The organism is Candidatus Hydrogenedentota bacterium (assembly GCA_019637335.1).
Taxonomy (GTDB): domain Bacteria; phylum Hydrogenedentota; class Hydrogenedentia; order Hydrogenedentales; family JAEUWI01; genus JAEUWI01.
On record JAHBVV010000003.1, the window covers coordinates 288,358 to 346,028 of the forward strand.

Below are 57,671 nucleotides of genomic sequence, written 5' to 3' on the forward strand. Positions count from 1 at the left end.
AGATGGTGCCCCTCATGAAGACGTGCGTGCTCCTGGACCCCAACTTCGTGGATGCATACATTCTCGGAGCGTGGCACCTGGGATACAACGCGACGGCGAAAATGGAAATCACGCCCATGCCCTTGAAGGTATGGAGCGACAAGTACAAGGACTGTCTGGGCGAGCGCGAACGCTATTACTACCTCGCCATCGATTTCCTCAAGGACGGTATCCGGAACAATCCCCGGAACTACAAGCTCTTCTTCGATCTTGGCTTCGGCATGTACCGCGAGAAACTCCAGGACATCGACAATGCCATCCTGTACCTGACCGAAGCCGTGCGCCTGCCCCACGAGCGGTGGGTGCCGCGCATGCTCTACAAGTGCCTCGAAGAAGACGGGCAGTACGAGAAGGCCATGGAAGGCTGGAAAATCAACCTCGAGCGCTTCCCCGACCACGAGGTGACCATGCGCTCCATGGACCGCCTGCGTGGCCTCATGGCGGAGCAGAGATACGAAGCGGCCCTGGCGGCGGCGAAGGCCGCTACGGACCCGGCGGAGCGGGAGCGGCTTCAGGCCGAAGCCCGGACCGAGTTTGACGAGGCGTACGCCATCTGGGACGCCATGAACGAGCCCTTCGCCGAAGGCCGAAAGAACCGGCTCGACGCCATCCAGAAGGCCGAACGCGGCCAATACATGGAGGCGGTCGCCTTCCTGGACAAGGGCCGATTTGAAGTGGGATCGCTCTTCGAAGAGCTTTCCAATATGATTATCAAGTACAAGCAGGCCGGCGGCATTCCGCTTTCCCTCACGGAGAAGAAGCAACTCATTCGCGAGGAAGAGGCCGTCGAGTGCATCGGGATGCCCGAGGAAGAAAAACAGCGGCGCGTTCAGGCGTTGCGCGAGCGCTGGGCGACCTGACACGCGCCCTCGCATTACACGACGAATCATAACCGTGGTGAGCCGCTTGCCCCGCAGCGCGGCTCACCACTTTTAACACTTGCCGTCAACGGCGGGGAAGGGCTGTCGATTGTCCAGGGAGGAGGAGATCCGGAAGCGCCTGGAGAGCGTGCGCGCGCGCATTACGTCCGCCGCGGAACGGTCCGGCCGCAATCCCGACGCCATCACGCTGATCGCCGTCACCAAGTACACGGGGGTGGACGATATCCGCCTCCTTCGCGACCTGGGCGTCCGCCATTTCGGCGAGAACCGGGTGGAGGCCGCGGCCCCGAAAATCGAGGCCCTGGCCGAACTCGACGCCGTCTGGCACATGATCGGGAACATCCAGCGGCGTAAAACTAAAGATGTGCTGCGACTTTTTGATAAGATCGACGCCGTGGACCGGCATTCCCTGGCCGAGGCGCTCCAGAACCGGTGTGTGGAGCTGGATTGCCGGGCCGAGGTGCTGGTCGAAGTTAACGTTTCGGGCGAGGCGCAAAAACACGGGTTTCCGCCCCAAGCGCTGGCGGAATCGCTCGATGCGATGGCCGCGCTTGACCGCCTGGCCGTCCGAGGCCTGATGACCATGGCGCCCTACGGCGCCCCGCCCGATCGGACCCGCGCGATCTTCGGCGCGCTCGCGGATCTTGCGGCCCGGTTCGGCCTGCCCGAATTGAGCATGGGCATGAGCGACGACTTTGAGTTGGGAATCGAGGCCGGCGCCACGGAAATTCGGGTGGGCAGCGCGCTTTTCCCGGAAGATTGATACAGGTATTCGAGAATCGGCGCCAAACGCATCGCGGGCGGCCCGAAGGACACGACAGGCTGGAACATGAAGACGATGAAGGAACAGCTCGAGGCCCTCAAAAACGAGGCCCTCGATATCATTGAGAAAGCGGAGGACCTCGACATCCTGGAGACCGCCCGAGTCAAGTTTCTCGGGCGAAAAGGCGCCCTGACCGAAATCCTGCGCGGCCTCGGATCCGTCGCCGCCGAAGAACGCCCCGCCGTGGGCCAGGCCGCCAACGTCGTGAAGGACGCCATCGCCCAGGCGCTCGACGGGCGCAAGGGTCTCCTGTCCTCCGCCGCCGATGCGGCCCGCGCCGCCAGCGAGGCCGTGGACCTGTCCCTGCCCGGACGGCAGCCGCGCCGCGGCCACATCCACATGGTCAACCAGGTCACCGAGGAAATCATCGATATCTTCGCGAGCCTCGGGTTCCAGGTGGCCACCGGGCCGGATATCGAGACCGAATACTACAATTTCGACGCGCTCAACACCCCCGCCGACCACCCCGCGCGCGACTCCCACGACACCTTCTTCGTGAGGCCCGGGGTTGTCCTGCGCACGCACACCTCGCCCGTCCAGATGCGCGTGATGGAGCAGGTCCAGCCCCCCGTCGCCGTCATCGTGCCCGGACGCGTCTACCGCGTCGACTACGACGCCAGCCACAGCCCCATGTTCAACCAGATCGAGGGCCTTCTCGTGGACGAGAATGTGACCTTCGCCGATCTGAAGGGCACGCTGATGCACTTTATCCACGCCCTCTTCGGCCCGGACACGAAAGTGCGCTTCCGCCCGCACTTCTTCCCGTTCACCGAGCCTTCCGCGGAGGTGGATATCAGCTGCACCGTCTGCCAGGGCGCGGGCTGCCGACTCTGCAAGAACAGCGGCTGGCTCGAGGCCCTCGGCTGCGGCATGGTGCACCCGGAAGTTTTCAAGTGCGCGGGTTACGACTACCAGCGCTACTCCGGCTTCGCGTTCGGACTCGGCATCGACCGCATCGCGATGCTGCGCCACGCCGTCCCCAGCATCAATCACCTGTTCGACAACGATCTTCGCTTCCTGGAGCAGTTCTAATCGCCGGCGGTCGCGGCGGGCGCGCCTTTGCCCCGCCCCCTCCGCCCGATCACGTTTTTTTCGAGAGTAAGGCCCTGACATGCGCGTATCCCTGAATTGGTTGAAAGAATTCGTCGATATCGACGTGACCGCCGAAGAACTCGCCCACGAGCTGACCATGCTCGGGCTCGAGATCGAGTCCATCGAACGGCTCGGCGAGGAAATACAGGAGGTCTACGTCGGCAGGATCCTGTCGATCGAGCCCCACCCCGACGCCGACAAGATCGTCGTCTGCCAGACCGACGTCGGCGGCCCCGAACCCCTGCAGATCTGCTGTGGTGCGAAGAACATGAAAGTGGGGGACAAGGTGCCCACCGCCATCGTCGGCGCCACGCTGCCCGGAGGCTTCCAGATCGGCCGCCGCAAGATGCGCGGGGTCGAGTCCCAGGGCATGATGTGCGCCTCGACCGAACTGGGCCTGCCCGAAGGGGAAAGCGGCCTCATGATTCTCGACGAGAGCGCGCCGATCGGGCAGGACATCAAGAGCCTCCTCGGCCTGAACGACACCGTCTTCGAGATCGAGGTCACCCCGAACCGCGGCGACTGGGCCAGCATGATCGGCGTCGCGCGCGAGATCGCCGCGTTGCACGGCCGGGAGCTCCGCATACCCGAAGCGAAGGTGCGCGAGTCCGGCAAGCCCGTCGCCGATCTTACGTCGGTCATCGTGGAAGACGAGAGCCTGTGCCCGCGCTATCTGGGCCGCGTCCTGACCGGCGTAAAGGTCGGCCCCAGCCCCGAGTGGCTCTGCAAGCGCCTGATCGCCGCCGGCCAGCGCCCCATCAACAACATCGTCGACATCACCAATTTCGTCCTGATGGAAACCGGCCAGCCGCTGCACGCCTTCGACTACAACAAGCTCGCCGAAAACCGCATCGTCGTCCGATGCGCGCGCGCGGGCGAGGAAATCAATACCCTCGACGGCGAAACCCGCAAGCTGGCCGAGGACATGCTCGTCATCGCGGATGCGGCGCGGCCTCAGTGCGTCGCCGGTGTAATGGGCGGCGCGGACAGCGAGGTGGACGAATCCACCACCGCCATTTTCCTCGAAAGCGCGTACTTCCTGCCATCCTCCGTGCGCAAGACCTCGCGGTCGCTCGCGCTTATCTCGGAATCCTCCCAGCGCTTCCAGCGCGGCGCCGATCCCGATATGGCGGTCTACGCAATGGAGCGCGCCGCGCAGCTCATCGTCGAGATAGCGGGCGCGGAGACCGCCGCCGGCGTGATCGACGTGTACCCGAAGCCCCTGGCGCCGCGTGAAGTGACGCTGCCCTTCGCCCGCACGAAGCGCCTGCTCGGCACGGACATTCCACCGGCGCGCCAATGCGAGATCCTCACCCGGCTCGGTCTCGAAGTGCTCGATCAGGGCGAGGAGCAGGCGCGCTTTCGCGTGCCGGCCCGCCGCCACGACGTTTCCATGGAGGCGGATCTCATCGAGGAGATCGCGCGCCTCTCCGGCTACGACCATATCCCCGCGACCCTCCCCGGCGTACGCCCCTGCGAAAAGGTATTCGCCCCGAAAGAGAAGCGTATCCGCGCCCTGCGCCATTTCCTCGCGGGCCTCGGGCTGACCGAGCTCTACAACTGGACCTTCAGCTGCCCCGAGGATGTCGCCCGCGCCGCGCTCCCGGCGGAGTACGCCGCCATGGTCCGCCTGGAGAACCCCCTCTCCGAAAAGCAGGCCACCATGCGCTCCAGTATCATCCCGGCGCACCTCGGCAATGCCGCGCGCAACCTGAACTATGGCGTTTCCTCGATCCGCGGCTTCGAGATCGGGCCCGTCTACGGACCCGCGGACGGCCCCCAGCTTCCCGTGCAGAAGAGCCGGCTCGGCATCGTCCTGGCCGGGGAGGCCGCCGCCCCGCACTGGTCGCAAAAAGCGCGGCAGGCCGACTTCTACGACATCAAGGGCGTCGTGGAGGCGGTGCTCGCCGAGTTTGGCCTTGCGGGCGAATTTGTGGATACCAAATTCGCCACCTTCCAGGCCGGACAGCGCGCCGCCGTCCAGGTGGGCGGTGAAATCGCCGGCTACCTCGGCAAGGTGGCCCCGGGCGTCGTCAAGGCCTTCGACACGGACGGCGGTATCTTCTGCGCGGAACTCGACCTCGACCTCCTGCTCGGCGCCACGGCCCCGGCGCCCCAGTTCGCGCCCGTGCCCGCGTTTCCCCCCTCCGCGCGCGATCTCGCCGTCGTGGTCGACGCCGCCGTGCCCGCGGGCGCCCTCAAAGCCGCCGCCGCACAGTCCGGCGGCAACCTGCTGCGCTCGGTCGAGATCTTCGACATCTTCACCGGCAACCAGGTCGGCGCGGGCAGGAAAAGCGTCGCGCTCAACCTCGTGTTCCAATCCAACGACCGCACCCTGACCGACAAGGACACCCAGAAGGCCTTCGACAAGATCCTGCGGCGGCTCCAGAACGACTTCCAGGCGGCCCTCCGGTGAACCCGCTCGTCCGAGCGCAACTCAGGCAGGTCGAGCAGGCGATCGCCGGGCTCGGCGAAGTGCTGGCGGAGCGCGCGGACGACATCGAGAAATTGCAGGCCGCGCGCGAGAACCTGCAAAAGCAGGTCTGGACCCGCAGCAAGGAATTGTCCGTGCTGGAGTCGGCCGTGGCCGATTACGACGCGCTGGAGACGGCCAATCGGCGATACCGGGAGCGCGAGGCGGATCTCGAACAGCGCCTGCGCCAGGTCCTCGCCTACACCCGGGCGCTCTCGGAGGCCATCCGGCAATGAACGGCGGGCACATCGAAGCGCGGATCGCGAACGTCAAGCTGCGGCTCCCGGTTTACCGCGACCCCAAAACCACGCTCGAACTCGCCGAAGAAGTCACCGCGCGGATCAAGGCGATGGAGGAAAAGGCCGGCCGCGTCGACAGCCAGGCTTTCGCCCTCCAGGCCGCCTTCGCCTACGCCGCCGAACTCCACGCCGAGCGCGCCGAACGCGAAGACGATACCCGCGACCTCCTCAAGGCCCTCGACGCCATCGCCACATCGCTCAACCGCCTCCTCGAAGAACATCCCCCAAAAGAGTGAATAAGGGCAATTCTTCAGCCGCCTGAAGCAGTCACCCTCGTCGCACCCAACGGTGGCGGCTCTCGGTGATCGAACACCGCCATCCCCACGCAAGGGACGGTCGATTTAACTGGTGCGGACGCCTCAAAACCTACAAGTTTGTGCTAACGCCCTATGGCGTCATTCCCGCGAAAGCGGGAATCCAGGGGGATTCGGAGGTTTGCGCGATCCCGTCGCTGGATCCCCCCGTTCGGGGCTGTCGATTTACCGTGTGCGGTGAGCGCATTTCCTACAATTTTTTGTTAACGCCCTATGGCGTCATTCCCGCGAAAGCGGGAATCCAGTGGAGTTCGGAGGTTTGTGCGTTCGCGTCGCTGGATCCCCCCGTTCGGGGCTGTCGATTTAACGTGTGCGGTGAGCACATTTCCTACAATTTTGTGTTAACGCCCTATGGCGTCATTCCCGCGAAAGCGGGAATCCAGTGGAGTTCGGAGGTTTGTGCGTTCGCGTCGCTGGATCCCCGCGTTCGCGGGGATGACGGATCTGCCCATTCCTTCTATAGTGTAGGGTGAGTTAAGTAAACCGACAGCCACGCAAATGGGAAGCCACTTTTCGCAAACGGGGTCTTGATCACTCAGCGTTCCGTTGATAGGGGGCCTTGAAGTCCACACTGGCCCCGCAAATCTCACAGGGCGCCGTAGCAATTCCCGGCAATCTCGCTACTTCTCGTCTCGCGCGGATCTCAGCTTCAGATCGCCCTCGACGTAGCTGTGAATCAACCCCGAGATCAGGGTCTGGTAGGGCACCCCCATTTCCAGCGCCTTCTTCTGGATGCCACGAAAATCGTGGTCGTAAAGGCGAATCGTAACCCGCCGATCTTTTTTGAACGTACTGGTCGCGGCCGCCTTGATGGCGGCAAGTTCCGCCGGGTCGGGTTTAGATAGCGACAGTATATCGTCTTCCAGCGCCGCGAGGATCGCCTTTTCTTCCTTGTCGTACTTCATCTCAATCCGCCCTTTCCAACGGACCACCCTTCCTGGGAATGGCCCATCTCTGGACCTTTTATTCCACGTTTGCCCCGGAAATCCCCGAGAATCCCGCAGGGCGGCGCAGCACTTCCCGAACAGGCATTCACGCCTACCGGATTCGTCGTTCGGGGCCAGGCCAACGGCATCGCTTTCGTTACATTTGTGGGCCTCGCCCCCGCATAGCCAGCAGCGATATCAGCACGAATCCAAGCAGGAACACATCGCCGATGTGCCGCCGGAAGCCGTCCGAGAAAACCTTGGCGGCGGGCGGACAACCGGTTGGTTCACCCTCACCCTCACCTTCCCCCTCACCCTCGCCCTCACCCTCACCCTCACCCTCGCCCTCGCCCTCGCCCTCGCCCTCACCCTCGCCCTCACCCTCACCCTCACCCTCACCCTCACCCTCGCCCTCGCCCTCGCCCTCGCCCTCGCCCTCACCCTCGCCCTCGCCCTCGCCCTCACCCTCACCCTCACCCTCACCCTCACCCTCACCTTCACCTTCACCTTCACCTTCACCTTCACCTTCACCTTCACCGGATTCGAGTTGGGCGTATAGCTCATATACGCTGAGCAGGCCATCTCTATTCAGGTCGATTTCGAGAAACTGCGCCACGGTGAGGCCAGCCCTGGCATGCTGGGCTTCGATCAAGGATAGAAATCCATCGCCGTCTGTGTCGGCCACAATCAACGTCGCGAGGAGAGCGGCGGCAATGTCGGGGAGGCTGCCCGTGTTTTCCTCTCCGGCGACAACGATATAATTTGTCCGGATCTTGGTGTCCGTTGCGCCATTGTTCGCCACGACGGTGAGGGAGACGCTATATTCACCGGGCCGCAGGTAGATATGCCGCGGATTGCGGGTGTTCCCGAAGGCGCCGTCTCCGAACTGCCAGAACCAACTGGCCACGGTGACGCCGCGAACTTGCGTTCTGTCGGCGAAGTCCACGGCCAGTGGGGCATCGCCGCTTCGAGGAGTCGCCTCGAAGTCTGCCTGGATGACCACCTCACCCTCACCCTCACCCTCACCCTCACCTTCACCTTCACCTTCACCTTCTCCTTCTCCTTCTCCGACGGCGCCTTCCGCCTTAAACAGGGCGGTTACCCGCCGGCTGGCCGGGCGGCCCTCGAGGTCGCCCATGTCGAGATAGAGAGTGCTATCGGTCCGCCCGTACAAGGCGACCCGGGTCCCGTCCGAATCGATGGCGGCCGTTCCGGCCCCCTGCCACATGACAAAGGTGTAACCGGGCTGGGGAATGGCTGTTATCGCCACGGTCTCATCCGCGCTGTAGTGTGCGCTGGCCGGCATTGCGACGGCGTAGCCCGCGCAGGCCGCGTTGCCCGCGGGCGAACCGGCGATGGCGGCGTCCAGTGTAAGACGGGCCATTTCCTCGAAAATCGCAATGGCGACCGGCCCGTTGCACGTATAGGGAACCGTGATTGTGTCCTCGGTCTCGCCGGTGCTCCATCGCGTAAACCTCCAACCGGGATTGGGGATGGCGGTGAATTGCGCGTAACGGGTTTCCGGAGCTCCGGATCCGTTACAGCCGCCCGCGGGCCCGACGGCGGTGTCCAGGAAGGGGCTGCCGCCCGCTTCGGCGCCGGGTACCGCGGCGAAAACCTGGCCGGCGCCCTCGTGCGCCGCGATCAGGGGAACCCGGTGTCCTCCCGTTGGCGCGGTCGTATCGAGTTCCGTTGCGCCGTAGCCCAGCCTGATGGTTGCGTACGGGGCGTGGGTGGTCCAATTGCCGCCATCCGCCGCCCACCCGCCGCCCTCCAGGTTGGTGATCCGAATGGTGTCTCCGAGGAGGCCCCGGATACGCGTCGCTCCGCCCGGAAGGCTTTCCTCGGTTGCCGGCGTTCCCTCGAGCCGGAAATTGCCCGAGCGAACCACCAGATCCGCCGGCGGCATGGCGATCGCACGCACTTCCTGGCCGGGATTGACGTGCATGAACCGGTCGGCCGGACGGGTGCTCCCGTCAAGGAGCGTGTCCGGCGCGGACCAGAATTGGAAGCGCGCGTCCCCGCCGCGAGCGGACAATGCCACGGTGCGTCCCAATCGAACGTCGGTTTCCGCGCCGGGCAGGAGCGGACCTTCGCAGACAACGTGCGCGGTTACATTGAGGCCTGGGCCAGAACCGATGGTGAGAGAGCCGGCGCTCTCCAGACCGCCGGGACACCCGCATTCAGGCGCATCCGGGATGGGCGATCCCGGCAGTTGATCGGACAAGGCCCGGTTCGGAAACCGCCAGACCCGAAGCAGGTCCGGGTCCCAGCCGAAGTCGTCGCCTGTCGTGATCAACGCCCACTCTTCGGCGTTGGTCAGACCGTCAAAGTCCAGGTCCCGATCCGGGCCGAGGTAGGGCTCGGCATTGGCCGCGTACCGGTCGATATCGAGCACGATCCCGTAGTGTTCTTCCACCAGGGAAGCGATACGCAGGCGGTGCCCGTAGCTTCCCAGCGTCATGTAGGAGGCTACCGTGTTCACGGCGGCGTTGCCCCGCCCGGCGAGATCGTGGGCCGCCTGGCGCTGGTTCTCGGAGAAGGCCCGCCATACTGTGATATGGCTTGCGTCGCGCTTGGAATCGTACAGGCGCGTGTCGTGCAGGATAGTGAGCAGGAGCGCGAATTCCGCAACGTCCGGAATTCCATTTCCCGTGAAGTTCAGAACCCCCGACGCGCCGGTCCAGAAACCGCCCCAGTCGCGATCAAGATCATACCCATCGTCTTCAAGCCCCAACTCGCCGATTTCAATCAAAAACTGGCGCAGGTCACCCAGGAGATCGATGAACCGCAATCCGCGCCGTTCGGCGAAGAACGGGGCGATGGTTGTGGGCGCGTTTGCTTCAACATAATAGTATGGCGAGCTGGATATTTCCCCACCTGATATTGTGTACCACCGCTGAAACCGCCAGTCCAACTCTGGCTCGGCCTGAACTGGGAATACGCTATGCTCACAATCGCCGCAGCCCTCCGGCAGGGGAAGGCCGTCCTGGCATGCTTGAACACAGTCGAGGTCCGTTGCCGCGTAGCAGGGGACCTGATATGTTCCCGCCGGAGGCACAGTGAGTCCTCCCAATGCCGGCTCGATGGTGATCGCGGTGAACTCCACCGCGCCTTCGGGTGCGAACAGCGCCGTGATTTCGTCGTGGCGCCAGACGTAAAACTCGAAGCCCGGAACGTACTGTGCATCGGCATTGCCATAGCCGTCTCCACCGCCGTATCGCCATTGCCAGAACTCCCATCCGGGATCGGGCGCCGCGGCCAGGGGAATCGTAAAGGTCTCCAGAGGCACGATGAGGGAAACCGGCCCATCCGCTTCCGCCACGGTCCGGGTCTCACCGCCCAGCGTATATCGCAGGGCGCCCCGGCCCTCCACCCGAAACACGACGCGGTACCCATTCTCAAAGACCGCGGTTACCGCCTTGGACGTGTCGAGCAGCACCGTCGTTTCCGCCGACGCCGGATCCGCAACGGCGTCGCCTTCCCAGCCAACGAAATGTGTGTACGGGGTTTCCTCTGCCACAATCGCCACCGTGGACCCCGGCGCGTAGTAGTGCGGCAAATATTCCTGCGGAGACGTGACGCCGTAACCGCGAACGGACAGCGTCAAACTCGGCCACACCCGAACGAGACGGGTCTCGGTGGCCGCCACGCCGCCCGACGGGCCGGTCAGGGTATAGTAGACGGTGTATTCGCCGTACGCCGACGTGTCCACCGCGCTCGTATCGGCGGGCACATTGAATATTGAGTTCCCGCCGGGCTCCGTGGCGATGGCCCCGGGATCGGTAAAGGCGGCGCCCAAATCGACATAGATTACGGGCGGCCCGATGAGATCGATGGTATACATTGCCTCATCGCTGCCGGACGCACTTGCGACCGCGCCGAGGATAGCCGCGAGCAACAAGCGTGTCCACCCACCGATCCGGCAGCTTCTACTGGTCCCCGGAAAACCGGGCATCGAATTCGCGCGCATAGGGCAACCCCCACCTTGGTCTGTGTATCCGAACGAGTTGCCGCGCTCCGTTTGCGCCGCGCGCCCGCACCGGTCCCAATCTCTGCCAGCCATATCCAACAATGGCCGTGTGGCCACCGTAATAGTAGGGCCAGTATAGAAGGCGCCGGGCCACTTGTCAATCGTGGATATCACCCCGGCGGGACGGCGCGACTCGCGAAAGGGAGGCGTGTTTCGGTCAAAATGGGCGTGAATCGCAGGATCGCGGAAATCTCTGCAATCCGTATGCGTCTGGCGGCGCGATGGGGGCGGGCCGCCTTCGCACGCCCCTTCCGCCTCCCTCAACGCCCCAATGCCCAGTCGATCGCGTTCACGAGCAGTTGCCGGAAGGCGGGCTCCTGGAAGTCGTCGGGGTAGCCGAGTCTGGTGTAGAACACCTTGCCTCGCCCGTCCGTGGCGCGCTCCGCCGCAAGGCGTTTGGATGTCGTCCAAACGTCCCTCTCAGAGATCAGCGCTCTCACGCGCGGTGCGGTTTTCCTGCCTCAGCAGGTTGAAACTCCACCTGGCCGTTATCCCTCGGATTCTACGCCCACGACTTGAGAAAGCTCCTCCAGTTTGCAGACCCAATCGTGAAAATGGGGACACGCATTCCGAATGCGCGTGATTCCGATCTCGATTGCCAGAACACTGCCCGAAACGACTTTCTGGTACTCGGGCAGAAACTTCAGAATTCTCTTGGAAGGCGCTGTCAGAAGCCCATCATTGATCAACTCCACATCCGAAAACTGCGCCACATCCTCTTTAAGCCTCTGAATGGCATCGTCGCGCCCGGGAAACTGCACCGCCCATTTACCAAGATCGCTGTAAAGGAGGGTCTCGAATTCATGCAATTGGATGTACGGGATGAATCGCCTATCACCAACAGTGGCGGCAAGGGCGGTCTCAAGCGCAATTACTTTGTCTCCGGGGGGCAAGCCACACGCCTCTTTCAATCCGGGCGCGTCACTTGGATACGCGTACAAGTCCACCATGGTGGAGAAACAGGCGTCAGAAGCCTTATCCTCCCGCATCCACCGTCGTAGATCCTCGATCAGCGGTGCTATATGCCTCAGGCCGCCCTTGTATTTCCGAGATTGGCGACCTCGATGACCCACCATTCGCACGGACACTGCGATGGAAAACCCGCTCAAGTGACGCCCAAGTACTTCCGTGACGAAGGTCTCCTCCGTCTGTCCCTCGACCACCACGTTCAATCGGGCCCACTTCATGGCCGCCCGCCGAAGACGTTCTTCCCCCACAACTCGGAAACGGTGTACTCTTCCAACCACTCGTCTAATTCGTCCAGGGGAAGCCTGCGAAAACTGGACTTTCTCCCTTGGCGTCCATTGTCGCCGGGGGCCGGAGAGCGGTCCACGATCAGAACGTCGCCCGGCTCAAAGCAGTCCACGAGCGCGGGTGATTGCGTTGCAAGCACCACCTGAGTGTCGTTGGCCACGGAACGGACCAATCCGCCCAGAATTGCGATTGCCGAAGGGTGAAGCCCCAGCTCTGGCTCATCCAGTATGATTGTATTGGGCAATTCGTCCTCTGGAAGCAATAGCAGCGTACACAAGGCCATGACACGCAACATTCCATCGGCCGCCTGAGACGCGTCGAATATTCGGTCGGTAAAATGTTCGCTCCACCGGAGAATTTGTTGTCGCGAGTGGGGGTCGAACTCGAAATCCGCAAAAAATGGCAATATTCGCCGTATAGTTACAACAATACGATGATAGTATTCTGATCGCTCTTCACGAAGGCGAAGCAATACTGTTGCGAGATTGGCGGCATCCTCCTTGAGGTGCCTGTTGTCGTTCGTTGCCCATTTCCCACGGATGCGTGCCGTATCCGATGTGTTGTGGAACTGGTATACGATATTGCGCTGCAGCAGGTTGCGGATTACGCGTGCGGTTTCGTCGCCGTTTTCGGCGGCCGCCAGTAGTTGCGACTCGGTATGGCCCACACCGCGTTCCTGCCATTCGGGAGCCGCGTTCCCGCTTCGCGTAAAGCGCCAGCGCTCTTCCGTATACACGAACCGATCTCCGGCTGCGTATGTCAGCCGGAAGGCGTATTCATATACTCCAGCATCGGTCTCAACCTCGATCTCGCCGGATAGGTCCCGCGTGACGTCCTGGCCGTCGGACAGAAGATTGCTCGCGGGCCCGTAAAGTTGCACGTATTCAGCGAGTTTCCCCGAGCCAACCATCCACGACACCAGCCGAAAGAACGAAACAAAATTTGACTTGCCCGCGCCGTTTGCGCCGATGAGAACGGTAATGTCGCCAAGGGAGACGTTGTCCGAATCAAATATGGTTCGCAGACCCCTGATCCTGACTCGTCTGAGACGATTTCTCATCATGAATCCCTGATTTCGATGCTTGATGACCTGGAGTATTGAATATCCCCAGGAGCCAATTTTATCGGCGCCCCAGCGCCCAGTCAATCGCGTTCACGAGCAATCGCCGGAAGGCGGGCTCCTGGAAGTCGTCGGGGTAGCCGAGGCTGGTGTAGAACACCTTGCCTCGGCCGTCCGTGGCTTCGCGGATCCAGGTGACGGGCTCGACGACGCCGGGGACCGTGCCTTCCTGGAGCAGGATGGCGTCGTCCGCGATGGGGGCGGCGTTGTAGAGGGAGCCCTTGCTGTGCCATTCGGCGGGTTCGACGCCCTCCATGATGGGGTGGTCGTTGTTTATGTTGCGGATGTCGGATTCCAGGTCGTTGGCCTCGTGGCCGCGATAACTGCCGCCGAGGATGGCGGGATCGAAGTCGGGCCATTCGGCCTGGCCCTCGGGGACCTCGTAGCTGCCGTCGGGCGCGTTCTTGAGTTTGAAGGCGTGGCTGGCGGTGCGGAGTGCGACGAGGGGCTTGCCGGAGGCCACGTAGTCCTTCAGGGCCTGGATCTGGGCCGGGGGCGGGCCGAGGCGGCGCACGTAGACCACGGCGGCGTCGGCAGTCTGGAGGTTTTCCGTGCCGGGGATGTTGTGCCCGCCCTCGCCGTGGAGCACCGTGGCGTGGATGCCGTGTTCCTCACGGAGGATCTGCGCGAATTCGGGCAGGGTCTTGTCGGCGTGGTAGTGGTCGTCGCTCACGACGAAGACCACGTGCGGGCGCGGGTCGCCCTTGAATCGGAAGGCGGGCTCGCCGGTGAAGTCGGTGCTGAGCACGGTGGGGCACCAGTATTTTTCGATGTGCTCAATGACCAGTTCCGTGCCGCGGTAGTGGCTGACCTTCGGCGCCATTTCGGGGTTGTAGAGGCTGTCGGTCATGTCGCGCATGAGGAGCACGTTCATCCCCAGGTAGGACAACTGGCGGATTCCGAAGGGGCGGCCAAGGATGCACATGTTGGTGTGGACACCCATGAGGATGACGTTCTCGATGCCGCGCTCTTTGAGCAGGTAGTAGACTTCCTTACCCTCGCCGATGGCGTCTTCCTCGCCGATTTCGATGGCGGGGTGCTGGCGGGTCTGTTTCTGCTCTTCGATGAGGGGGCCCTCCCACCCGTTGTCGGAATCGTCGATGGGGAGCGGCGCCTCGCGGTCGGGGTTGAGGTGGTTCCACTGGAGGGGCGGGTCGGTCTCGACGGGCGCGGCGTTGAGGCAGCGCGCGCGCTGGGGCGTGCCGGCGTAGAAGTCGGTTGTGCCGCTGGGGGCGTGGATGATGAGCACGCCGCGCGCGCGGGCGGCCTGGAGCACGCCGTTCATGCGCGGGGCCAGCTCGGCGACGCGGTCGGCGGGGATCTGATTCTTCAATGTGTCCCACATGTCGCACACGATGATGGCCGTCTTGGCCGGGTCCCATTCGGCGGTTTTGTAGACGAAGGTGTAGGGGCGCTGGCTGACGGGCGGATCGAGCTTGGTGTGGCCCTTCGGCGGCGGAACCCATTCCGAGGTCTTTACCAGGCCGCGGGTGTGGAGGGCGAGGGGTTCGGCGGAGGCCAGGGGTGCGAGGAGCATTGCGAGGGCCGCGAGGGCCATGGCGCGCGTTGCGAGGTTAATGAATGGCATGGCTGTGTTCTTTCCGTCGCCACTACGTGGCTAATTCGGGTATGGGCCACCGATCCAGCCAGTGTCCACACGGGCCTGCGGCCAGCGTGGACAGGCGGGACGCCTATCCTACTTCATGTGGGCCGTTGGCCCATGTGGACAGGCGGGACGCCTATCCTACTTCATGTGGGCCGTTGGCCCATGTGGACAGGCGGGACGCCTATCCTACATTCTATTGACAGCTGCCAACCGTCAACCGTCAACCGTCAACCGCCAACCGCCAACCGCCAACCGCCAACCGCCAACCGCCAACCGCCAACCGCCAACCGCCAACCGCCAACCGCCAACCGCCAACCGTCAACCGTCAACCGCCAACCGCCAACCGCCAACCGCCAACCGCCAACCGCCAACCGTCAACCGTCAACCGTCAACCGCCAACCGCCAACCGCCAACCGCCAACCGCCAACTGTCAACTGTCAACTGTCAACTGTCAACTCAACTTCCAGTCGCCCCGATATTCGTAGTGGAGCAGGTCGTTGGCTTCCTTGCTGTTGGTGATCTGTTCCTTTTCCGCGTCCCACTCCAGCCGGATGCCGGTGGCGAGCGAGATGTTTGCGAGGAGGCTGAAGGTGGTCGAGCGGTGGCCGATTTCGACGTCGGCGTTGGGCAGTTCGCGGGAGCGGACGCAATCGAGGAAGTTCCGGGCGTGGTGCGCGGTCAACTGGGCGTTGCTGCCCGCGTCGGAATCTTCCATCTTCTCCATGCGCCAGTCGCGATCGTGGAACTGTCCGCCGCGCTCGGGGAAGATCTCGTACTTGTTGCCGCTGACGTAGACCGTGCCCTGGGTGCCGCGCAACTCCACCTCGCCCGCGCGCAGGGCGGGGTTGCCGCTGGCCTCGTACTGGCCGAAGATGAACAGGCGCCCGGAGGGCAGTTGGAACACCGCCTCCATGGTGTCCGGTATGGTGCGGTCGTCGTCGATGACGAAGCGCCCGCCCATGGCGCAGATGGAGGAAGGCGCGAGGTCCCCGGTCATCCAGCGGCTGGCGTCGAGATAGTGCACGCCCCAGTTCCCCATCTGCGAGGAATAGAGATGCCACCAGCGGAACTTGTAGGGCGCGATGTTGTCCTGGTAGGGGCGCGCGGGCCGGGGGCCGAGCCACAGGTCCCAGTCGAGGTCCTTCGGGGGATCGGACATCGGCAGCTTCCCGATGCCATTGGGGTACATGTTGCTCAGGCGGTAGGAACGGCCGACGGAGACGTGGCCCACCGTCCCGGAGGACACGACCTCGTGCAGGCGGTGGTACAGCGGCGAGGAGCGGCGGTGCGTGCCGACCTGCACGATGCGGTTGTTGCGGCGGGCGGCCTCCACCATCTTGCGGCCCTCGTGGATGGTGATGGAGAGGGGCTTCTCGACGTAGACATCCTTGCCGGCGTTGCACGCGTCGATGGTCTGGATGGCGTGCCAGTGGTCGGGCGTGGCGATGACGACGGCGTCGATGCCGGGGTGGTCGATGATCTTGCGGAAATCCTTGTGCGTCTCCACGTTCCCGCCGATGCGCTCCTTCTGCTGGGCGAGGTACGGCTCGTAGACATCGCAGATCGCGACGATCTCCATGTCGTCGTGTTCCAGGAAGGCGTCGATGAGCTGGCCGCCGCGGTTGCCGACGCCGATGAAGCCGAGCCGGATCTTTTCGCTGGGGCTCGGCGTGCTCTGCGCGCGCGCGGCGCCGGCCAGGCCGGTTGCGGCGGCGGCGAAGGACGCTTTGGTAAAGGATCGGCGTGAGATGGGGTCTTGCATGGGGTGGTTGCCTCCCGTTCGTGGTCGGAGCTTCGGCTTGCCTGCCAGGCGCCGCGCGGCGGCGGTTTGTTGCGGCGCGCGGCGCTTCGGATATGCTACCCTCTCGAACCGGGCGAGGTCCAACCCGGGCCACAGCCCGGACCATGCAATGGAGGCGCATGACCGACATTTACAGGAAGAACGTGCTGATTACCGGCGCGGCGGGCGGCGTTGGGCGGCTGCTGGCCGAGCGCTGCGTGCGGCGCGGGGCCGCGCGGGTAATCCTTTGGGATATTAACGAGAACGCGCTGCGCGAAGTCGCGGAAGCGCTTGCGACGGACGGCGTGGCGGTGGAATGGCGGTCGGTTGACCTGGGCGATCCGGCCCAGATCGCGGAATCGGCGGCGGCGGGGCTGGCCGGGGGGCCGGTGGACATCCTGGTGAACAATGCCGGGGTGGTCACCGGGAAACCGCTCGCCGAGCAGGACACGACCGAGATCGAGACCACGGTGCGCGTGAATGTGCTGGGCGTGATTCACACGACGCGGGCCTTGCTGCCGGCGATGCTGGATCGCGGCGCCGGGCATATCGTGAACATCGCGTCGGCGTCGGGCCTGATTCCCGTGCCGCGCCTCACGACCTACGGTGCGAGCAAGTGGGCCTGCCTGGGGTTTTCGGAGTCGCTCCGGGTGGAGTTGCGGAGGCAAGCCGGAATGCGGGTGAGCACGATCTGTCCGAGCTATATCAACACGGGCATGTTTGCCGGGGTGCGCGCGCCGATCACGGCGCCAATCCTCGAACCGGCGTACGTGGCCGACCGCATCGTGCGCGCGATCGAGCGGAACCAGCGCATCACGCGCATGCCGTGGATCGTCAACCTCGTGCCGGTGCTTTACCACGCGCTCCCGGCGCCGGTGTTCGACGCGATCTGCGGGCGGCTGCTGGGGATCTACGGATCGATGGATGCGTTCCGGGGGCATGGGGAACCGGGCGGGCCGACGGACTAGCAGTGCCGCGATGGGGAGGCCCGAATCGAAATTCCGTGGCAACGTCGGCGGAGCGGAATCTTCATACGACATGAGCAAACCCCTCTGATGCGAAAGGGCCCCTGCGGGCGGTTCCGTGTCTGTAAGTGTGCCATAATTATCCGGAAAAATTCGCCGGCTCGCGGACTGGCGCCGCTGGATGCGCTGGATCGCCGTTGGCGCGGGCATTGGTCGTGTGTGATTATGGCTGGACTGGGTGAATTACAGGCTATGACTGTAGATACTACCAACAATTTATCGGAAGAATTCGCTGTAAATGGGTTCGTGCGGGTGCCGGGCGTCGTGGAGGCTGGATTGCTCAACGCAATTTCGTTAGAACTGGAACGGGTGGCCGACCACGACAAATTGCACGCTCGCGGAGGGTCGATTTACGCCGCGCGAGATGTCTTTGCGGTTAATTCACGATTGCTCGCCATGGCATCCGAAGGACCGCTCTTGCAACTTGCTCGGGAACTTGCCGGGCCGGAAGCGCGCGCCACGAAGGCAACGTACTTCGACAAGCGCCCAGAGGCCAACTGGACCTTGCCGCTGCACCAGGACCTGACGATCACGGTTCGAAACCGAGCCGAGGTACCGGGGTATACACACTGGTCAGTGAAAGCGGGCGTACCTCATGTTCAGCCCCCGGTGGCGTTGTTGCAGCAGATTGTGGCGCTACGCCTCCATTTGGACGATTGCCCCGTGGAGAATGGTGCGCTGGAAGTGGTTCCCGGTAGCCACCGGCAAGGCCGGATTGGGGCAAGCGAGCTTCGCGCGATGCACCTTGAGGGCCGCGCGGTTGCGTGCCCCGCAATTGCCGGTGATGTATTGGCCATGCGGCCGCTGCTGGTTCATGGGTCTCGGAAAGCGGTGGCGCCGGGTCGGCGGCGGGTGCTTCACATCGAGTATTGTGCGGCGGCGCTCGACGCGCCGTTGGCGTGGCCGGATTGGTGTGCGTAGAGATTTGCATGCACGGTCATCTAGGGCGCCTTGTGTTGGCGCACCGCAAACCCGGCCAGCGAACGAGACAGCCGCGCCGCGTTGTCTCCTTTAGGAGTCTAGATTTTCCTGAAAGGTTTTCCAATGCCAACTACCTATCGCGTGTTTGCAGCCACTGTCCCTGCCCTGGTGATGCTCAGTTCCTTGGCAGCTTCCGCCGATGGCCCTGCGCGCCGTGTTTGCACGTGGGCCGTGTTGGGGCCCTTTGCGGGGGGCGCGGACGGCTATGACGCCGCGGCTGTTGCCGGAGAGGCCTCGCTGGCGCCCGCGCTGGGGGAGACGGTTGGCGGAACGCCCTGGCGCTATTTTGACGACCGGTATTACTGCCGCAGCTATGATGACTACAACGACCTCTATACGTTTTTCATGGACGGCCGTGAAGGCGGGCCGGGCGGTGGCGCGGCGAACAGCGTTGCCTATTGCGGGACCTACATCTGGTCGCCCGCCGAGCAGTCGGTGACTTTGCGCTTTCGCGCCCGGGGCCGGGCGAAGGTCTGGCTGAACGGTGAAATCACTTTGGAACAACCGGAAGCCAGGCAGGCCCAGCGGGATGCCGAGATGGCGGCCATCACGCTGAATGCCGGATGGAACACCGTGCTGGTGAAGGCCGTGGGCGGACGGCGGGCCTGGGGCTTCTATTTCAATTTGACCGATCGGGAGGGACGGCCCGTGAACGGGCTGGCGTATTCGCCGGATACGCCATCCACTGGCACGCTGGACGTGGTCACGCCGGGCCTTCCCGACGGCTACAACGACCAGCCTTATGTGTGGCTCGATGTGCGGAATCCCGGCGGCGATTTCCCGTGGGAGAACCCGAGCGCCTCCCCCTTTCGTCTCCTGGCACGGGGCGGAACGCCACCCTACCACTGGCAGGTGGACGGATTGCCCGAGGGGCTTACGTTGGACGCCGCGGAGGGCGAGCTGGGCGGGCGAAGCGGGGCGGTGGGCGCGCACCGGGTGCTTGTGCGGGTTCGCGACAGCGCGAGTCCGCCGCTGGAGACGTCCGGGGAATACACCCTTCACATTAGGCCCCGCCCGACCGAATTGTGGTGGGAGACCGGCAACCGCCTCGGCAGCCTGCGGCACCACGGGGGATCGGACGAGACGCACTGGGCCTGGGATCACGCGGCGGAGCAGATCGGCTTCCTGACCCGCCAGGGGTACGATTGGCAGGCGTATACGGCCTTCAGCTTCTGGCACAAGGACAATGCGGGTGCGATGCAGATCGCGGGAGCGCCTGAGATGCTGGCGTACCGCGATGCGTTGCGTGCGGCGGGCATCCGCTTTGCGCAGTACATCAACGTACACGACTACCGGGATATCGCCCCCGATGCCTTGGGCCATGTGGACAACATGCACGAGGCGCTGGAGCTTTTTATGCGCCAGAATGAACCCGTGCTCTGGTGGTTCGACAGCTCGCTGGCGCTCGGGAAGGAGGCGGTGGAATTTGACGTGCTTTTCAGCCTGATTCGGACGCTGGACCCGGATTGTCTCATCACCGTGAACAACGACATTCGGGCGCGGGATTACGAGTGCGGCGATCTGGATATTCTGCAAGTGCACGGCTCATTTCAGACGGATTCGTACTGGGGCCACTGGCCGCCGACGCCCTTGCTGGGGAACAACCCGAAGTACATGCCCGTGGACTCGTGGAAGCTGCCCTGGAAGGAGTACATGGACGCGGCGGAATGGTGCAAGGTGATTGTTTCGATGCTGGCGGAACCGGCGAATCTGGAAGCGCCACGGAGTGTGGACCTGGATACGACGCCGACACTGGAAGGCGACTATCACATGGTGAACCTGCACCGGGCCATCGCGGAATGGCTGGAGCCGCGGAAAGATTCAATCCTGGGGACCCTGCCGCTAAGCGCCACTCACTACGATTGGGGGTATGTGGTGCGGCAGCCGCGTACCGGGGATATTTACCTGCATGTTTTGAGCAATGGGGTTGGCAAGCGGGGGTTGTTCGAGCGGCGGTTGCTGGATGTGGCCCCGGTAGCGGAGAAGGTTTTGGCGGTGGAATTGGCGCCGGGGGGTGATGCGGTGTCGTTTGCGCAAGAGGGTAAGCGGTTGACGGTGGATATGCAGGGGGTCCCGCTGGACGCGGTGGATACGATATTGCGGGTGGTGGTGCGGTGAGGGGGGTGGATAGTGAGTCTTATAAGGCGTATGGGTCGTATGGAATGTCACGGTTCATCCGGTTTGAGCGTACGGGACTATTCACAGGCGTTTCTCCGTGCCCGATTTATCCGGAACCGTCAATGTATGCCGGTAAGAGCCTCTGTTGGCGAAATCGATTCCTCTGGTCTTTCGGCCCGAAGGGCCAGTGCAGCTCCCAGCCCTGGGCAGCGCCCAGGGAACACGGGGACACCACCTTCCACGCCCTGAAAGGGCAGCGCAGTGGTGAGCCAGCCCAGCGTTTCTGAAATTCGACTGCGCTGCCCTTTCAGGGCGTATAAGAAACACACCACTCAAACCCCGGGCGTTGCCCGGGGCTGAAAACTGCATTGGCCCTTCGGGCCGAAAGCGTGCGCTGGCATCCAGTTCTGCTGCCGAATATACCGTCTGCGCTACAGACCAGGCCCAAGGAATCTTGTATTCGCATATAGCATCGCCGCCCGGAAAAGAGAACCGAGCAAACTACTCCTATTTGCCGCCATCGTTGCCGATGTACCTTCAAACCGGATGAGCCAATGTCACTTGCTCTTCGAATACATTCGGTCTATACTGCATAATAATACGAACCATTTTCCCTATACGACCTAACGCATGTCGCCCAGCTCCCCCAGCGCCTGTTTTATCTTTTCGATTCGGCGTTCTGTTCGGGTTGCCTTATCCATTTCTTGAACCCTCCATTTTTGCCTTGACTCTAGCGCATTTTACATGTCATTGGGGTGATACATGACGCGCGGCGGGCGCGCTCCGATGGAGAATGTCGCGATGATTCTATGGGCCGAGTGGTGGCGCCCTCGGGCTCGATGGGATGTACTACGACCGGCTCCTGGATTCATCCACAGCCCCGCCCTTTGCCTGGACACCCTCACCCGGCGGTGGGCGGCGCTGGTCGTGGAGCGCCATCCGGGCTAATCCCGAAACGCGCGCGCGACGGCGGAATTGTCCTCGCCGCCGTAACCCTGCTCGATAAGGCGCGCCAGGATGTCGCGGTGCAGGCGGCTCACGGGGAGATCGGCGCCGCAGGTCTCTCCGAGTTCGAGGATCAGGCCGACGTCCTTGGCGTGTTGCGCGAGGCGGGCTTCCGGGGCAAAATCGCGGGCTATCATCCGCGCGCCCTTGGTCTCCATCACGCGGGACGCGGCGGGACCCGATTGCAGGACCGCCAGGGCGGTGTCGAGGTCGAGCCCGAGCTTCTCCGCGAGCCCCAGGGCCTCCGCGAGCACGAGCCGGTTGAGGCCCAGGGCCTGATTCGCGACGAGCTTCATACGGCAACCGGCGCCGGGCTGGCCGAGATAGAAGATCGTGCGCCCGAAGGTCTCCAGCACAGGCGCATACCCGACCGCATCCGCCTCCGTGTCCCCCACCAGAAGCACCGCTTCGCCGGCGGCGGTCTGGCGGCTGGAGGCGAGCACGCAGACATCCACGAGGTCCACGCCACTGGCAGCCAGGCGCGCGGCGTCCGCCTCGGTGTCGTCCGGGCGGCCCGTGGTCGTGTCGAGCAATAGCGCGCCTGCTTCGAGCGACGCCGCGAGGTTTCCGCCGCCCCAGAGCAGGTCCTGGCGCACGGTGGAGTTCGGCAGGCTGAGCAGCATTACACGGCACGACCTCGCGACCGCGCCATGATCCGGCAGCACGGCGACGCCCAGGCCCGCGGCGGCCTCAGATGCGGCGGGATCGATATCGCACCCGTACACGATGTGGCCCGCGCCGATGAGCCGCGAAGCGATCGCCTTACCGAGCAAACCGAGCCCGATCAGGCCGATCGCCGGCTGTTCCGCCGCGTCAGGCATTGGGAAGTTCGTAAGCCTCGCGGTACGTGCGCGTGAAGAGCGCGCTTGCCGCCTCGTCGCCCACCGCCTGCGCGCCGTTTTCGCCCAGGGTAAGCGGGCGTTCCACGCGCGTGCCGATGTTGGCGAGATGGCACAGGATGGTCGAGATGGCGCCTTCACTGATGGGCGCATTGAGCCGTTCCGGCGCGCCGGCCTTGACGCAGGCAACAAAGTTTCGGACGTTTTCGCTGAAGTCGTGGGAGTCGCCGAGGCGGCGCTTTTCCGGCTCACCAATCAGCGAGACAAAGCATCCCTCGCGGCCGACTTCGAGCCTGCCCTTGTCGCCATAGAAAAGCACGCCGTTGTCGTGCCCTTCCATCTTGTAGTCGGTCCACAGGCGCATTTCGTACATCAGGTGCATGCCGTCATATTCGAAGATCACGGTCTGGGTGTCCGGGGTTTCGTGGTCGTCCTCGTAAAAAAGCTGTGCGCCGACGGAGGTAACGCGCTTCGGCAGGCCCGCGCCCATGCCCCAGCGCATCATGTCGATCTGGTGGACGCCGTCGTTGCCGGTGTCGCCGGTCCCATAGTCCCAGAACCAGTGCCAGTTGTAGTGCCAGCGGTTTCGGGTGTACGGGCGCACGGGCGCCGGGCCGAGCCAGCGATCGTAGTCCACGCCGGCGGGCGGCTCCTCCTCCTCGGCGATTCCGATGGGCTTGCGAAGCTGGTGGTTGATGGCCTTGGCCATGCGCACCTTGCCGAGCCCGCCCTCGCGGAGAAAGCGCACGGCCTCCTTCGGACCCGCCCCGCTGCGGTGCTGGGTGCCGTGCTGTACGCACAGGCCGGTTTCGCGCGCGACGCGCTCAAGCACGAGCGCTTCGTGAATATTGTGTGAGCACGGTTTTTCCACGTACACGTGCTTTCCGGCAAGCAGGGCGTGCAGCGCGACGGGCGTGTGCCAGTGGTCCGGCGTCGCGATGGAGACGCTGTCGATGTCCGGGTTCGCGAGCAACTCGTGAAAGTCGGTGTACATGGTCGCGTCGAACTTGCCGGCCCACCAGGCCTCCACCTTGGCGCGGCGCTCCGGATCGAGATCGCAGGCAGCCACGATCTGGCAGCCCTCGGTGCGGGCGAAGCCGTTCAGGTGGTTCGTTCCCATGCCGCCGGTTCCGATTACGGCGTGGCGCACGGGCGCGTCCTGCGCGCGGGCGCGCCCGCCAATGGACCAGGCCAACGCGCTGGCGGCGGCGCCCGCCTTCAAAGCTGTTCTCCGTGAAACTCGCATCGCATCCAAGCTCCTGTTTGCGCGGTTCGCGCGTGCCCGCCGGCCATAATGCCCGAAAAAAACGGTGGCGCGCAATAAAAAAGAGGCCCTGACTGGTCGATTAATTCGCGCCGGCGCCGGGGACTGCCTCCGGCTGGCAGGTGTGCGCACGCCATGGAACAAGGGCCCTGATCCAGCCGGTGGCTGTACCCGAAAAAAGGTACTCTTACGAACCAACCGGCTTTTCATCCTCAATGGATGACGCAACGCGTCATGAGCGACCGCTCCGAAAACACAGAGGCGGGACGCCTGTGCCACATTCCTTCAAAGGTACTCTTACGAACCAAGGTGAAGCGTGCAAAGAACTTGGCACAGCCGTCCCGGCTGTGTACCGGTTGCGAACCAACCGGCTTTTCATCCTCAATGGATGACGCAACGCGTCATGAGCGGCTGCACCCCAGGAACCCATGCTCAATCTCCGTCTATCACGTTGCCCTTTTCATCGGTAAACACAATTTTGAAGACGGTATCCTCCGCGGACACGTCGCCCTCCTCATACTCGAGTTCAAATTGCTCGGCCTTGAAGCGGGCCAGCGTGTTCGCCCAGTGCGGTGTCTGGATCAGCGCGACCATGCCGTTGTCGAAGGGGGGCGGAAGCCACGGATATTGCGGCGGGATGGCCTCGTTGCCCTCCGTATCGATAAAGCCCCATCGATCCCCGGCCATCACGGCGGCCCGGCCCTCGTGGAAAGGTTCGACCTGATCGTAGTCGGGCGTCAAGACCGTGTTCCCTCCGCGATCGACGAAGATGTAGTAGGGCGGCTCCGTTCGCCAGACGAGGGCGAGGCCGCCGCGGTGCGAGCTCTTCATGCGCTGCACCTTGTCGAGCGTCACGACGAATTCGCCGGTGGGATCGATGAAGCCCGCGATTCTGGCGCTGTGATCCGGGTTATCGATCTGGGCGGCGGCGAGGCCATCGGAAAACTCGAAGAGGCTGTTAAATTTCGGCTCGATCAGCCAGGCGCCTGCACGATCAATGGCGCCATAACGCACGGTCCCGTCCCCCGTAACGGCGCTGGCCACCGCGACACCGCCGGAGAAGGGGAGGGCGCTGGCGAAAGGCCCCGGTATGGCGGTATCCCCATTTTCGTTGATGTAGCGAAAGGAAGGGCCGCCCGAAACTCCGTCCGGAGAAATGCTCCCCACGGCGGCCAGCCCCTCGTGGAATGGCTGGGGCACGTGAAAATCGTTGGGCGGGCGAAGCAAGAGATCGCCGTCGCGGTTGACGTAATACGTTCCCGACGGCGTTGTGATCGGGAAGACCGGCGTCGTCGTCAGATGGACGCCAAAGACTACGCCACGGACGGCGCCTTCGTGGTGCAGCGTGCTGTAGGCGCCGCGGACGCCGGCCTGGTCCACGCGCTCACGCAACCACGGGTCGCCCGCTTCCCGCGCCAGCGCATCGGCAAGGGTCGCCACCCAGGCCAGTTCAGATTCCGGCACGGGCGTCCCGTCGGGATACAAAACCACATGCGCATTGCGTTCGAGGTTACCTGCGGTTTGGTAGATCCACAACCCGCCCAGCCCAAGCCCGGCCACCAGGCAAATCACGATTACCCTGTTCCTGATATTCATGACTGCGCGTCACTCCGTCTGCCGAATACTATCGCCCTCAGCCCGACGATAGCCATTCCGGACACCGCCCGTCAACAACCGCGCCTGGCGTGACTCAGTAGCGGTCGCCCCCGGCTGGCGCGGCGGGGACCACCTCCGGCTGGCAGGTGTGCGTACGCCATGGAACAAAATTCCTGACCCAGCCGGTGGCTACTCCGAAAAAAGCGCCTCAGCCTCACCACAACAGCCTCATCCAAACCAGATTACAGCATCTCCCCCAAGGAAGCGGCAAAGGCTGGGAGCGCAGGCGTCCCCGCCTGCCAGGCGGCGAAGCCGCCGTCCATTTTCATCCTTAACGGGCGACGCTACGCGTCATGAACGGCTGTACCCACAAAAACTCCCCACACCACACATTGCATGAACCACGCCGCCTTCTTATACTGATCACGCCGCCTCCCGCGGGGCCCGTGGGGCGTGCGGCGCGTTTTCCGGGCAGCCGATGCGGAGTCGACCTATGCGGGCTGGCGCGGCCATTCGTACAGCGATCGTTCTCGCGTGCTCCGGCGCGGTGTGCCTCGGGGGCGCCGCCGATTCGCCCCGCTTCTCGCGGGATATCCTGCCCATCCTCTCCGAGAACTGTTTCCACTGCCACGGCATGGACGCGGGGACCCGCAAGGCCGGGTTGCGCCTCGATACGGAAGAAGGCGCTGCGGCCGTGCTGGGCCAGGGCGCCGGCCGAAGTGCGAGCGCGCTCTTCCAGCGGATCACCGACCCGGGCGCGGATAAGATGCCCCCGCCCGATTCCGGCAAGACCCTGTCGCCGGCCCAAATCGATCTCATCGGCCAGTGGCTCGACGGCGGCGCCCCCTGGGAGGGCCACTGGGCCTACACCCCGCCCGTCCGCGTCGTTCCGGCCCCCGTCCGGAATGCGGCCTGGCCCCGGAGCCCGATCGACCGCTACATCCTCGCACGCCTCGAGTCCGCCGGGTTCGCGCCTGCGCCCGAGGCGGACCGGCGCACGCTCTTCCGCCGCATTCACCTCGATCTGACCGGCCTCCCGCCCGCGCCGGATGCCGCCGATCGATTCGTGCTCGACAACCGCCCCGACGCCTGGGAGCGCCTCGTGGACGAACTGCTTGCGTCGCCGCATTTCGGCGAGCACTGGGCGCGCTGGTGGCTCGATCTGGCGATGTACGCAGACAGCGACGGCTACCTCTCCGATTTCATCCGCCCGAACGCCTGGCGCTACCGCCAGTGGGTGGTGGACGCCCTGAACGCGGACATGCCCTTCGACCAGTTCACCGTCCGCCAGATCGCGGGGGATCGGCTGCCCAACGCCACGGTGCAGGATCACATTGCGACCGGATTCCTGCGGAATACGCTCAGCAACCGTGAGGGCGGCGCGGCCCTGGAAGAGTTCCGCACGCTCCAGACCTTCGACCGCACGCGCAACCTGGGAACCGTCTGGCTTGGCCTGACCCTGGAATGCGCTCAGTGCCACGATCACAAGTACGACGCCATCTCCCAGCGGGATTACTTCCAGATCTACGCCTTCTTCAACAACGCCGACGAAGTAAACGTCGACGCGCCCCTCGGTGAGGAGGCGGCGGCCCGCGCGGCGGCCTGGCCCGGCTATGTCGCCCGGCGCGAGGCGCTGCTGGCTCCCGTCGCCGGCGAGCTGGACGCGCTCCAGGCCCGGTGGGAGGAGAAGCTGCTTCACGCCGCGCGCAACCCCGGCGGCCCCGATGCCCGCTGGGACCGAGCCTGGGAAGTGCTGGGCCTAGTCTGGGGCCAGGGCGATGCGGGCGCGGAGGGCCAGCTCGAAGGCGCGATCATCGTCCAGACGCCGCCCGCCGATCGCACACAGACCGATCGCTTCCGCATACAGAACTATTTCCTGCGCCACGGCGAGCTCATGGATCCCGAGGCCTTTCAGGCGCTGAAGGTGGGGGAGATCGTCCGCGAACTCGATGCGCTCGCCGGCGAACTGCCGCCGATGAGCCGCGCCCCCGCTATGCGCGCCGCGCGCGTGTCGCGCCCCAACCGTATCCTCGAGCGCGGCGACTTCCGAACCCCCGGCGCCCCGGTGACCCCCGGCGTCCCCGCCGTACTGTCGGCGATCCACGCGCCCGCGGACCCCAATCGCCTCAATCTCGCACGCTGGCTCGTGGCCCCCGAAAACCCGCTCACCGCGCGCGTCACCGTCAACCGGATCTGGCAGCAGCTCTTCGGCCAGGGCCTCGTCACCACCCCGGACGATTTCGGCGTCCGCGGCGCCCTCCCGAGCCACCCGGACCTGCTGGACTGGCTCGCGATCTCCTTCCGGGAAGACGGCTGGAGCCTGAAAGCGCTTCTCCGCGAGATCGTGCTCTCATCCACCTACCGCCAATCCTCCCACGCGCGCCCGGACCTGCGCGCGGCCGATCCCTCCAACGCCCTGCTGGGCCGGCAACAGCGCCTGCGCCTGACCGGCGAACAGGTGCGCGATGCGGCGCTCTCGGCGAGCGGCCTGCTGCACCCGGCCCTCGGCGGCCCCAGCGTGCGCCCCCCACAGCCGGAAAGCGTCACGAAGGAAGGCTTCGACAACGCCTGGGTCCCCAGCGAAGGGCCCGACCGGTATCGGCGCTCGCTCTATACCTTTATCCAGCGCACCTCGCCCTACGGCCAGCTGGTGAACTTCGATCTGGCCGCGCCCAACCGCCCCTGCACCCGGCGCGAGCGCTCCAACACGCCGCTGCAGGCCCTGAACCTGCTCAACGACCCCAATTTCTTCGAAGCCGCGCAGGCCCTGGCCGCCCGATCCGTGGTGGAATCCCCCGATCCCGCCGCGCGAATCGACTGGCTCTTTCGTGCGGCGCTCGCGCGCCCGGCGACCCCCGTTGAGCGCGCCCGCATCGAGGCGCTCGTCCGAGAACAGACCGCGCGCTTCGACCGCGAGCTGGAGGCCATCCCGCCCGTGACCGGCGCCGTGGGCCCGCCGCACACCGCCGAAAACGCCGCCTGGGTCATCGCCGCCAGCGTCCTGCTCAACCTCGACGAATTCATCAACCGGGAGTAGGCCCATGGAACCGCACGACTTCCAGGCAATACAGAGCCGGCGCCAGTTCTTCCGGAATTGCGCGGGCGGCATCGGAACCATCGCGCTGCATCATCTGCTCACGTCCGAGGGGCGCGCCGGCGAGTCCACGGGCGCCCTCGCCGCGCCGCACTTCGCGCCCCGCGCGCGCAATGTCATCTTCCTCTTCATGGCCGGCGCGCCCTCCCAGCTCGATCTGGTGTCGCACAAGCCCGCCATGCAGCGCTGGCACGGCGAGAAAGTGCCCGAAGCCATGCTCGCCTCCCTGAAGGACCCGCTCCTCAAGAGCACCGCCACCGTCTTCGCCAGCCCCCGCTCCTTCACCCGGCACGGGCGGAGCGGGATGGAATTCTCCGACTTTCTCCCGCACACCGCCACCATCGCCGACGAAATCTGCATGGTGCACTCGCTCTACACCGACGTCAGCAATCACCACCCCGCCCAGTTGATGATGAACTGCGGCGTCCCGCGCTTCGGACTGCCCGCCATGGGTTCCTGGGTGAGCTACGGGCTCGGCAGCGAGTGCCGCGACCTCCCCGGGTTCATCGTTCTCACCTCCGACTCCGGCAAGGGCATCGACGGCGGCGCCTCAAATTGGTCGAATGGCTTCCTCCCTTCCGAATACCGCGGCGTGACCTTCCGGAACACCGGCGACCCCGTCCTTTTCCTATCCAGTCCCGAAGGCGTCAGCCGCGAAACCCAGCGCGCGCGCCTCGACGCCATCCGCGACCTCAACACCATGCGCCAGGAGCTCCACGGCGACCTGGAAGTCGCGTCGCGCATCGCGGCCTATGAGATGGCCTTCCGCATGCAGCTCTCCGCCCCCGATCTGCTCGATTTCTCCGATGAGTCCGAGGCCACCCGCGCGATGTACGGCGTCGACCGCGAGATCACCCGCCCCTTCGGAACCAATTGCCTCCTCGCGCGCCGCATGGTCGAGCGGGGCGTGCGCTTTGTCCAGCTCTACCACTCCACGTGGGACGACCACAGCGACCTGAACGAAAACCTCGAAACCAACTGCCGGATGACCGACCAGCCCTGCGCCGCGCTCATCAAGGACCTCAAGCAGCGCGGCCTCCTGGACGAGACCCTCGTCATCTGGGGCGGCGAGTTCGGCCGCACCCCCATGAACGAAGTCCGCCGCGGCAATACCCCCGGCAAGGAAGGGCGCGACCACCATCCCTTCTCCTTCAGCATGTGGATGGCCGGCGGCGGCGTCAAACAAGGCGCGATCATCGGCGAGACCGATGAACTCGGCTACGCCATCACCCGGGACCCCATCCACGTCCACGATCTCCACGCCACCCTGCTCAATTGCCTCGGCGTCGACCATACGAAACTAACCTACCGCCACCAGGGTCGAAACTACCGGCTGACCGATGTGGCCGGCAACGTGAAGCAGCAGTTATTGGCGTGAGGGAATTGTAGTCCAGGCAGGGGTATTCTCCCGGACTGCTCTTGCCTGCGAAAGTGATTTACGAATTGAGTTTTTTGACCACGGATAGCACGGATGACACGGATATTCCACCCTGATAATTTAACGCCCGGCACTTGCCGCGATGGTGGCGCTAATGAAATGACTGGAGGAATGTGATTGTGACGTGTACACTGAGGAACCGCTGGAACCGACGCAATTGCGCTTGGATTTCCGCTCATCCGTGCCATCCGTGTCATCCGTGGTCAAAAAACTCTTCTTATAAGACAATTCGAACGATTTCGACCTTTGGGTGGGCCGAGAAATTGACGAGGAACGCAAGTTTCATCCCGGTTGCTTTCAAGTAGTTCATAACTTGGGCGCGGTGCTTGCTCGTGAGCGCTTCCACAGCCTTCAACTCTACGACGATTTTGTCGTAAATAAGGAGATCGGGTTTGAATGTCTGATCCAAATCTTCGCCTTTATACGTAAGCCTGAGTTCTACCTGGGCCACGAAAGGAATTCCCTGCATCCGGAGTTCCTTTTCCAAACACTCCTGATAGACCGATTCAACAAATCCCGATCCCTTTTCGTTGTGTACTTCATAGCATGCGCCCCGAATGGCGTAACTTTCGGCCTCATAGATTAGGTCGCCCATTGCATTGCCTCCTTCCTTTTATAATCAAAGCTCCTTGCGCTGCTTAACGAAGTAACGGTAACAGTGATGGGTTGGAGATGGCAAGCAACGGCGAATGTGTGAATGCGGATGTAGATGTGATGCGGTCCGAACTCTGCTATTTGGCGCAGGCCGAATGCGCCTGCGAATTCTCCTGCTGGAAGTGCGCTTACAATCTTGTTTATAGAAGAGGTGAAAGCATGATACGAACATTCTGTTTACTTGTTGGCCTATGCGTGATTCCTGCATATCAGGCAATCCCAAACACCTGGCCCCAATTTCGCGGCCCGGACGCGCGGGGCGTGCTCGATGGCGCGAACCTCCCCGACACCTGGTCCGCGGCGGAAAACGTGGCCTGGCAGGCCGACATCCCCGGGCGCGGCTGGTCGTCTCCCGTGGTTTCGGGCGGCCTCGTCTTTCTCACCTCCGTCGTAAGCCAGAGCGCGGTGGAGGAGCCGAAGAAAGGCCTCTATTTCGGCGGAGACCGGCCCGACGCCCCCGATGTCGTGCACCAGTGGAAGGTCTACGCGCTCGACCTCGCCACCGGCGCCCTCCGCTGGGAGCGCCAGGTCCACGAGGGCAAGCCCGGGACGCCGCGCCACCTCAAAAACAGCTACGCCTCCGAGACGCCCGTAACCGATGGCGAGCGGCTCTACGTCTACTTTGGCAACCTGGGCGTCTACTGCTTCGACTTCGAAGGCAACGCGGTTTGGGAAAAGGCCATGCCCCCGGTCAAAACGCAGTACAACTGGGGCACCGCCGCGTCGCCCGTGCTGCACGACGGACGTCTCTACATCCAGAACGACAACGAGGATGCGTCCTACCTCCTCGCGCTCGATGCGAAAACCGGCGCCGAAGCCTGGCGCGTGGCCCGCGAGGAAGGCAGCAACTGGTCCACCCCCTACATCTGGACCAACAGCCAGCGCACCGAACTCGTGACCCTCGGCAGCGACGCCGTCCGGTCCTACGATCTCGCAGGCGAGTTGCTCTGGTCGCTCCGCGGAATGTCCTCCATCACCATCGCCACGCCCTACGCCGAAGGTGATCTACTCTACTTCAGCTCCGGCTACGTGGGCGATCGCAAGGCCCGCCCGATTTACGCGGTCCGCGCCGGCGCCTCGGGCGATATCTCGCTGGCGGAAGGCGAAACGGCCAACGAGTGGATCGCCTGGAGCCAGCCCATGGCCGCGCCCTACAACCCGACCACCCTCGTCTACCAGGGACGGCTCTATGTCCTGTACGACCGGGGGCTCGTCAGCTGCTACGACGCCAAAACCGGCGCGCCGCTCTACGAAGGCGAAAAACTGCCGCGCGGCTCCGGCTACACGACCTCGCCCTGGGCCGCCGACGGCAAGATCTTCTGCCTCAGCGAAGATGGCGTCACCCACGTGCTCCAGGCCGGCGATCAGTTCACGTTGTTGCATTCCAACCCGCTCCAGGACGACGATATGGGCATGGCGACCCCCGCGCTCCTCCCCGGGCGGCTGCTCCTGCGCACCTCTGCCCGCCTCTACGCCATCGGCGGCTGATCACCTGGAATCAGACACCCCTGTCCGCAGCAAATGTAGGATAGCCGTCCCGGCTGTCCACCGCGCCGAAGGCGCGCCAGTATCCCGGAGATTCTCGTCCGCGGCAAAGCGACCCAGAGTCTCCCGAAGACCCGGGGACAACCTTCGCCACATCGGAGAAAAAATTTTCGGCGGCAGGGAAGAAACCGGCCGCTTCAAGGAACTAACTCTCATGAATGTCCCGAAAGCGGGGCGTCAAGGCTGCGGGTTCCAATACCGCCCCGGCGGGCGGCGTAAGGAGACTAAGATGTTGGCAGGCTTAGGGTTAACGGAAAAGGTGCTCATTCGTGGTGTGTCGCTCGGCGCCGTCGTGGCGCTGGCCTTCGCTTTCGGAGCCACGGCCCAGCCACAGCGGCCCGGCGGGGTCTCGCCTGAGGTCCGGGCCAAGGTGGACGCGGCCCAGGCCGCGACGGTCGCCGCGGATCTGAAATTGGATGCCGAGAAGTCCGCCAAACTGGCCGAAGTGTACGCCGCGTTCCAGAAGGAAATGGCGGCGGCCCCGCGTCCCGAGGGCGGCGCCCGGGGCGACTGGGAAGCCATTCGCAAGATGCAGGAAGAGCGGCAGGCGAAACTGAGCGAGTCCCTCGCCGGCGTGCTGGACGAGGCGCAGGCGAAGTCCGCCGCGTCGGTGTTGGCGGGCAATACCCGGGGCTGGGACCAGATGGTCGCCGTGCTGCTGAGCTTCGAACTGGATGAAGCGAAGTCGGCGGAGGCCCTGGGGCACACGCTGGCCTACGTGAAGGCCGGCGCGAAAGCGCGCGACGAGGCTGCGGCGGGCGGTGGCATGGAGGCGGTGCGCGAGGCCATGGCGGCGGCGCGCAAGACCCTGGACGATAGCCTGGCGCCGCTCCTCAATGACGAGCAGAAGGCCAAGTGGGCCGATGCCACGCAACGGGGTCCGCGCGGTGCGGGTGGCGGTGCTCCCGGCGAACGCGGCGAACGCGGCGACCGTCCGGGACGCGGCGATCGGCCCGATCGCGGCGGGAACTGAGGTTCGGACACTCCCGAGCCCGGATAGTGGCGTAATTCATCCCTCCCCGGCGTGGCCGGGGAGGGCGAACAACGATGAGGTAGTTGCGAAGTGAAATCCACTCTGAGTCAGGGAACGGGCCGGCGAAAGGCCGGCATCGCCATCGCTGCGGGCGTGGCCGTGCTGTTGTTCATAATCCTCGTGGGGCGCCGCGATACCGCCGAGGGCTCCATCCGGAAGGCCGAGTACTTCACGGTGCGCGAGGGCCCGCTGACCATCAGCGTGACGCAATCCGGCACGATCAAGGCCAAGGACCAGATCATTCTAAAGAATGAAGTGGAGGGCCAGGCCCAGATCATCTTCCTCATCGAAGAGGGCACGATTGTGGAGGAAGGCGATTTGCTGGTCGAGCTCGATGCGAGCCAGCTCGTGGACAGCCGCGTGGATCAGCAGATCCGGGTTCAGAACACCGAAGCAACCTACATCAGCGAGCGCGAAAACCTGGAGGTCGTCAAGAATCAGGCGGAGAGCGATGTGACCGCCGCGGAACTCGCCTACCAGTTCGCGCGGGAAGACGAGAAGAAATACGTTGAAGGCGACTATCCGATGCTGGTGAAGGAGGCGGAGGCCAAAATCGCCTTGAGCCTCTCGGAGCAGAGCCAGACCAAGGAGCAGTTGCTCGGTTCGCAGCGCCTCCTGGACGAAGGCTTCCTCACATCCATCGAGTTTGACAGGCACAAGCAGCAGGCCGAACGGGCCGAACTCGAACTCGAGCTCGCGCAGTCGTCCATGGCGCTGCTGAAAGATTATACGTACACCCGGAAGATGACCGAACTGAGGAGTGCGACCGAAGAGGCCGAGCGCGCCCTGCAGCGCGCCAGGCTGCGCGCGAACTCCGACGTCGTTCAGGCCGAGGCCCGTCTCCGGGCGAGCGAGTCCGAGTTCGAGCGGCAGAAGGAGCGCCTCACCAAGCTCGACGAGCAGATCAAAAAGGCGCGGATCTACGCGCCCTCCGCCGGCCTCGTCATTCACGCGACCACCGCCGATGGCGGCGGATGGCGGAGCCGCACCGAGCCGCTCGACGAGGGCCAGATGGTCCGCGAGCGCCAGGAGCTCATCTACCTGCCAACGGCCGACGAAATGACCGCCGAAGTCCGCGTGCACGAGTCGAACCTGAACAAGATCAAGGTCGGCATGGGCGTGCGGATCAAAATCGACGCCCTGCCGGAACAGACCTTCACCGGGCACGTTACGCGTATTGCCCCGTTGCCGGACGCGCAAAGCTCCTTCATGAATCCCGATCTGAAGGTCTACACCACCCAGATAGAGATTGCAGGCTCCAACCCCAATCTCCGCACCGGCATGACCTGCGAGGCGGAGATCATGGTGGCGCATTTCGACAACACCGTCCACGTACCCGTCCAGTCCGTCTTTCTCGTACGGGGAAAGCCCACGGCCTTCGTCAGCAGGCCGGGCGGCGCCTACGATCAGCGCGAGGTTGAAGTCGGCCTCGACAACAACCGCATGCTGCAAATCGCGTCGGGCCTCAAGCCGGGCGAGAACGTGCTCATGACCCCGCCGCTGGACATCGCCGCCGTGGCGCTCGAAACCGACGCCGCCGCATCGGGCGATGGCGTCGGCTTCATCGGAGCCCGGGAGGTCGCCTCCCCCAACGCCAACGGCGGGCAGCGCGGTCGAAATGCGGAGAACGCGGGTGGAGCCGGTGGAGACATTGTGCCGCCGGCCGCCGCCGGTGGCGCCGGCGAGGAGGGCCGTGGAAGTGGCGGCGAAAACGCCGAGCGCGGTCCAGGCGGCCGCGGCGCCGGCGGGCCCGATTTTGCGAATATGTCGGAAGAGGAGCGCGCGGCCATGCGGGAGCGCTTCCAGAACATGTCGGAAGAAGAGCGCGCGGCCATGCGCGAGGAACGCATGCGCAACATGACTCCGGAAGAGCGCGCCCAGTGGGAGCAGCGCCGGCAGCAACGAGGTAATCGTGACGGCCAATCCCAGTAGTGCTGCCAGCCTCGCCACGCTCGACACCCCGTTGGACTCCATAATTACGCTGGACGCCGTGCACAAGCACTACGTCATGGGTAACAACGTCGTAAAGGCGCTGGATGGCGTCGATCTGCATTTCGAGCGCGGCGGGTTCTACGCCATCATGGGTTCGAGCGGAAGCGGGAAGAGCACCATGCTCAACCTGATCGGATGCCTGGACCGCCCGACTTCCGGAACCTACACCCTGGAAAACCGGAATATCAGCACACTCGACGACAACGAGCTCAGCGATCTGCGGCTGAAGTATATCGGCTTCATCTTCCAGAGCTTCAACCTCATCCCGCAGCTTACCGTTCGCGAGAATATTGAGTTGCCGCTCTTCTACCAGCAGATCGCGCCCGAGGAACGCGCGCGGCGCGCCGAAGTGCTCGCCGCGGACGTGGGCCTGGCCGACCGGCTGGGCCACCGGCCAACCGAACTCAGCGGCGGCCAGATGCAGCGCGTGGCCATTGCCCGCGCCCTGGCGAACAACCCCTCGCTGTTGCTGGCCGACGAACCCACCGGCAACCTGGACTCGAAGACCGGCGCCCAGGTGATGGAGATTCTCGAAGGCCTCTACGAGGCCGGCAAGACCCTGATTATGGTGACCCACGAACCCGAAATCGCCGCGCATGCGCGCACCATCGTGCACATGAAGGATGGCAACATCGAGCGTATTGAATCGGGGCGGTCATGACGAAGCTCTACCTGATTCAAAACATCGTGCTTGGCGTTAAGAACCTGCTCCTGCACAAGCTGCGATCCTTTCTCACCATGCTCGGCATGGTGTTCGGCGTCGCCAGCGTCATCGCCATGCTCTCCATTGGCGAGGGCGCTTCCGCCAAGGCCATGGAGGATATCCGAAAGCTCGGGAGCACGAATATCATCGTCAATTCAATCAAGCCCATCGAGGAGGCCGAAAGCAGCCAGTCCCAGCGAAGTTCGCGAAGCGCAAGCATCTACGGCCTCCAATACAGCGATGTGGAGCGGGTAAAGCGAACCTTTGACGCGGTGACCGCCGTCGTTCCCGTGAAGTCGCTCCGGAAGGAAGGCCGCCTCCACGATCGCTCCATGGAGCTGCGGCTCGTGGGCACCTCCCCGCAGTGGTTTGACCTCGTCCAGCGGCGCCTCATCGCGGGCCGCAGCATGACCCCGCGGGACGAGGCGGACTTCGCCAACGTGGCCGTCCTCACCGAGTACGGCGCGCGGCGCCTCCTCGCCACGAAGAACACCATCGGGCAATCCCTGCGGCTCGGCGGCGAATACTTTGAAGTGATCGGGATCGTCGAAAGCGAGGGCGCCGCTTCCGGCGACATCCAGTCGCTCGACGAGAACGTGGACGCCTATATCCCCATTTCCGTGGCCAAGTCCCGCTTCGGCGATATGGTCACCGTCATGACCACGGGCAGCTTTCAGCGCGAGGTCGTCGAACTGCATCAGATGATCGTATCGGTGCGGTCCAACGAGGAAGTCGAAGGCACGGCCAAGGCGCTCGAAACCATGCTCGAGCGCTTCCACACCAAGAAAGACTTCTCCATGAGCGTGCCGCTCACGCTACTCCGCCAGGCGGAAGCCACGAAGCGCACCTTCAACATCGTGCTCGGCTCCATCGCCGCCATCAGCCTGCTCGTCGGCGGGATAGGCATCATGAACATCATGCTCGCCTCCGTCACCGAGCGTACCCGGGAAATCGGCGTCCGCCGCGCCATCGGAGCCCGGCGCGCCCAGATTATCCTCCAGTTCCTCATCGAAACCGTCGTGCTTTCCGTGGCCGGCGGGCTTATCGGAATCGTAATTGGATTCGCCATCCCCATGGGCGTCACCTACTTCGCCGACATGCCCACCATCGTAACCATGAGCAGCCTCGTCCTCTCCGCGGGCATCAGCGTGGCTATCGGAATCGTCTTCGGCCTGTATCCGGCCATTCGGGCCGCAAACCTTGACCCAATCACGGCGCTGCGCCATGAATAATCGTTTCTGTTCCGCCTCAAGGAGTCACGCGTTGTTGCCTTTCGGTCTCCTCCGGTGCCTTTCGGCATCGCTTGCCACCACCCTGCTCGTCACCGGCTGCGCCACCAGCCACTACCGCGAGGCCGCGGACAAGGAGTCCTACGGCATACTCGCGCAAAAATCCGCCCAGGTCCCCGGGATGGAGCCCGAGTTCACCCTCGAAAAAGAGGCCGGCTGGGACCCGATCCAGGGCCTGCCCCTGCTGGAAACGCCCGGCCGCCCCTATGCTCCCGAAACCGGCGGCGAGATAGGCTACCACGTGCTCTCGCTCGAAAAGGCGCTCGAAATCGCGGTGCGGAACAGCCGCGCCTACCAGCAGGAGAAGGAAATCCTTTACCTGTCCGCCCTCTCGCTCACACTCGACCGGCATCGCTTCGGACCGCGTTTCTCCGCGACCGCCAGCGGCGATTATGCGCGCGAGACCACCGTGACCCGCGCGCCGTCCGATCTGACCGAGCACGTCGCCAGCGCCCGCAATATCGTTTCGGGAATCGACGCGCTCACGGGCACTTCCGCCGACCTGCTGGCCGCGTACGCAAACCTCGTCGAGGGCGCGGGGGCCGTAACCGGAGCCGACGCCGCGCAGCGCGTCATCGATCATGAGCGGAGCGTCTCCGGAAACACCCGCATCGGCATGAGCCAATTGCTCACCGGCGGCGGCCTCTTTGCCGTCTCGCTGACCTCCAACTTCCTCCGTTTCCTCACCGGCGATCCCGCCACGGCGACGGCCTCAACGCTCGCGGCCAGCTTCTCCCAGCCCCTCCTCGCCGGGCGGGGCGCGAAGATCGCCGCCGAAACCCTCACCCAGGCCGAGCGCGACGTACTCTACCGGCTCCGCGAATACACCCGCTTCCGCAAGGTCTTCATCGTGCGGACGGTCAACAGCTATTACGCCGTGCTGGAACGGAAGGATGTCGCCCGAAACAACTGGCAGAGCTACCAGAGCTTCCTGACCAGCGTGAAGCGCGAGGCCGCCCACGCGCGCGAAGGCCGCGCCACCCAGGCCGATCTCGGCCGTCTCGAACAGGCCTCTCTCGACAACCGCAACCGCTGGGTCTCCTCGGTGCAGGCCTACCAGGAAGCGCTCGACCAGTTCAAGATAGATCTGGGGCTTCCGACCGATATCCAGCTCGTGCTCGACGATGGCGAATTGAGCGCCCTGGTCGAACGCGGCGTCGTTCACCCGGACATCTCCGCCGAGGACGCCATTGAGGTCGCTCTGGTCTCCCGGCTCGACTACCTCAACGCGCGCGACCGCGTGGACGATTCCGGGCGCCGGGTAAAGGTCGCCGCGGACGCGCTCAAGCCCGGGCTCGACCTCATCCTCGCCGCGAATGTGGATACCATCGGCCAGGACAACTTCCAGCGCCTCGATTTCCGGAACCTGGACTGGTCCGCCGGCCTGGACCTGGACCTGCCCCTCGATCGGAAGGCCGAAAGGAATAACCTGCGCGCCGTCCTGATCGACCAGGAGCGGAGTATTCGCTCGTACACCCTCGCCGAGGACAACGTAAAACTTGACGTGCGCTCCGGCTGGCGTACCCTCGAGCGCGCCCGCCTGAATTACGAAATCGCCCTGAACAGTGTAGAATTGAATAAACGGCGCGTGCGCGAGCAGGAAGTGCTGGCCGATGTCGGCCGCGGAACCGCCATCAACCTGGTGGACGCCCAGAACGACCTCACCAGCGCCCAGAATGGCTTGACCAACGCGCTCGTCGCCCATACCATCGCGCGCCTTGAATTCCTGCGCGACATGGGCATCCTGTATATCAAGGAAAACGGAAACTGGGAAGAAGTCTACGAGGAGTCCGGATCCGCTGAACCCGCCGCCGCGCCGGTCGCGGAATAGCGCGGCGCGCACCGGTTCCGCGGTCGCTCCCGCAAGGGCGGTTGGTTGAAGGACGAATCGAAACTCGTACGGCAGGCTGCCGGCGGCGATGCCGGAGCGCTCGGCGAACTGTTCCGGCGCTACGGCGCCGACGTGCTCCGTCTGGCCCGCTCCATGGGCCACCGGGGCGGCGAGGCGGAGGACCTCATGCAGGACACGTTTTTGGCAGCGATGGAAGGGATCGGGCGCTTCCAGCACCGCTCCTCGTTCAAAACCTGGCTCCTCGCAATCCTGTTCCGGCAGTCAAGCCGGCGCTACCGCTACCAGGCTGTCCGGGCCGAGGAATCGCTCGGACATGCCCCGGATGGCGCCGGAAACGGCGGGCCCCGGCTGTCCGTTGTCCCCCGGCCCGAATACCGGCTGGATGTGGAGGCCATGCTCGACAGCCTCTCTCCGGACCATCGCGCGGTCCTGGTGCTGCGCGAACTGGAGGGCTATTCCTACGATGAAATTGCCTCGGCCCTCGGCATTCCGCGCGGCACCGTCGAGTCGCGCCTCTTCCGCGCGCGCGCGCAGTTGCGCGAAGGCTTTAAAGAATACAGCACCCGGGACGCCCGCCACGCACGCGCGCGGCGGAACCCGGTGGAGACCGGCCATGACTAGCCAGACCTGTACCTCAAGCGATTCCATACTGGCCCAGCGCTACTACGACGGCGAACTGGGCGCCGGCGAAGCCGCGCGCTTCGAAGCCCACCTCGCGGGCTGCGCCTCCTGCCGGGAGCGCATGGCCCTTTGGGCGGACATGGGGCGGGCGCTGCGCGAGGCCTATCCGGGAGGCGAAGTGCTCCCGAATCCGGATAGCTGGGTGCGCGCCGTTCGCGATCGCCAGTTGCAGACCTCGCGCCGCGTCACCTGGGGCCTGCTCGCCGCCGCCTCCATGCTTCTCGTCGCCTCCCTCTCCTTTGCGGGGTACACCCGCGCCGGCAGCGGCGGGTATCCCGCCTCGCCAGCCCGCTGGGAGTCCTATGTCGTGGCCGCCCCCGTCATAGACGATGAATTCCCCGAAACGGATTCCAGAACGCTGCTGGCCATACATATCCAGCAGCCGGCGGAGAATCGAAATGACTAAACTCAAAGTACTGGCCGCCGTCGCCCTCGTGATGGCCTACATCGCCGGCATCGCCACCGGATGGGCCGGCTCCACCCTCGCCGGCGAGAAGCCCGGCCCGGCCCGCGATCGGGGCTCCTGGTTGAGCCACGCCCTCGAACTGAGCGACAGCCAGAAAGCCCAGCTCGAAGCCATCTGGTCCCGCGAAGCCGAAAACGCCGCCGAAGAAGACTCCCGCGCCCGCGTTCGCGCACTCTACGAAGAACGCAACCAGGCCGTGCGCGAAATGCTCACCCCGGAGCAGCAGGCCGCCTACGACGGGATTCACCAATCCGTCGAAGAGCAAAAAGACGCCATCGCGGCGGAGCGGCGCGCCCGGCACGAGGCCGCGGTAAGCAAGACCATGGACATTTTGACGCCCGAGCAGCAGGAAAAGTACAAGAAGATCATCGAGGACTTCGAAAAACGTTCGCCACGCCGCGATCGCGGGCCCGGCGGCTGGAATTCCGGCGGGAAATAGCCGCGCCCCGCCGCAAGCGGGCAATCGAAGTATAAAGCGAAACCACGGGGCCCCGGGCGTCCAGCCCGGCGGCCCTGTTAACCTTTGTCCCGCACCGGGCGTTCTTCCGGTGACAATGGACGTGGAAGGAACCGATTGAAGTCCCTGGACGACAAGGCCCTCGCGCTCGCGTTTCAGGCGGGGGAGGAGGCGGCATTCGACGAAATTGTGACCCGCTTTCAGGGGCGCGTCTACGCCGTCGCCTACCGTGTGCTCGGCAATCGGGAAGACGCCCTCGACGTGGCCCAGGAGGTATTCCTCAAGGTACACCGCAAAATCGGATCATGGCAGCCCACCGGCGGCTTCCTGCCCTGGGTGCTGCGGATGGCCACCAACCACAGCATCGACCAGTTGCGCCGCCGCAAGCGCTATCCGGAGCAGCCGCTCGACGAGGCCTTTACCCCCGCGTCCGAAGGCGCCGCCGTGGAGCCGGTCTCCATGAATACCAGCACCGAGGTGCGCGCCCGCGAAATTGAAGACCGGGTCCGGAAGGCGCTGCCCGTCCTGTCGCCCGCACAGCGCGAGGTCTTCCTTCTGCGCCACTACGAAGGGCTGCAACTCGCGGAAATCGCCGATAGCATGGGATGCACCGTCGGAAGCGTCAAAGTACACTTGTTTCGGGCGTTAAAGAAACTTCAGACCGAATTGAAAGACCTGTACGAGAAAAACGACAACAATCAGCCGTGAAACCGCGCGGGAGAACGCGGCGCAGTAAGGCGCTTTTTCCCAGTTTCAGACCAGTTCCTAAGACGGAAGGAATCCGTGATGTTTGGTTGCCGGAAGTATCAAGGCATGATCGCCGCTTCGCTCTATGAGCCGCTTTCCGTGGACGAGCAGCGACAACTCAGTGCCCATCTGGGCGCCTGTCCCGCCTGCGCGGAAGCCTCCCGTAGCCTTGGGAGCCTGGTGCGCGCGCTTCCCGACGCCGCGCCGCCCTTCACGGGCGACCTGCTGCCCGCACTGCAAAGTGAGCGGCCCACCGTGCGCGATCACCGCCCTTTCTCGACGCTTAAACCTGTTATTGCATATACAGCTCTTTTTGTGTTGGCTTGTGTTGTTTTTGCGTTTGCCCGGCTCAACAATTCCCAACCGGATCTACCCCCGGTCGCTGCGGTCAACCCGCCGATACAAACGATTGACGCCGCCTACCGGGAAGCTGCCGCCGGCGATGTCGAAGTCGCGCTCGCGATGCTTGAGGAGGCCCGTGAAGCCGCCGCCACGCCGACCGAGGCGGGCGCCCTGCTCCTGGCCGCCGCGAATATAGAATACGGCTATATGCGCCGGTATGCGATTGCTTACGATAAATACAAATCGGTTTTTGACAACTATGGCGAAGCCTGGGCCCAGTCCGAGGGAGCCGTAAAAGATCGTTTCGACCTCCTCACCGAGGCGCGGGATCAGGCCTTCGAACCCCTCTACCAGGTGGACAGCGCGCGCCTGCAGGGCGAGGCCGGCATTCCCGTCCTCGAAGACCTGATGGCCCGCTATCCCGGCCGCGCCGTCGCCCGGGAAGCGCTGGGCGCCATGCTGGCCCTCGTCGATGGCGAAGGCGTCACCGGGCTCGAAGCCGTGAAAGTCCGCTGCACCAACCCCGTGGCCCTTGCCCAGGTCGATGTGCACCTCGGCGAGCGTTACTGCGCCGATCGCCTGAATCCGGAGCGCGGTCGCGCCCTGCTTATGCAGGTCGCGGGCGGAGGCCACGAGGTGCCCGCAAGAATGGCGCGCGACGTCCTCGCCCGGCTGGACAACCCGAATGCGGCATCCGCGGACCAATAGGCTCGTTCTCTGGCCGACATAGGCCTCCCGCGCCGCCGCCTTCATCCATCTTGTTGCCCCACCAGCGCCTGTGCTAGCATCCACGCAGGGGTGAATTTTGCCCCCAAGTGGCGCAATCACAACACCTTGGAGCAGGTCATTGGCCGGGCTGAAGGCATTCGAGAAGCAGTTCATCCGCGATAGCGTCGTGGATGAAGAGCGCCTGCGCCAGGCGAAGGCCGCCGGCGTACCCTTCTCCGGCGACGCCATCATCCAGCTCGGCTTCGCGGACGCCGAGTCGGTCTACCAATCCCTCGCCCGCTTCTGCGAATTGCGCTACGTCCCGCTCGGCGATCTCGGCGTGGGGGAGGCGGTGCTCCGCAAAGTGCCCGCCCGCCTGGCCACGCACTACCGCTGCGTGCCCGTGGAAGAGCGCGACGGGACGCTCGTCGTCGCCATCAGCGATCCCCTCAATGCCCACCGCCTGGACGAAATCCGCGCCGCCCTGAAGCAGCGCGTGGAAGCCGTGGTCGCGACGCCGGACGCCATTCAGCAGGCGATCAAGCAGTACTACGGCGTCGGGGCCGGCACCGTTGAGCGCATTCTCGACCGGCCGGGCGCCGCGCCGCTCGAAACCCGCCGCCAGGAGACCGCCACGCTCGACGGCGACAACACCGACGCGTCAATCATCACCTTCGTCAACGAGTTGATCCTCGAAGCGGTCAAGGCGGGCGCAACGGATATCCACATCGAACCCTTCGAGGCCGAATTGCGCGTACGCTTCCGGATCGACGGCATCCTGCACGCCACGCCCGTCCCCGCGCGCATCCAGGGGTTCCACGCCGCCATCGTCTCGCGCGTGAAGATCATGGCGAACTTGAACATTGCCGAGAAGCGACTCCCGCAGGACGGAAAAATCCTGGCAACTTTCGGCCACGATTCCTACGACCTGCGCGTCAGCATCCTGCCGACCCCGCACGGGGAAACCGTGAATCTGCGGGTGCTCGCGCGCGCGAACGCCTTCCTCACCTTGCCGGAACTGGGCTTTCGCGAGGAAGATCTGGCGCAGTTCAATCGCTTTATCGGGCGCCCAAACGGCATCCTGCTGGTGACCGGCCCCACGGGAAGCGGGAAGACCACCACGCTCTACGCCGCGCTGAGCAAGCTCAACGACCTGCAGCGGAAAATTATCACCATCGAGGACCCGGTCGAGTACCAAATCCCGGGGATCACGCAGATGCAGGTGCACGCGCAAATCGGCTTCGACTTCGCCCGGGGGCTCCGGTCGGTACTCCGCCACGATCCCGATATCCTCCTGGTGGGCGAGATCCGGGACTACGAAACGGCCGAGATGGCGGTCCGGTCCAGCCTGACGGGCCACCTCGTGCTGAGCACGTTGCATACAAACGATTCTGCCGGCGCCGTCACCCGCCTGCTGGACATGGGCGTCGAGCCGTTTTTGATCGCCAGCACCATGATCGCCGCCATCGCCCAGCGCCTGCTCCGGAACAATTGCCCGGAATGCAGCCGCCCGGCCGACCACGACCCCGCCCTGCTGGCCGCGGAATTCGGCGACATCGCCGGGGAACTGGCGGGCGCTTCGTTCCGCGCGGGGGCAGGCTGTCCCGCCTGCCGCAACACCGGCTACAGAGGGCGCGCCGCCATCTACGAAATGCTGCCCTTCACCCCGGAGATTAAGGCCCTGACCGTCGAACGCGCGACCTCGCAGGTGATCAAGGAAACCGCCCGAAAGCAGGGCCTGCGCACCCTCCGCCGCGCGGGCTGGCTCCGCGCGAAGGAAGGCGCCACCACCGTGGAGGAAGTGCTGCGCGTGACAGCCGATGCCGACGTGTTGCCAGACCCCGAGATCGGCGATGCCCCAGTTTCGCTATGAGGTCAAGAAAGGGCCCGACGAAAAGCTGAGCGGCGTGCTGGAGGCCGAATCGCAGCGGGCCGCCGTGGCGCGCCTGCGCGAACAGGGCTACTTTCCCCTGGTGGTGGAACCCGCCGAACCAAACGGAGAGGGGCGCGGCGGGCTGGCCCGGAAGGTCTTGCGCCGAATCCGCCTGCAAGACCGCAACACCTTCTTCCGGCAACTCGCCAATCTCACCGAATCCGGCATGATGCTCACCCGCGCATTGCGCATGATCGAGAAGCAATCCGAAAACCCCGGCCTCGCGCGTGTGGCCGGCGAAATCCGCGAGTCTGTCCAGCAGGGCGGCGCCCTGGCCGACGCGCTCGCCGCCCATCATCGCCTTTTCCCGCCGCTCTACGTCAATCTCGTCCGCGCCGGCGAAACCGGCGGCATGCTCGACGAGGTGCTGTGGCGCATCGTCGCATTTGGCGAGCGCGAGGAAGAGCTGCGCGGCAAGGCCGTTTCCGCGCTCGTCTACCCCGTGTTTCTCGCCATCATGAGCGCCATATCCGTCTTCATTCTCGTCTCGTTCGTGTTTCCCAAGTTCACCGGCATTTTCGAAGAGTTCAACGCGCCGCTCCCCTGGCCGACCATCGTCGTCATGGCGATCTGCGACTTCATGGGAACCTGGTGGCCCGCCGTGCTCGCGGGCCTGATCGCCGGCGCCTGGGGGCTTCTGCACTGGCTGCGCACCGAATCCGGACAGCGCCGGCGCGACACCCTGCTCCTGCGCCTGCCCGTCGTCCGCCGTCTCGTCATCACCTACGAGATGGCCCGCTTCGCCCGCACCTTCGGCGCCCTCCTCGACAACGGCGTCCCCATCCTCACGACCCTCGAAATCGCCGGGGACACGCTCGGAAACCGGATTGTACGGGACGAAGTCCGACGCGTGCACACCGGCGTCAAGGCCGGCGGCTCCATCAGCGAGTCCCTGGAGGCCTGCCCGCATTTCCCGCCGCTCGTGGTGAACATGTTCGCCGTCGGCGAGGAAAGCGGACGCCTCGGCGCCGTCGCCAACCGCGTCGCCGCCGCCTGCGACATCGAAGTCGAGCGCGCCGTAAAAGCGGTCACCGCCCTTTTCGAGCCCCTCCTCATCGTCGTCATGGGCGTCATCATCGGATTCCTGGTAATCGCGATGCTCCTGCCCATGCTTACGCTCAGCTCGGCGATCGGCGTGTGAGCGGCGCCGGTTTCAAATACGATGCAGTGCGTTAATGGCGCGCATGAGGCTCGGGGAAAACCTGGAAGCCCGGTTGGCCGACCATGTTGATTGTATGAATCGGCAGAGTACGTCGTTGTAAAGCGGGCCAACGTGGCCGGATCCGCGGGGGAGCATGTCGGCATGCATTTTCTTCTTGCCCTTTGCGCGAATCACGTTAATCAGAAATTGCTTTGGATCCGGAAGCTCATCCGGGCGCGTGGGGAAGTTTGTGGCGGCGATTTCGATATAGGCGGCCCAGGCGTGCCTGTCCGCCATGATCCATGACTCAATTTCCCGCACGGCGATGCGAAAGCAAAGACCTTTCGGCAAACCAGGTGAGCCATCGGGCGAGCTACCGAACCAGGAAGAAATCAGCGAGGGCGCGCAAGGCCAGGTGTCGAGATCAGTCAAGCAAAAAACCGCCGAGTGTCTGGATATTTCCAGCAATGCCGGACACTTTTTCTTGAGATTGCCGGCTCCACGGAGCTCGCTCGGGAAACCTGGTAAGAACCGAATCGGCCGCGAACTCGAAAGGTTTCGATACGCAACGAGTCTTATGGCGATTTCCCGAGATGGCGCGTCCTCGACAAAACCGTAGCAGTATCGCGCCTCCATTTCAAAGCGCCGAAATGGTCGATGCAGTTTGGGGAAGAAGAATATCCGCGGGGCTCATTCCGTCTCTCATCGCCTGAAGGTCGCTCTCGCTCGGTGCGACAATCGATGTGGCTTCGCCGCCGGCGCCCGGCTGCAAAATTAGAAAAGATCCATCAATTGAGGAGACTGCCAACATGGATTCGCTGTGCGTACTAATCAGTATTTGCCCGCCGGATTTCTTTCTGGATTGGCGGGTCTTGAAGATCAGTTTGGGTATCTGTTCGACCACTCTGGTGTGAAGCGAGAGCTCAGGCTCTTCCAACAGGATCATGCTGTTGGAGCTGAGAAGCGTCCAGAGCATGGCGATAAGGCGAAGCGTTCCATCCGAAAACTGGTCTTCTCGCTGCCACCCCGCTTTGGGGCGCCAGTGTTTGTAGAGCATTTCGAGGTGAGGTTTGCCCGTCTGTTCGTCTTGGATAAACTTCAATTGCTCAAAGTTCGGGATGGCGCTTGCCAGTATGCCTTGAATATGCTTCAGGCGGGCGTCTCTGGTCTTTTTGGGGGTTCCCGCAATCTGCTCCAGGAAGCCTTGTCCAAATGGATCGGAACTTAAGTTCGGAAGGAAAACGTGCTCGCCGAACTTCAAGAGCTGCGGTACAAGATGCAGGTACAACACGTCTTCAAAAAAACTCGCGATCTCGCGGAATTCCTTATTCATATTTATCTGTTCAAGATGCGTCTGGGTAAGCCGCTCGCGATCCGATTTGTCTTCACGGTCCGGTCTCGTGAACAAGCGTTCGCCTCGCCGGTACGCCTCTTCCTTCAAGACGCAAGGACGCTGCTTTCCGGTCCCTTCGGATTGAATGCTCAAGTGGTATTTCCAGTCGGGATGCGCCGCTGTATCGTCGAGTGACTCGCGCAATTCGAACTCGAGTTCTACGTGTGGGTGCTTTGTGGCCGCAAGGCTCCGTACTTTGCCGAGTCCCCCGCGAGAAGCCAATGCCTGCTGGAGACCTCCGCCATTCGGGTTTACGATGTCTCGCATGAATCGGAAGATGTCAAGAAAATTGGATTTTCCGGAAGCATTGGGGCCAAGGATATAAACGGTTTCCCGAAGGTCGGCGTCCGCCTTTGCGAAATTGCGCCAGTTTCGCAGGCTTATGCGCGATACATACATTTTGTGTCCACTCCCGGTTAATGCGTGGCCCGTTTCTTGTGGGTTTCTCAGTATGCCACTGCCACTTTCCGGCAGGCAAACGGCCGAGTTCTTCCGCACCGGAGAAGCCGTGGTTCAAAAAGCATTCCGCGCTTGCCGCCATCCTTCGACAGGGCCGGAATCAATTGACATGTCCTGGTGCGGTGGCAAGTACGAAACACCTGGCAATAACCGCCAACACCGCCTCAAAACCGCTCCTCCGGCCCGAGGTAGCGCCACTTCCCGTACGGCAGGTTGCCCAGGCGCACGCGCCCGATGCGGATGCGCTTGAGCGTTTCCACCTTCAGACCCACCAGTTCGCACATGCGCCGGATCTGACGCTTGCGGCCCTCCCGGAGTATGAAGCGGAGTTGCCCATCCCGCTCCCGCGTCACCCGCGCCTTGCGCAGCACGCGCCCGTCCAGTTCGAGGCCGTGGCAAAGCAGATCCACGGCGTCGTCGGTGACCGGGCCCCGCACCCGCACCAGATACTCTTTGTCGACATCGCTGTCCGCGCCGATGATAGCGCGCGCGACCGCCCCGTCCTGTGTGAGCACGAGGAGTCCCGTTGAATCGATGTCGAGCCGTCCGGCGGGGGCGAGGTTCTGGCGGTGTTTCGGGTGGTAGGTGATGCCGCTGCGATCATTCCGGTCCCGGGCGGCCGGGGTAATCAGGGCCGCCGCTGGCGTGTAGCCGTCCTCCGCCTGGCCCGATACGTAGCCCAGCGGCTTGTGCAGCAGGATCGTGACCTGTTCCGCCAGCTCCCCGCGCGCGCCCGCGTCCAGCGTAATCGTCTGCGAAGGCAGCACCTTTTCGCCGAGCTGGGCGACGCGTTCCCCATCAATACGCACCAGCCCGCGCGCGATGAAGGCGTCGGCCTCGCGGCGCGAACAGATCCCGCGCGCGGCGAGCAACTTGCTGATGCGGACGGGCTCATTATCGGGAAAAGGGGAGGACATGCGCCCCTGATCTTACGCATCCCGCCGGAACCGCGTCAATGTCACGCGCCAAACATTGTCCGGGCGCTTGCCGCATGAAAAACCTCCCCCCGGCAAAAGCGCCGCGCTGCGGGTGTCGCCGCGGCCGCCAGCGTCGCCCCTTCCGCCTCCACGGGCAACAGCCGGAAGTCCAGACTGACCCGCGTGCGCCCGGTGGTGTTCTCGGCGCCCCCGTGCAGGCAGCGCGGGTCGAAGAAAAGCGCATCGCCCGCCCGCATGGACACGGGCCGGCACACGCCCTCCACGGCCCGCCCGAATTCCGGGACCCGATCCGCATACCGGTAGAAATGGCGCAGCGAATCGCAAAACGGGGGATCGCCCGCCCCCAGCGCGTCCTTGTACTCGCGCAGCAGCGCGATGCTCTCGCCGCGCGGCGCACATTGCAATGCCGCCGATCCCTCGCAATCCGTCAGCGCGACCCAGCCCTGGATCATCTCCGCGGGGTGCCCACCGAGCAAATCGCTGTGGATCTGGCGCGGCTGCCCATCCGCGCCCCGGAGCCCTTCGGGAAAGGGAACCGGAAAGTGAAAGCGCACAATCGGCTGGGCCTGAAAGAGAAAGTCCCGCGGAAACACATCGCGCGCGATTCGCGCCAGCAGCGCGTGGTACGCCCCCGTGACGCCGTCGCACGGCGCGTAGAAGGCCCGGCTCACGGCGTTGGTGTAGTGTTCGTTCAACTGCGCCGCTTCCGCCGGAACATGCCGGTGCAACGCGGCCAGGGGTACGCGCTCCCGAACGAATCCTGAATGGATCAGGCGCGCCTGCACCGCCTCGATCAGCCCCGTCTCTGCCGCGATCTCCGGCCGCACGAAATAGCCCGGGGCGGGAAATTGATCCGCCGCCCGCAAGGGATCGAATTCACGCTGCTCAGCCATCGATCGGTGGCGCGGGCGCAATTTGGTGCCGTGAAGTCGGCTCAATATGCACCAGCACGTCGTGAACGGCCGGGAGGCCCGCGCAAATGGCGTCCTTGACGTGGTGCCCGATCAGGTGCGCTTCCTTCACCGTTAGCGTGTCTTCCACGCCCACGTGAATGTCGACAAAGAAGCACAGCCCCATCTTCCGCACCAGGCACGTATCGAGCGACATGACCTGCGCCTGGGCCAGCGCAATTTCGCGCACGCGCACCTCAATCGCCGGATCCGGGGCTGCGTCCATGATCTCGTTGATCGCCGGACGAAGCAACCGCGCGCCGTTCCACGCGATGACGCCGCAGGCCAGCAGGGCCGCCCACTCGTCGGCCGTATGCCACCGCTCGCCGCCCACCAGCGCCACGCCAATACCCAGGAATGCCGCAACGGAGGTAATCGCGTCGCTCCGGTGGTGCCAGGCGTCCGCCTTCAGCGCCGAGCTGTGCAGATCGTGGCTCGCCCGCGAGAGGTAGCGGTACACCCCTTCCTTGATCGCGACCACCGCCACCAGCACCAGCAATGTGTAGGGCGACGGCGGCGCGTGGGGGATAAGCATGGAACGTACACTCGAAATCGCGATGCCCGCCGCCGCAACGAGCAAGGCCCCGGCGATGACCACCGCCGCCAGCGACTCCGCCTTGCCGTGCCCGTAGGGGTGATCTTCGTCCGGCGGAATCGCCGCAATCCGGATGCCGCCCCAGAGCACCAGCCCGCCAAAAACATCCAGCGTCGACTCCACCGCGTCGGCGATCAGCGCATGGGAATTGCCTACAATACCCGCGACGCCCTTGATGACGGCGAGCGCCAGGTTCAGCCAGAGACTGAACGACGCATAGCGCAGCGCGCGCCGGTCCGGTGAAACGTGGGGGGGCTCCGTCATGCGAAATACCCCGGACGGTTGGCGAATACAGCGGGAATCCACCGAGGTTCATTGAACCGCGACCCTCCCATGACCTCATTCAAGCCCACGCTAATAACCCTTCTCCCGGTAGGCCGCTTCCTGCTCCGCCATGAAGGCTTCGCTGCCCGTGTGCACGCTGCGGTAGATCGTGGGCTTGATGCCCTTCTCCTCCAGCAGCTTCACGGCGTGCGCGTGGATTGCCCAGAAGATGAAGCACGATCCGATGCCGCTCAGCGGGCACATGCGTTCGTTGTCCGCAACCGGAATGACCGCGTCGCCCACGCCGCCGCAGTTGTCGATGAAGCACTCGGTGACCTGGTCGAGCTTGCGCTTGCTCGGGTGTTGGGATTCGCAATGATCCATCTGCAATTTGGAGGCCAGGCCGATCGTGTGGATGCCGCGCTCCTGCGCCTGCAACGCCACCGCAATGACATTGGCCGAACGCCCCGAATTGGAGTTGATCAGCAGCACATCGCCCTTCTTCAGCTTGCTCTTTTCCAGCGCCAGGTGCACCGTCTGCGACTCCAGCGCCGCCGCCTTGCCCGGGGGCAGCGGCTCGTCGCGATGGCCCAGGTCGCTTTCGACCTTGAGCTCATAGCTGAACGGCGTGATGCCCACCATGCCGCCCGCGCGCTTGAAGGCTTCCCACTTCAGCATGTGGCCGGTGTCCATGATGAACCAGCCGCCCTTTTGGGAAAGGCTCTCGGCCACGATTTCGGCCGCCTTTTCGATGTTCTCCCGCTGCGTGTTCTGGATCTTGGCCACGAGGCCCTCGATCACCTTGAAATACTGGTCAAGATACATGGTCCAGCGTCCTTGCGCCCGTGGCGCGTTGAAGGAGGCGTATCAGCCCCGCTATGGGTTCGTGAACAATGGGGTAAATGTGGAAGGTAACCGGCGCGGCGGCCAGGACGCCCTCCAGCGCCGAAACGGTCCGCGCGGACCGCAGCGCCCCGCCCGTCATCACCAGCGGGACCGGATTCGCCGCAATGCCCGCGCGCGCGACCGTCTCCACCACCAGGCGGCCCAGATGCGCCCCGGCCTCGCTCAGGATACGCGCCGCGCGGTCGTCGCCGCCATCCGCCACCGGGTCGACGGCCGCGGCAAAGGCCGCGATGCGCGGTGCGGGCACATGGCCCGTTCCCGAGGCTTCCCGGTGGATGTCCCACGGGCTCTCCGCGCCAAAAAACGCGCGCGCGGCGTCCAGGAGCGGCGTGGGGGGGATGCGGCCCTGCTCCGCCAGAAACGCGGCTTTCAAGGCCTCGCAAGCAATCCAGTAACCGCTGCCCTCATCCCCGAACTGCGGCCCGTACCCGCCGAGCGAGAGGAGTTCGCCCGCTTCGTTCACGGCCGAACAACTGCATCCCGTCCCGGCCACCAGCGCGACGCCCACGTCGAGGTCATAGAGGCCGCGTGCGATGTCGCCCTCGGCGTACACGTGGCGGGGGACACCCGGCAGCACTTCGTCGAGCACGCGCGCCGCCAAGTCTGCATCCATGGGTCCGGCGAGTCCGATCGCGGCCACCGGCGCTTCGCTCCCGCCCGCGCACACACGCGTGATCGCATCGCGGAGCGCCTCCGCGAAGCCGTCGGGATCGCGGTACAGCGCGCTGCCGCTCGGACACCGCTCCATGCCGCGCACCGCGCCGGACGCGTCCGCCAGCGCGACGCGCGTGCTGCTGCCGCCGCTTTCAATGGCGAGAAAATGGTTCATCCGGTTTGAGCGTACGGGATTATTCATAGGCGTTTCTCCGTGCCCGAATTATCCGGAACCGCCAATGTATGCCGGTTGGGGCGTCTGTTGGTGAAATCGTATCGACTGGTCCGTCGGCCCGAAGGGCCAGTGCAGCTCCCAGCCCCGGGCAACGCCCGGGGAACACGGGGGCACCGGCATCCCCGCCCTGAAAGGGCAGCGCAGTGGTGAGCCGGTCCAGCGCTTCTGAAGTTCAACTGCGCTGCCCTTTCAGGGCGCATAAGAAACCCACCGCTCAATCCCTGGGCGTTGCCCAGGGCTGAAAACTGCGTTGGCCCTTCGGGCCGTAAGAGTGCGTTGGCATCCAGTTCTACTGCCGAATATTGGGTCTGCACTACTGACAAGGTTCAAGGAATCTCGTATCCGCTCTTAGCGGCGCCGCCCGGAAATGAGCATCGAGCAATCTACTCATATTTGCCGCGATCGTTGCCTATGTACCTTCAAACCGGATGAGCCAGGAAAATGGCCTGTGCCGGGGGCGCCGATGGCTGCGATTCCTGTCGGGTCGGGGTTGACGGTTCAATAACCCGGGTACTATAGCGAAAGCGGCGGCGGGCTGTCGAAACAGCTGTCGAAACGGCGTTGACATACCGCGCCGCCATCGGGTTTACTGGTGGCCCCGAGTGTAATTCAGGGTTTCCCCAATAAGCTGGAGTCATTGCCGTGCGCCCCCTTGCCGTTATCGCCGCTGTCCTCACCCTGTTGGCCGCAACCCCCGCGGTCGCCGCCGAAGCCGTTCACATGTTCCCGCCCCAGGGAAAGCACGTCCACAGCAGCTCCATCGTGGAGTGTCCCAACGGCGATCTGCTGGCTACCTGGTTCCACGGATCCGGTGAGCGCAGCGCCAACGACGTCCGCATTCAGGGCGCGCGCCTGAAGAAGGGCGCATCGGCCTGGGGGCCCGTCTTTGAAATGGCCGACACCCCCGACCTGCCGGACTGCAATCCGGTCCTCTTCATCGATGCGAACGAAAAGCTGTGGCTCTTCTGGATGGTCGTCCACACCAACCGCTGGGAGCGCACCATCCTCAAGTACAAGACCAGCACCGACTACCTGGGCGACGGCGCGCCGGTCTGGAACTGGCAGGACATCATCCTGCTCAAGCCGGGCCAGGATTTCGCCGCCGATCTGAAGGCCGGCTTCCGGGAACTGGCCCACCCCGAGCCGATGTGGGCCGAATACGCCCACGCGTACACCGACATGCTCGTGGACAACGCCAGCGACCCCATCAAGACCGACATCGGCTGGATGACGCGCACCCCCGTGCTTACCCTGAAATCCGGCCGCATCCTCATTCCGCTCTACTCCGACGGCTTCAACGTGTCGCTCGCCGCCTATTCCGACGACGGCGGCGAATCTTGGGCGGCCAGCAAGCCCATCGTCGGCCTGGGTAACATCCAGCCCGCCATCGTCGAGCGCAACGATGGCACGCTCGTCGCCTACATGCGCGACAACGGCGTCGAGCCCAAGCGCATCATCGAAGCCAGCTCCCCGGATCAGGGCGTGACCTGGACCGTGGGCACGGACATGGAGTTCCCCAATTCCGGGGCGAGCGTATCCGCCTGCGACATGGGCGATGGGCGCTGGGTGCTCGTCTACAACGACGCCGAGCGCGGGCGGCACAACCTTGCCATCGCGCTCTCCGAAGACGAGGGTCGGACCTGGCCCCACAAGCGCATGCTCCAGGACAGCCCCGACCAGTCCCGCTCCTTCGGCTACCCCACCGTGATGAAAGGCAGCGACGGCAACGTCCACCTCTCCTACTCCTACAAAGGCCCCGAAGGCGCCACGATCGACTATATGACCTTCCCCGTGGACGCGATAAAGCAATAAGCGCCGAGATAGCGCGCGAGGGACCCGGACACCGTCCGCGGCAAATGTAAGATAGCCGTCCCGGCTGTCCACCGCGCCGAAGGCGCCAGGATCACGGACATTCCGCGCAACGTGAGCCCGCTTCCAACAGTTCCCCAATCCCCACCAAAACCACCGCGATAAGGAATGTAGAATAGCCGTCCCGGCTGTCCACCGCGCCGAAAGGCGCAAAGGATCGCGGACATTCATGTCCGCGGCAACGTGAGCCCACCTCCAAAAAGTTCCCCTCATCCCAGCATAACCAGCTCGCAAGGAAAGTGGCACAGCTCCATGACGCGCCGGAGGCGGGCGTCCCGGCTGTCCACCACGCCGAAGGCGCAAATGTAGGATAGCCGTCCCGGCTGTCCACCGCGCCGAAAGGCGCAAAGGATCGCGGACATTCTTGTCCGCGGCAAAGTGAGCCCACCTCCAAAAGTTCCCCCGACCCTCCCAAAACCACCTCGAAAAGAAAGTGGCACAGGTCCATGACGCGCCGCAGGCGGAATAGGCGTCCCGCCTTTCCAGCGCCGAAGGCGCAAAAGTAGGATAGGCGTCCCGCCTGTCCAGCGCCGAAGGCGCGGATCATACCAGCCTTGGGCCGCAGGCCCAGGTAGAATGACCATATTCTCAGTCAGGGCTGAAAGCCCGTATCATAACCGGGTTCCCCGCGGTCTGCGCCCGGTACTACCAGAACTTCACCCAAAACCCAGGACCAACACACATGAGAATCGCTACACTCGCCCTCGCCCTCCTCACCGCCGCATCCCTGTCCGCCGCCGCCGCGCCATTCCCCGACGTACAAATCGTGGCCTTGCCCGATCACCAGTACGCCTTCGAGATCGGCGGCGCTGAAGTCGCGCGCTACATCGCCGCCGGCCCCGCCGCCAAGCCCTATCTTTTCCCGCTTATCGGCCCCGCCGCCCACCGCCTTACCAGCATGCTCCACCCCGAAGACCCCCACGGCCACCGCCACCACCGTTCTGTATGGGTGGGCCACCAGAACGTAAACGGACACGATTTCTGGGCCGAGGACGGCGGCGAAAACATCGCCATGACCCGCGTAGAAGCCCACGGAAGCGGCCCCGAACGCGCCTGGATCCGCCTGGCCCACGAGTGGCGCGCCGAAGACGGCGCCGCCATACTCGCCGAACAGCGCACCTGGGCCGTCGCCCGGCGGGACGCCGGCGAGTACGACGTGGACCTGACGCTCTCCTTCACCCCGACCGGCGCCAATGTCCTGTTCGGCCAGACCCCCTTCGGTTTCCTCGGTGTCCGCGTCGCCGGGACCATGGCCGTCAAGGCCGGCGGGCGTGTTCTGAACGACTCGGGCGCCACCAACGAAGCCGGTGTACACGGCTACCCCGCGCGCTGGGTGGACTACACCGGCCCCGTCGCCCCAGGCGTGCAAAACGGCGTCACGCTCCTCGACCACCCCGGCAACCCCGGCCATCCCGCATCCTTTCACGTGCGCGACGAAGGCTGGATGGGAGCCTCCTTCACCCGCAACGCCCCATACCGCCTGAGCGTGGGGGAGACCCTCACCCTGCGCTATCGCCTCATCGTGCACGGCCCCGACGCCGGCCCCCAGGCGCTGGAGGCCCACTGGGAGCGATTCGCCGCGGAGTGAGCGCGAGAGCGTATCGCATGTGCTGACTTGACATTGCGTAATACGATGGCAGTCTGAAGTAAGGCGTTCGCCGACACGGGGCCCTTCTTACATTGGTGGTTTTCGTCAATCCCGCGAAAGCTGGTATACAGAAGATTTGCGAGGTCAACGCTGCATGGACTCTGGATCCCCGCTTTCGTGATGATAACGGTGGTTGAATACCCAACGGCGCCACCATCAAATTTGAAAAGAGCGACTACTTCATACGGCGAAGGTCTCACGACCCTGCAAATTCGGGTCTGCCAACGAACGGTGTGGGTACTTGTGCCGGAGCCAGCTTGCGCCGTAAACTGCGCGCCGGCGTCACAGGCGGTTTTCGCGTGCGTTGGTGGTGGCGCGGGATGCGAAGTCCGTTTACGTGATGGCGCGCCACGGTTGTCCGGGGCGCCTTCCCGGAGAGAGATTGCGGGTTGCGAAAGCACCAGTAAGGGGTCGTGTTGGATGGAAGCGATGAGTCCGACGGCGTGGGAGGGACCGCCGCATTCCGAATTGGATCCAGTCGAATGCCGCCCGCTTTCACCGGCGCAGGAGGAAATGTTCTCCCTCAGCCTGGCCGCCGCGGAGCAGGGCAATTATATTGAACAGGTTGTCGTGCGCCTGCGCGAGCCCTTCGAAGCATCCCGCTTCATCCAGCGCTGGCGACAGCTCCTGCAATACTATTCCGTCTTGCGGACGTCGTTTCACTGGAGAGATCTCGCGGAGCCCGTCCAGCGAACCCTCCGGGAGGTCGCTCTACCTGTCCCTGAAGAGGATTGGCGTGGCTTAACCCCCGTTGAGCAGCGGTCCCGCTTGGAGGCCTTCCTGGGGGCGGACCGCGCCCGCCCCTTCGTTCTCTCTGAAGCGCCGCTGATGCGCCTCGCCATTCTTCGTCTCGGGGAACTGGAATACACAATCATATGGACGGTGCATCACCTGCTGGTCGATGGCCGTTCGATTCGTCTCCTGCTCCAGCAGGCGTTTTCCGATACCGGGTTAAGCGGCGATGAAGGGGCCCCCTTCGGCGCCTACATCGATTGGTTGCAGGGGCAGCCGGCCGCACGCGCCCGGGAATTCTGGCAGGAGCATCTGGCCGGTTGCGCCGGGCCTGATCTCATCTCGCTGCCCCGGCCGTCAAGCCCGGAAGAATCCCTTCCGCCCCGCGGATCCGTGCGGAGCCAGCTGCCCGAATCGTTGACCGGCGCAATGCGGGCCTTTGCCGCCCGCGAGGAAATAACGGTGAACGTGCTGTTGCTCGGGGCCTGGGCTCTCCTGATGCATCGTTACGCGGGTACGCCGGATCTGGTCACAGGCGCGACGAAATCCGTGCGCCATTGCCCTCCCGTGACAGAGGCCTCCATCGGACTCTATATCAACACCCTCCCGGTTCGCACCCGCGTCGATGGCGCAATCACGGTGTCCGGCTGGCTGCGCGGCCTGCGCGAACAATGGGTGGCCTTGCGGGAGGTGGAGCACGCCTCACCACGAAACGCCGGCCCGAAAGCCGCCATATCCTCCCCCGGCTTTGAAGCCTGCTTCGTCTTCGAACGCCAGTCGATCAACGACGCCATGCGCGCGCTGGGCGGAGCCTGGGAGACCCGGGAAGTCCGGTTGCTCGAACGCACCCCCGTGCCCCTGCTGCTCGCGGCCTACGGCGGCGACGCCATCACGCTGCACATCGAGTACGATGCGCGGCGCTACACGGAGACCTGCGTTGCGCGCATGCCCGGACATCTGCAAGCAATTCTCGCGTACCTGGTCGATAATCCCGCCGCCGTCATCGCGCGCGTGCCCGCGCTGCCGGAAGCCGAGCGGAAGCAACTCGTGCATGGCGGGCAGCCGTTGGGGAACCGGCTGCCGCCCGCCTGCCTTCACACCGCATTCGATCGCGCGGCGGACGACTTTCCAGACGCCACCGCGCTGGAGAGTCCCGGCTGCGTCCTGACCTACGGCGAGTGTCTTCGCCGCGCCAATGCCTTCGCCGCCCACCTCAAATCGTGCGGCGTCGGACCCGGATCGCGCACCGTCCTGTGTATGCCCCGATCCGCCGGCGCCCTGATAGCCATGCTCGGGATTCTCAAGTCGGGAAGCGCCTACGTGCCCATGGACCCGGCGAATCCCGACGCCAGGCTGAAGTACTTCATGGATGACGCGAAGCCAGACGCGATCGTAACCAGCTCGGCGAGCCGTCCCGCGCCGCCCGCGCCCGGTGTCTCCATCATCCGGTTCGAGGATGTCGCCGGCGATGAGGCGTCCGCGGAA

At 64.3% G+C, this 57,671-nt stretch carries 45 protein-coding genes (2 of these 45 only partly in view); 27 read left to right on the top strand and 18 right to left on the bottom strand.

Annotated elements, in window-relative coordinates:
- From KF886_06430 to zapA, 6 genes are all read left to right on the top strand, one after another.
- A protein-coding gene (locus KF886_06430) for a hypothetical protein (GenBank protein ID MBX3176974.1) crosses the window boundary here: on the top strand, positions 1-899 show its 3' portion. Its footprint begins 556 nt before the window's first position; 899 of the gene's 1,455 nt are visible here — the last part of the coding sequence; the start codon falls outside the window, past its left edge; it ends in the stop codon at positions 897-899.
- A 109-nt stretch (positions 900-1,008) separates the two neighbouring features.
- The gene (locus KF886_06435; GenBank protein ID MBX3176975.1) at positions 1,009-1,683 is read left to right on the top strand and encodes a YggS family pyridoxal phosphate-dependent enzyme; all 675 of its coding nucleotides are present in this window, start codon (positions 1,009-1,011) and stop codon (positions 1,681-1,683) included.
- A 75-nt stretch (positions 1,684-1,758) separates the two neighbouring features.
- Complete coding sequence (gene pheS / locus KF886_06440; GenBank protein MBX3176976.1) at positions 1,759-2,775, top strand: phenylalanine--tRNA ligase subunit alpha; 1,017 nt, start codon at positions 1,759-1,761, stop codon at positions 2,773-2,775.
- Positions 2,776-2,854: 79 nt separating this feature from the next.
- Entirely contained in the window at positions 2,855-5,251 is a 2,397-nt protein-coding gene (pheT, locus tag KF886_06445) for a phenylalanine--tRNA ligase subunit beta (GenBank protein MBX3176977.1), read from the top strand.
- Positions 5,248-5,544: a hypothetical protein gene (locus KF886_06450; protein MBX3176978.1), complete on the top strand. Its 297-nt coding sequence runs from the start codon at positions 5,248-5,250 to the stop codon at positions 5,542-5,544. The genes pheT and KF886_06450 overlap by 4 nt, the downstream gene beginning before the upstream one ends.
- Entirely contained in the window at positions 5,541-5,843 is a 303-nt protein-coding gene (gene zapA, locus KF886_06455; protein MBX3176979.1) for a cell division protein ZapA, read from the top strand. Before KF886_06450 ends, zapA begins: the two co-directional genes overlap by 4 nt.
- 698 nt (positions 5,844-6,541) lie before the next feature.
- Here zapA and KF886_06460 read toward each other — a convergent pair.
- From KF886_06460 to KF886_06490, 7 genes are all read right to left on the bottom strand, one after another.
- A complete protein-coding gene (locus KF886_06460; GenBank protein ID MBX3176980.1) occupies positions 6,542-6,826 on the bottom strand; it encodes a hypothetical protein in 285 nt (94 codons plus the stop codon).
- A gap of 178 nt (positions 6,827-7,004) precedes the next feature.
- Positions 7,005-10,694 carry a DUF5011 domain-containing protein gene (locus tag KF886_06465; protein ID MBX3176981.1) on the bottom strand — a complete coding sequence of 1,230 codons (3,690 nt, stop codon included), beginning with the start codon at positions 10,692-10,694 and terminating at the stop codon, positions 7,005-7,007.
- A gap of 446 nt (positions 10,695-11,140) precedes the next feature.
- A complete protein-coding gene (locus KF886_06470; protein ID MBX3176982.1) occupies positions 11,141-11,320 on the bottom strand; it encodes a hypothetical protein in 180 nt (59 codons plus the stop codon).
- Positions 11,321-11,368: 48 nt separating this feature from the next.
- Positions 11,369-12,067: a DUF4276 family protein gene (locus KF886_06475; GenBank protein MBX3176983.1), complete on the bottom strand. Its 699-nt coding sequence runs from the start codon at positions 12,065-12,067 to the stop codon at positions 11,369-11,371.
- Positions 12,064-13,194, bottom strand: a complete 1,131-nt coding sequence (locus KF886_06480) for an AAA family ATPase (GenBank protein MBX3176984.1) — start codon at positions 13,192-13,194, stop codon at positions 12,064-12,066. Before KF886_06480 ends, KF886_06475 begins: the two co-directional genes overlap by 4 nt.
- Before the next feature lie 61 nt (positions 13,195-13,255).
- On the bottom strand, positions 13,256-14,842 hold the full coding sequence (locus tag KF886_06485) for an isochorismatase family protein (protein MBX3176985.1): 1,587 nt from the start codon (positions 14,840-14,842) through the stop codon (positions 13,256-13,258).
- 469 nt (positions 14,843-15,311) lie between these two features.
- On the bottom strand, positions 15,312-16,622 hold the full coding sequence (locus KF886_06490) for a Gfo/Idh/MocA family oxidoreductase (protein ID MBX3176986.1): 1,311 nt from the start codon (positions 16,620-16,622) through the stop codon (positions 15,312-15,314).
- Positions 16,623-16,780: 158 nt separating this feature from the next.
- On the opposite strand from KF886_06490, the gene KF886_06495 reads away from it, so the two are divergent.
- From KF886_06495 to KF886_06505, 3 genes are all read left to right on the top strand, one after another.
- On the top strand, positions 16,781-17,608 hold the full coding sequence (locus tag KF886_06495) for an SDR family oxidoreductase (GenBank protein ID MBX3176987.1): 828 nt from the start codon (positions 16,781-16,783) through the stop codon (positions 17,606-17,608).
- A gap of 249 nt (positions 17,609-17,857) precedes the next feature.
- Positions 17,858-18,586, top strand: coding sequence for a phytanoyl-CoA dioxygenase family protein (locus tag KF886_06500; GenBank protein MBX3176988.1), 729 nt, complete (start codon positions 17,858-17,860; stop codon positions 18,584-18,586).
- Between the two features lie 231 nt (positions 18,587-18,817).
- Positions 18,818-20,764 (top strand): hypothetical protein, encoded by a 1,947-nt coding sequence (locus KF886_06505; GenBank protein MBX3176989.1) that lies wholly within the window; start codon positions 18,818-18,820, stop codon positions 20,762-20,764.
- A 944-nt stretch (positions 20,765-21,708) separates the two neighbouring features.
- Here the strand turns inward: KF886_06505 and KF886_06510 are convergent.
- From KF886_06510 to KF886_06520, 3 genes are all read right to left on the bottom strand, one after another.
- Positions 21,709-22,590, bottom strand: a complete 882-nt coding sequence (locus tag KF886_06510) for an NAD(P)-dependent oxidoreductase (GenBank protein ID MBX3176990.1) — start codon at positions 22,588-22,590, stop codon at positions 21,709-21,711.
- A complete protein-coding gene (locus KF886_06515) occupies positions 22,583-23,854 on the bottom strand; it encodes a Gfo/Idh/MocA family oxidoreductase (GenBank protein MBX3176991.1) in 1,272 nt (423 codons plus the stop codon). Before KF886_06515 ends, KF886_06510 begins: the two co-directional genes overlap by 8 nt.
- Before the next feature lie 450 nt (positions 23,855-24,304).
- The gene (locus tag KF886_06520; protein ID MBX3176992.1) at positions 24,305-25,468 is read right to left on the bottom strand and encodes a WG repeat-containing protein; all 1,164 of its coding nucleotides are present in this window, start codon (positions 25,466-25,468) and stop codon (positions 24,305-24,307) included.
- A gap of 493 nt (positions 25,469-25,961) precedes the next feature.
- Here KF886_06520 and KF886_06525 point away from each other — a divergent pair, with 493 nt between their 5' ends.
- Both KF886_06525 and KF886_06530 read left to right on the top strand, forming a co-directional pair.
- On the top strand, positions 25,962-28,505 hold the full coding sequence (locus KF886_06525) for a PSD1 domain-containing protein (GenBank protein ID MBX3176993.1): 2,544 nt from the start codon (positions 25,962-25,964) through the stop codon (positions 28,503-28,505).
- Between the two features lie 4 nt (positions 28,506-28,509).
- Positions 28,510-29,940: a DUF1501 domain-containing protein gene (locus tag KF886_06530; GenBank protein ID MBX3176994.1), complete on the top strand. Its 1,431-nt coding sequence runs from the start codon at positions 28,510-28,512 to the stop codon at positions 29,938-29,940.
- 277 nt (positions 29,941-30,217) lie between these two features.
- Here KF886_06530 and KF886_06535 read toward each other — a convergent pair whose 3' ends face one another.
- Positions 30,218-30,595: a GxxExxY protein gene (locus tag KF886_06535; protein ID MBX3176995.1), complete on the bottom strand. Its 378-nt coding sequence runs from the start codon at positions 30,593-30,595 to the stop codon at positions 30,218-30,220.
- Positions 30,596-30,813: 218 nt separating this feature from the next.
- On the opposite strand from KF886_06535, the gene KF886_06540 reads away from it, so the two are divergent.
- The 13 genes from KF886_06540 to KF886_06600 all read left to right on the top strand — a co-directional run bounded on the left by KF886_06540 (position 30,814) and on the right by KF886_06600 (position 45,543).
- Positions 30,814-32,142: a PQQ-binding-like beta-propeller repeat protein gene (locus KF886_06540; protein ID MBX3176996.1), complete on the top strand. Its 1,329-nt coding sequence runs from the start codon at positions 30,814-30,816 to the stop codon at positions 32,140-32,142.
- Positions 32,143-32,428: 286 nt separating this feature from the next.
- Positions 32,429-33,172, top strand: a complete 744-nt coding sequence (locus KF886_06545; GenBank protein MBX3176997.1) for a hypothetical protein — start codon at positions 32,429-32,431, stop codon at positions 33,170-33,172.
- 90 nt (positions 33,173-33,262) lie between these two features.
- Positions 33,263-35,164, top strand: a complete 1,902-nt coding sequence (locus KF886_06550) for an HlyD family efflux transporter periplasmic adaptor subunit (GenBank protein MBX3176998.1) — start codon at positions 33,263-33,265, stop codon at positions 35,162-35,164.
- Between the two features lie 40 nt (positions 35,165-35,204).
- Complete coding sequence (locus tag KF886_06555) at positions 35,205-35,885, top strand: ABC transporter ATP-binding protein (protein MBX3176999.1); 681 nt, start codon at positions 35,205-35,207, stop codon at positions 35,883-35,885.
- A gap of 77 nt (positions 35,886-35,962) precedes the next feature.
- Positions 35,963-37,159, top strand: coding sequence for an ABC transporter permease (locus tag KF886_06560; protein ID MBX3177000.1), 1,197 nt, complete (start codon positions 35,963-35,965; stop codon positions 37,157-37,159).
- 31 nt (positions 37,160-37,190) lie between these two features.
- Positions 37,191-39,047, top strand: coding sequence for a TolC family protein (locus KF886_06565; protein MBX3177001.1), 1,857 nt, complete (start codon positions 37,191-37,193; stop codon positions 39,045-39,047).
- Positions 39,048-39,092: 45 nt separating this feature from the next.
- Positions 39,093-39,689: an RNA polymerase sigma factor gene (locus KF886_06570; GenBank protein MBX3177002.1), complete on the top strand. Its 597-nt coding sequence runs from the start codon at positions 39,093-39,095 to the stop codon at positions 39,687-39,689.
- On the top strand, positions 39,682-40,155 hold the full coding sequence (locus KF886_06575) for a zf-HC2 domain-containing protein (protein MBX3177003.1): 474 nt from the start codon (positions 39,682-39,684) through the stop codon (positions 40,153-40,155). The genes KF886_06570 and KF886_06575 overlap by 8 nt, the downstream gene beginning before the upstream one ends.
- Positions 40,148-40,654: a Spy/CpxP family protein refolding chaperone gene (locus tag KF886_06580; protein ID MBX3177004.1), complete on the top strand. Its 507-nt coding sequence runs from the start codon at positions 40,148-40,150 to the stop codon at positions 40,652-40,654. Before KF886_06575 ends, KF886_06580 begins: the two co-directional genes overlap by 8 nt.
- A 135-nt stretch (positions 40,655-40,789) precedes the next feature.
- Positions 40,790-41,380 (top strand): sigma-70 family RNA polymerase sigma factor, encoded by a 591-nt coding sequence (locus KF886_06585; GenBank protein MBX3177005.1) that lies wholly within the window; start codon positions 40,790-40,792, stop codon positions 41,378-41,380.
- Between the two features lie 78 nt (positions 41,381-41,458).
- Positions 41,459-42,469: a zf-HC2 domain-containing protein gene (locus KF886_06590; protein MBX3177006.1), complete on the top strand. Its 1,011-nt coding sequence runs from the start codon at positions 41,459-41,461 to the stop codon at positions 42,467-42,469.
- Between the two features lie 139 nt (positions 42,470-42,608).
- Positions 42,609-44,342: a type II/IV secretion system protein gene (locus tag KF886_06595; GenBank protein MBX3177007.1), complete on the top strand. Its 1,734-nt coding sequence runs from the start codon at positions 42,609-42,611 to the stop codon at positions 44,340-44,342.
- The gene (locus KF886_06600; protein MBX3177008.1) at positions 44,323-45,543 is read left to right on the top strand and encodes a type II secretion system F family protein; all 1,221 of its coding nucleotides are present in this window, start codon (positions 44,323-44,325) and stop codon (positions 45,541-45,543) included. Before KF886_06595 ends, KF886_06600 begins: the two co-directional genes overlap by 20 nt.
- A 12-nt stretch (positions 45,544-45,555) precedes the next feature.
- On the opposite strand, the gene KF886_06605 is transcribed toward KF886_06600, so the two are convergent.
- The 7 genes from KF886_06605 to KF886_06635 all read right to left on the bottom strand — a co-directional run bounded on the left by KF886_06605 (position 45,556) and on the right by KF886_06635 (position 51,904).
- Positions 45,556-45,975 (bottom strand): hypothetical protein, encoded by a 420-nt coding sequence (locus KF886_06605; GenBank protein ID MBX3177009.1) that lies wholly within the window; start codon positions 45,973-45,975, stop codon positions 45,556-45,558.
- 205 nt (positions 45,976-46,180) lie between these two features.
- Positions 46,181-47,335 carry an AAA family ATPase gene (locus KF886_06610; GenBank protein ID MBX3177010.1) on the bottom strand — a complete coding sequence of 385 codons (1,155 nt, stop codon included), beginning with the start codon at positions 47,333-47,335 and terminating at the stop codon, positions 46,181-46,183.
- 224 nt (positions 47,336-47,559) lie between these two features.
- Positions 47,560-48,312, bottom strand: a complete 753-nt coding sequence (locus KF886_06615; protein ID MBX3177011.1) for an rRNA pseudouridine synthase — start codon at positions 48,310-48,312, stop codon at positions 47,560-47,562.
- 41 nt (positions 48,313-48,353) lie between these two features.
- Positions 48,354-49,226 (bottom strand): phytanoyl-CoA dioxygenase family protein, encoded by an 873-nt coding sequence (locus KF886_06620; GenBank protein MBX3177012.1) that lies wholly within the window; start codon positions 49,224-49,226, stop codon positions 48,354-48,356.
- On the bottom strand, positions 49,219-50,142 hold the full coding sequence (locus KF886_06625) for a cation transporter (GenBank protein MBX3177013.1): 924 nt from the start codon (positions 50,140-50,142) through the stop codon (positions 49,219-49,221). Before KF886_06625 ends, KF886_06620 begins: the two co-directional genes overlap by 8 nt.
- Positions 50,143-50,232: 90 nt before the next feature.
- Positions 50,233-50,967 (bottom strand): sugar isomerase domain-containing protein, encoded by a 735-nt coding sequence (locus KF886_06630; GenBank protein ID MBX3177014.1) that lies wholly within the window; start codon positions 50,965-50,967, stop codon positions 50,233-50,235.
- A complete protein-coding gene (locus KF886_06635) occupies positions 50,957-51,904 on the bottom strand; it encodes a hypothetical protein (protein ID MBX3177015.1) in 948 nt (315 codons plus the stop codon). Before KF886_06635 ends, KF886_06630 begins: the two co-directional genes overlap by 11 nt.
- A 675-nt stretch (positions 51,905-52,579) precedes the next feature.
- Between KF886_06635 and KF886_06640 the strand changes: the two genes are divergently transcribed.
- The 3 genes from KF886_06640 to KF886_06650 form a co-directional block, all read left to right on the top strand.
- Positions 52,580-53,749: an exo-alpha-sialidase gene (locus KF886_06640; protein ID MBX3177016.1), complete on the top strand. Its 1,170-nt coding sequence runs from the start codon at positions 52,580-52,582 to the stop codon at positions 53,747-53,749.
- 739 nt (positions 53,750-54,488) lie between these two features.
- Positions 54,489-55,394 carry a PmoA family protein gene (locus KF886_06645; protein ID MBX3177017.1) on the top strand — a complete coding sequence of 302 codons (906 nt, stop codon included), beginning with the start codon at positions 54,489-54,491 and terminating at the stop codon, positions 55,392-55,394.
- Between the two features lie 480 nt (positions 55,395-55,874).
- On the top strand, positions 55,875-57,671 hold the 5' portion of the coding sequence (locus tag KF886_06650) for an amino acid adenylation domain-containing protein (GenBank protein ID MBX3177018.1). The gene runs 2,316 nt beyond the window's last position; only the first 1,797 of its 4,113 coding nucleotides appear in the window; it begins with the start codon at positions 55,875-55,877; its stop codon lies off the right edge, out of view.

Coding starts and splice junctions, on each gene's coding strand:
- KF886_06635 (MBX3177015.1), bottom strand. CDS start 51,904: ATGAATAATCCCGTACGCTCAAACCGGATGAACCATTTTCTCGCCATT.
- KF886_06580 (MBX3177004.1), top strand. CDS start 40,148: ATGACTAAACTCAAAGTACTGGCCGCCGTCGCCCTCGTGATGGCCTAC.
- KF886_06620 (MBX3177012.1), bottom strand. CDS start 49,226: ATGGCTGAGCAGCGTGAATTCGATCCCTTGCGGGCGGCGGATCAATTT.
- KF886_06545 (MBX3176997.1), top strand. CDS start 32,429: ATGTTGGCAGGCTTAGGGTTAACGGAAAAGGTGCTCATTCGTGGTGTG.
- KF886_06630 (MBX3177014.1), bottom strand. CDS start 50,967: ATGTATCTTGACCAGTATTTCAAGGTGATCGAGGGCCTCGTGGCCAAG.
- KF886_06495 (MBX3176987.1), top strand. CDS start 16,781: ATGACCGACATTTACAGGAAGAACGTGCTGATTACCGGCGCGGCGGGC.
- KF886_06560 (MBX3177000.1), top strand. CDS start 35,963: ATGCTCGGCATGGTGTTCGGCGTCGCCAGCGTCATCGCCATGCTCTCC.
- KF886_06525 (MBX3176993.1), top strand. CDS start 25,962: ATGCGGGCTGGCGCGGCCATTCGTACAGCGATCGTTCTCGCGTGCTCC.
- pheT (MBX3176977.1), top strand. CDS start 2,855: ATGCGCGTATCCCTGAATTGGTTGAAAGAATTCGTCGATATCGACGTG.
- KF886_06535 (MBX3176995.1), bottom strand. CDS start 30,595: ATGGGCGACCTAATCTATGAGGCCGAAAGTTACGCCATTCGGGGCGCA.
- pheS (MBX3176976.1), top strand. CDS start 1,759: ATGAAGGAACAGCTCGAGGCCCTCAAAAACGAGGCCCTCGATATCATT.
- KF886_06520 (MBX3176992.1), bottom strand. CDS start 25,468: ATGAATATCAGGAACAGGGTAATCGTGATTTGCCTGGTGGCCGGGCTT.
- KF886_06610 (MBX3177010.1), bottom strand. CDS start 47,335: ATGTATGTATCGCGCATAAGCCTGCGAAACTGGCGCAATTTCGCAAAG.
- KF886_06530 (MBX3176994.1), top strand. CDS start 28,510: ATGGAACCGCACGACTTCCAGGCAATACAGAGCCGGCGCCAGTTCTTC.
- KF886_06540 (MBX3176996.1), top strand. CDS start 30,814: ATGATACGAACATTCTGTTTACTTGTTGGCCTATGCGTGATTCCTGCA.
- KF886_06500 (MBX3176988.1), top strand. CDS start 17,858: ATGACTGTAGATACTACCAACAATTTATCGGAAGAATTCGCTGTAAAT.
- KF886_06615 (MBX3177011.1), bottom strand. CDS start 48,312: ATGTCCTCCCCTTTTCCCGATAATGAGCCCGTCCGCATCAGCAAGTTG.
- KF886_06645 (MBX3177017.1), top strand. CDS start 54,489: ATGAGAATCGCTACACTCGCCCTCGCCCTCCTCACCGCCGCATCCCTG.
- KF886_06515 (MBX3176991.1), bottom strand. CDS start 23,854: ATGCGAGTTTCACGGAGAACAGCTTTGAAGGCGGGCGCCGCCGCCAGC.
- KF886_06575 (MBX3177003.1), top strand. CDS start 39,682: ATGACTAGCCAGACCTGTACCTCAAGCGATTCCATACTGGCCCAGCGC.
- KF886_06460 (MBX3176980.1), bottom strand. CDS start 6,826: ATGAAGTACGACAAGGAAGAAAAGGCGATCCTCGCGGCGCTGGAAGAC.
- KF886_06465 (MBX3176981.1), bottom strand. CDS start 10,694: ATGTATACCATCGATCTCATCGGGCCGCCCGTAATCTATGTCGATTTG.
- KF886_06480 (MBX3176984.1), bottom strand. CDS start 13,194: ATGAGAAATCGTCTCAGACGAGTCAGGATCAGGGGTCTGCGAACCATA.
- KF886_06475 (MBX3176983.1), bottom strand. CDS start 12,067: ATGAAGTGGGCCCGATTGAACGTGGTGGTCGAGGGACAGACGGAGGAG.
- KF886_06485 (MBX3176985.1), bottom strand. CDS start 14,842: ATGCCATTCATTAACCTCGCAACGCGCGCCATGGCCCTCGCGGCCCTC.
- KF886_06625 (MBX3177013.1), bottom strand. CDS start 50,142: ATGACGGAGCCCCCCCACGTTTCACCGGACCGGCGCGCGCTGCGCTAT.
- zapA (MBX3176979.1), top strand. CDS start 5,541: ATGAACGGCGGGCACATCGAAGCGCGGATCGCGAACGTCAAGCTGCGG.
- KF886_06590 (MBX3177006.1), top strand. CDS start 41,459: ATGTTTGGTTGCCGGAAGTATCAAGGCATGATCGCCGCTTCGCTCTAT.
- KF886_06600 (MBX3177008.1), top strand. CDS start 44,323: ATGCCCCAGTTTCGCTATGAGGTCAAGAAAGGGCCCGACGAAAAGCTG.
- KF886_06490 (MBX3176986.1), bottom strand. CDS start 16,622: ATGCAAGACCCCATCTCACGCCGATCCTTTACCAAAGCGTCCTTCGCC.
- KF886_06510 (MBX3176990.1), bottom strand. CDS start 22,590: ATGCCTGACGCGGCGGAACAGCCGGCGATCGGCCTGATCGGGCTCGGT.